This is a genomic window from Paracoccus sigandri (assembly GCF_003709565.1).
Taxonomy (GTDB): Bacteria; Pseudomonadota; Alphaproteobacteria; order Rhodobacterales; family Rhodobacteraceae; genus Paracoccus; species Paracoccus siganidrum.
Genome location: NZ_QNRC01000019.1, coordinates 1 through 56181, shown reverse-complemented (window position 1 = coordinate 56181; position 56181 = coordinate 1). Strand labels below are relative to the sequence as shown.

General features: G+C 68.9%; 53 protein-coding genes, 2 tRNA genes and 1 pseudogene (1 of these 56 only partly in view). 29 read left to right on the top strand and 27 right to left on the bottom strand.

The window, feature by feature from the left end; translation table 11 throughout:
- Both C9E82_RS16275 and C9E82_RS16270 read left to right on the top strand, forming a co-directional pair.
- Positions 1-1456: the 3' portion of an ABC-F family ATP-binding cassette domain-containing protein gene (locus C9E82_RS16275; protein WP_122449326.1), read on the top strand. Its footprint begins 356 nt before the window's first position; 1456 of the gene's 1812 nt are visible here — the last part of the coding sequence; its start codon lies beyond the left edge, outside the window; its stop codon occupies positions 1454-1456.
- Positions 1423-2538 (top strand): CaiB/BaiF CoA transferase family protein, encoded by a 1116-nt coding sequence (locus C9E82_RS16270; RefSeq protein WP_183154098.1) that lies wholly within the window; start codon positions 1423-1425, stop codon positions 2536-2538. Before C9E82_RS16275 ends, C9E82_RS16270 begins: the two co-directional genes overlap by 34 nt.
- A 5-nt stretch (positions 2539-2543) precedes the next feature.
- Here the strand turns inward: C9E82_RS16270 and C9E82_RS16265 are convergent, their stop codons facing one another.
- Positions 2544-3512, bottom strand: a complete 969-nt coding sequence (locus C9E82_RS16265) for a zinc-binding metallopeptidase family protein (protein ID WP_119901142.1) — start codon at positions 3510-3512, stop codon at positions 2544-2546.
- A 281-nt stretch (positions 3513-3793) separates the two neighbouring features.
- On the opposite strand from C9E82_RS16265, the gene rplU reads away from it, so the two are divergent.
- From rplU to C9E82_RS16245, 4 genes are all read left to right on the top strand, one after another.
- Positions 3794-4207, top strand: coding sequence for a 50S ribosomal protein L21 (gene rplU / locus C9E82_RS16260; protein ID WP_119901143.1), 414 nt, complete (start codon positions 3794-3796; stop codon positions 4205-4207).
- A 12-nt stretch (positions 4208-4219) separates the two neighbouring features.
- Positions 4220-4492 carry a 50S ribosomal protein L27 gene (rpmA, locus tag C9E82_RS16255; protein WP_119901144.1) on the top strand — a complete coding sequence of 91 codons (273 nt, stop codon included), beginning with the start codon at positions 4220-4222 and terminating at the stop codon, positions 4490-4492.
- A 79-nt stretch (positions 4493-4571) separates the two neighbouring features.
- Entirely contained in the window at positions 4572-5156 is a 585-nt protein-coding gene (locus C9E82_RS16250; protein WP_240643716.1) for a GNAT family N-acetyltransferase, read from the top strand.
- Positions 5157-5325: 169 nt separating this feature from the next.
- Positions 5326-6309 (top strand): LLM class flavin-dependent oxidoreductase, encoded by a 984-nt coding sequence (locus tag C9E82_RS16245; protein ID WP_122449328.1) that lies wholly within the window; start codon positions 5326-5328, stop codon positions 6307-6309.
- A 6-nt stretch (positions 6310-6315) separates the two neighbouring features.
- On the opposite strand, the gene tpiA is transcribed toward C9E82_RS16245, so the two are convergent.
- The 4 genes from tpiA to pepN all read right to left on the bottom strand — a co-directional run bounded on the left by tpiA (position 6316) and on the right by pepN (position 11156).
- Positions 6316-7062 (bottom strand): triose-phosphate isomerase, encoded by a 747-nt coding sequence (gene tpiA, locus C9E82_RS16240; RefSeq protein ID WP_119898544.1) that lies wholly within the window; start codon positions 7060-7062, stop codon positions 6316-6318.
- Positions 7063-7130: 68 nt separating this feature from the next.
- Complete coding sequence (locus tag C9E82_RS16235) at positions 7131-7505, bottom strand: HesB/IscA family protein (protein WP_119898543.1); 375 nt, start codon at positions 7503-7505, stop codon at positions 7131-7133.
- A gap of 111 nt (positions 7506-7616) precedes the next feature.
- Entirely contained in the window at positions 7617-8528 is a 912-nt protein-coding gene (locus C9E82_RS16230) for a 1-acyl-sn-glycerol-3-phosphate acyltransferase (RefSeq protein WP_240643565.1), read from the bottom strand.
- A 42-nt stretch (positions 8529-8570) separates the two neighbouring features.
- Entirely contained in the window at positions 8571-11156 is a 2586-nt protein-coding gene (pepN, locus tag C9E82_RS16225) for an aminopeptidase N (protein ID WP_119898542.1), read from the bottom strand.
- Between the two features lie 206 nt (positions 11157-11362).
- Between pepN and C9E82_RS16220 the strand changes: the two genes are divergently transcribed.
- The 5 genes from C9E82_RS16220 to C9E82_RS16200 all read left to right on the top strand — a co-directional run bounded on the left by C9E82_RS16220 (position 11363) and on the right by C9E82_RS16200 (position 17279).
- Positions 11363-12010, top strand: coding sequence for a hypothetical protein (locus C9E82_RS16220; protein ID WP_119898541.1), 648 nt, complete (start codon positions 11363-11365; stop codon positions 12008-12010).
- Between the two features lie 234 nt (positions 12011-12244).
- Positions 12245-13819 carry a Re/Si-specific NAD(P)(+) transhydrogenase subunit alpha gene (locus tag C9E82_RS16215; RefSeq protein ID WP_119898540.1) on the top strand — a complete coding sequence of 525 codons (1575 nt, stop codon included), beginning with the start codon at positions 12245-12247 and terminating at the stop codon, positions 13817-13819.
- A 10-nt stretch (positions 13820-13829) separates the two neighbouring features.
- Positions 13830-15272, top strand: a complete 1443-nt coding sequence (locus C9E82_RS16210; protein ID WP_119898539.1) for an NAD(P)(+) transhydrogenase (Re/Si-specific) subunit beta — start codon at positions 13830-13832, stop codon at positions 15270-15272.
- A gap of 223 nt (positions 15273-15495) precedes the next feature.
- Entirely contained in the window at positions 15496-16791 is a 1296-nt protein-coding gene (locus tag C9E82_RS16205) for a DUF3422 family protein (protein WP_170162094.1), read from the top strand.
- A gap of 143 nt (positions 16792-16934) precedes the next feature.
- Positions 16935-17279 carry an arsenate reductase family protein gene (locus tag C9E82_RS16200; RefSeq protein WP_119898537.1) on the top strand — a complete coding sequence of 115 codons (345 nt, stop codon included), beginning with the start codon at positions 16935-16937 and terminating at the stop codon, positions 17277-17279.
- Positions 17280-17303: 24 nt separating this feature from the next.
- On the opposite strand, the gene C9E82_RS16195 is transcribed toward C9E82_RS16200, so the two are convergent.
- From C9E82_RS16195 to C9E82_RS16180, 4 genes are read right to left on the bottom strand one after another with little or no spacing between them, the layout of a single operon-like run.
- Positions 17304-17732 carry a protein tyrosine phosphatase family protein gene (locus tag C9E82_RS16195; RefSeq protein WP_119898536.1) on the bottom strand — a complete coding sequence of 143 codons (429 nt, stop codon included), beginning with the start codon at positions 17730-17732 and terminating at the stop codon, positions 17304-17306.
- Between the two features lie 60 nt (positions 17733-17792).
- Positions 17793-18482, bottom strand: a complete 690-nt coding sequence (locus C9E82_RS16190; protein WP_119898535.1) for an HAD-IA family hydrolase — start codon at positions 18480-18482, stop codon at positions 17793-17795.
- Positions 18479-19159 (bottom strand): phosphoglycolate phosphatase, encoded by a 681-nt coding sequence (gph, locus tag C9E82_RS16185; protein ID WP_119898534.1) that lies wholly within the window; start codon positions 19157-19159, stop codon positions 18479-18481. The genes C9E82_RS16190 and gph overlap by 4 nt, the downstream gene beginning before the upstream one ends.
- Complete coding sequence (locus C9E82_RS16180; RefSeq protein ID WP_119898533.1) at positions 19156-19713, bottom strand: thioredoxin family protein; 558 nt, start codon at positions 19711-19713, stop codon at positions 19156-19158. Before C9E82_RS16180 ends, gph begins: the two co-directional genes overlap by 4 nt.
- A 270-nt stretch (positions 19714-19983) precedes the next feature.
- Between C9E82_RS16180 and C9E82_RS16175 the strand changes: the two genes are divergently transcribed.
- From C9E82_RS16175 to C9E82_RS16150, 7 genes are all read left to right on the top strand, one after another.
- Positions 19984-21516 (top strand): acyl-CoA carboxylase subunit beta, encoded by a 1533-nt coding sequence (locus C9E82_RS16175; RefSeq protein WP_119898532.1) that lies wholly within the window; start codon positions 19984-19986, stop codon positions 21514-21516.
- Positions 21517-21718: 202 nt separating this feature from the next.
- A complete protein-coding gene (locus tag C9E82_RS24570) occupies positions 21719-21862 on the top strand; it encodes a hypothetical protein (RefSeq protein ID WP_170162093.1) in 144 nt (47 codons plus the stop codon).
- A 162-nt stretch (positions 21863-22024) separates the two neighbouring features.
- Positions 22025-22441, top strand: a complete 417-nt coding sequence (locus C9E82_RS16170; protein WP_119898531.1) for a hypothetical protein — start codon at positions 22025-22027, stop codon at positions 22439-22441.
- A 127-nt stretch (positions 22442-22568) separates the two neighbouring features.
- On the top strand, positions 22569-22814 hold the full coding sequence (locus C9E82_RS16165; RefSeq protein ID WP_119898530.1) for a hypothetical protein: 246 nt from the start codon (positions 22569-22571) through the stop codon (positions 22812-22814).
- Positions 22815-22889: 75 nt separating this feature from the next.
- Positions 22890-23102 carry a hypothetical protein gene (locus tag C9E82_RS16160; protein WP_119898529.1) on the top strand — a complete coding sequence of 71 codons (213 nt, stop codon included), beginning with the start codon at positions 22890-22892 and terminating at the stop codon, positions 23100-23102.
- A gap of 103 nt (positions 23103-23205) precedes the next feature.
- A complete protein-coding gene (locus tag C9E82_RS16155) occupies positions 23206-25203 on the top strand; it encodes an acetyl-CoA carboxylase biotin carboxylase subunit (RefSeq protein ID WP_119898528.1) in 1998 nt (665 codons plus the stop codon).
- 101 nt (positions 25204-25304) lie between these two features.
- Complete coding sequence (locus C9E82_RS16150; protein WP_119898527.1) at positions 25305-25889, top strand: hypothetical protein; 585 nt, start codon at positions 25305-25307, stop codon at positions 25887-25889.
- A gap of 89 nt (positions 25890-25978) precedes the next feature.
- Here the strand turns inward: C9E82_RS16150 and C9E82_RS16145 are convergent, their stop codons facing one another.
- Positions 25979-26512 (bottom strand): DUF4174 domain-containing protein, encoded by a 534-nt coding sequence (locus C9E82_RS16145; protein WP_119898526.1) that lies wholly within the window; start codon positions 26510-26512, stop codon positions 25979-25981.
- A 57-nt stretch (positions 26513-26569) separates the two neighbouring features.
- Between C9E82_RS16145 and scpA the strand changes: the two genes are divergently transcribed.
- On the top strand, positions 26570-28705 hold the full coding sequence (gene scpA, locus C9E82_RS16140) for a methylmalonyl-CoA mutase (protein ID WP_119898525.1): 2136 nt from the start codon (positions 26570-26572) through the stop codon (positions 28703-28705).
- Positions 28706-28888: 183 nt separating this feature from the next.
- Here the strand turns inward: scpA and C9E82_RS16135 are convergent, their stop codons facing one another.
- The 5 genes from C9E82_RS16135 to C9E82_RS16115 form a co-directional block, all read right to left on the bottom strand.
- The gene (locus C9E82_RS16135) at positions 28889-30145 is read right to left on the bottom strand and encodes a glutamate-5-semialdehyde dehydrogenase (RefSeq protein ID WP_119898545.1); all 1257 of its coding nucleotides are present in this window, start codon (positions 30143-30145) and stop codon (positions 28889-28891) included.
- 194 nt (positions 30146-30339) lie between these two features.
- Positions 30340-30771, bottom strand: a complete 432-nt coding sequence (locus C9E82_RS16130) for an LbetaH domain-containing protein (protein ID WP_240643564.1) — start codon at positions 30769-30771, stop codon at positions 30340-30342.
- Positions 30772-30891: 120 nt separating this feature from the next.
- Positions 30892-30968 (bottom strand) — tRNA-Asp (locus tag C9E82_RS16125).
- Between the two features lie 26 nt (positions 30969-30994).
- Positions 30995-31071, bottom strand: a tRNA-Asp gene (locus C9E82_RS16120).
- A gap of 114 nt (positions 31072-31185) precedes the next feature.
- Positions 31186-32298 carry an anhydro-N-acetylmuramic acid kinase gene (locus C9E82_RS16115; protein WP_119898524.1) on the bottom strand — a complete coding sequence of 371 codons (1113 nt, stop codon included), beginning with the start codon at positions 32296-32298 and terminating at the stop codon, positions 31186-31188.
- A 58-nt stretch (positions 32299-32356) separates the two neighbouring features.
- Between C9E82_RS16115 and tyrS the strand changes: the two genes are divergently transcribed.
- A complete protein-coding gene (tyrS, locus tag C9E82_RS16110) occupies positions 32357-33616 on the top strand; it encodes a tyrosine--tRNA ligase (RefSeq protein WP_119898523.1) in 1260 nt (419 codons plus the stop codon).
- Between the two features lie 108 nt (positions 33617-33724).
- Positions 33725-33874, top strand: a complete 150-nt coding sequence (locus C9E82_RS24565; RefSeq protein ID WP_170162092.1) for a hypothetical protein — start codon at positions 33725-33727, stop codon at positions 33872-33874.
- A gap of 95 nt (positions 33875-33969) precedes the next feature.
- Here C9E82_RS24565 and C9E82_RS16105 read toward each other — a convergent pair whose 3' ends face one another.
- From C9E82_RS16105 to C9E82_RS16080, 6 genes are all read right to left on the bottom strand, one after another.
- The gene (locus C9E82_RS16105) at positions 33970-34971 is read right to left on the bottom strand and encodes an SPOR domain-containing protein (protein WP_119898522.1); all 1002 of its coding nucleotides are present in this window, start codon (positions 34969-34971) and stop codon (positions 33970-33972) included.
- A 69-nt stretch (positions 34972-35040) separates the two neighbouring features.
- Positions 35041-35676, bottom strand: a complete 636-nt coding sequence (upp, locus tag C9E82_RS16100; RefSeq protein WP_119898521.1) for a uracil phosphoribosyltransferase — start codon at positions 35674-35676, stop codon at positions 35041-35043.
- Complete coding sequence (locus C9E82_RS16095) at positions 35673-36650, bottom strand: adenosine deaminase (protein WP_122449325.1); 978 nt, start codon at positions 36648-36650, stop codon at positions 35673-35675. The genes upp and C9E82_RS16095 overlap by 4 nt, the downstream gene beginning before the upstream one ends.
- Entirely contained in the window at positions 36647-37834 is a 1188-nt protein-coding gene (locus tag C9E82_RS16090) for a phosphopentomutase (protein ID WP_122449324.1), read from the bottom strand. Before C9E82_RS16090 ends, C9E82_RS16095 begins: the two co-directional genes overlap by 4 nt.
- The gene (locus tag C9E82_RS16085) at positions 37827-39113 is read right to left on the bottom strand and encodes a thymidine phosphorylase (protein ID WP_119900603.1); all 1287 of its coding nucleotides are present in this window, start codon (positions 39111-39113) and stop codon (positions 37827-37829) included. The genes C9E82_RS16090 and C9E82_RS16085 overlap by 8 nt, the downstream gene beginning before the upstream one ends.
- Positions 39110-39505: a cytidine deaminase gene (locus tag C9E82_RS16080; protein ID WP_119900604.1), complete on the bottom strand. Its 396-nt coding sequence runs from the start codon at positions 39503-39505 to the stop codon at positions 39110-39112. Before C9E82_RS16080 ends, C9E82_RS16085 begins: the two co-directional genes overlap by 4 nt.
- 187 nt (positions 39506-39692) lie before the next feature.
- Here C9E82_RS16080 and C9E82_RS16075 point away from each other — a divergent pair, with 187 nt between their 5' ends.
- Together C9E82_RS16075 and C9E82_RS16070 are read left to right on the top strand one after the other, a co-directional pair.
- Positions 39693-41972 (top strand): NADP-dependent malic enzyme, encoded by a 2280-nt coding sequence (locus C9E82_RS16075; RefSeq protein ID WP_119900602.1) that lies wholly within the window; start codon positions 39693-39695, stop codon positions 41970-41972.
- A 267-nt stretch (positions 41973-42239) separates the two neighbouring features.
- Positions 42240-44123, top strand: a complete 1884-nt coding sequence (locus C9E82_RS16070) for a propionyl-CoA synthetase (protein ID WP_119900601.1) — start codon at positions 42240-42242, stop codon at positions 44121-44123.
- Positions 44124-44224: 101 nt separating this feature from the next.
- On the opposite strand, the gene aroA is transcribed toward C9E82_RS16070, so the two are convergent.
- Positions 44225-45556, bottom strand: coding sequence for a 3-phosphoshikimate 1-carboxyvinyltransferase (gene aroA, locus C9E82_RS16065; RefSeq protein ID WP_119900600.1), 1332 nt, complete (start codon positions 45554-45556; stop codon positions 44225-44227).
- A gap of 125 nt (positions 45557-45681) precedes the next feature.
- On the opposite strand from aroA, the gene C9E82_RS16060 reads away from it, so the two are divergent.
- The gene (locus tag C9E82_RS16060) at positions 45682-46356 is read left to right on the top strand and encodes a DNA alkylation repair protein (protein WP_119900599.1); all 675 of its coding nucleotides are present in this window, start codon (positions 45682-45684) and stop codon (positions 46354-46356) included.
- Here the strand turns inward: C9E82_RS16060 and C9E82_RS16055 are convergent.
- On the bottom strand, positions 46344-46847 hold the full coding sequence (locus C9E82_RS16055; RefSeq protein ID WP_338068140.1) for a hypothetical protein: 504 nt from the start codon (positions 46845-46847) through the stop codon (positions 46344-46346). The two genes, C9E82_RS16060 and C9E82_RS16055, sit on opposite strands and share 13 nt — an antisense overlap.
- Positions 46848-46972: 125 nt before the next feature.
- Here C9E82_RS16055 and moaA point away from each other — a divergent pair, with 125 nt between their 5' ends.
- On the top strand, positions 46973-47986 hold the full coding sequence (moaA, locus tag C9E82_RS16050; protein WP_119900597.1) for a GTP 3',8-cyclase MoaA: 1014 nt from the start codon (positions 46973-46975) through the stop codon (positions 47984-47986).
- Between the two features lie 85 nt (positions 47987-48071).
- Here the strand turns inward: moaA and C9E82_RS16045 are convergent, their stop codons facing one another.
- Both C9E82_RS16045 and dksA read right to left on the bottom strand, forming a co-directional pair.
- Positions 48072-49196: an FAD-dependent oxidoreductase gene (locus C9E82_RS16045; protein WP_119900596.1), complete on the bottom strand. Its 1125-nt coding sequence runs from the start codon at positions 49194-49196 to the stop codon at positions 48072-48074.
- A 113-nt stretch (positions 49197-49309) separates the two neighbouring features.
- Positions 49310-49732, bottom strand: coding sequence for an RNA polymerase-binding protein DksA (gene dksA / locus C9E82_RS16040; protein WP_119900595.1), 423 nt, complete (start codon positions 49730-49732; stop codon positions 49310-49312).
- 174 nt (positions 49733-49906) lie between these two features.
- Between dksA and C9E82_RS16035 the strand changes: the two genes are divergently transcribed.
- Positions 49907-50746: an AAA family ATPase gene (locus C9E82_RS16035; RefSeq protein ID WP_119900594.1), complete on the top strand. Its 840-nt coding sequence runs from the start codon at positions 49907-49909 to the stop codon at positions 50744-50746.
- Complete coding sequence (locus C9E82_RS16030; RefSeq protein ID WP_119900593.1) at positions 50743-51201, top strand: GNAT family N-acetyltransferase; 459 nt, start codon at positions 50743-50745, stop codon at positions 51199-51201. Before C9E82_RS16035 ends, C9E82_RS16030 begins: the two co-directional genes overlap by 4 nt.
- Here C9E82_RS16030 and C9E82_RS16025 read toward each other — a convergent pair.
- Positions 51198-51893 (bottom strand): hypothetical protein, encoded by a 696-nt coding sequence (locus C9E82_RS16025; RefSeq protein ID WP_122449323.1) that lies wholly within the window; start codon positions 51891-51893, stop codon positions 51198-51200. The genes C9E82_RS16030 and C9E82_RS16025 overlap by 4 nt on opposite strands.
- A 154-nt stretch (positions 51894-52047) precedes the next feature.
- Between C9E82_RS16025 and C9E82_RS16020 the strand changes: the two genes are divergently transcribed.
- The gene (locus C9E82_RS16020; RefSeq protein WP_119901103.1) at positions 52048-53328 is read left to right on the top strand and encodes an O-acetylhomoserine aminocarboxypropyltransferase/cysteine synthase family protein; all 1281 of its coding nucleotides are present in this window, start codon (positions 52048-52050) and stop codon (positions 53326-53328) included.
- 68 nt (positions 53329-53396) lie between these two features.
- Here the strand turns inward: C9E82_RS16020 and C9E82_RS16015 are convergent, their stop codons facing one another.
- A complete protein-coding gene (locus tag C9E82_RS16015) occupies positions 53397-54308 on the bottom strand; it encodes an SIMPL domain-containing protein (RefSeq protein ID WP_119901102.1) in 912 nt (303 codons plus the stop codon).
- 207 nt (positions 54309-54515) lie between these two features.
- On the opposite strand from C9E82_RS16015, the pseudogene C9E82_RS25300 reads away from it, so the two are divergent.
- Positions 54516-56181: pseudogene (locus tag C9E82_RS25300) on the top strand (hypothetical protein); the annotation flags it as partial.

The window sequence follows — 56181 nt, the reverse complement described above, 5'->3', positions numbered from 1 at the left end:
CGCCTCGGGCGGGGAGCGCCGCCGCGCCGCGCTGGCCCGGCTTCTGGCACGCGCGCCCGAGCTGATGCTGCTGGACGAACCCACCAACCACCTGGACATCGAGGCGATCGGCTGGCTGGAGGATCACCTGAAGCAGACCCGCGCCGCCTATGTGTTGATCAGCCACGACCGCGCCTTCCTGCGCAACCTGACCCGCGCCACCCTGTGGATCGACCGGGGCGAGGTGCGGCGCCAGGAGCGCGGCTTCGAGGGTTTCGAGGACTGGCGCGAGGCCACCTGGGCCGCCGAGGACGAGGCGCGCCACAAGCTGGACCGCAAGATCAGGGCCGAGGCGCGTTGGGCGGTCGAAGGCATCAGCGCCCGGCGCAAGCGCAACCAGGGGCGGCTGAGGGCGCTGCAGGACATGCGCCAGCAGCGCGCCGGCCAGATCCGCCGCCAGGGCACGGCGGCGATGGCGCTGGATTCGGGGCCGCAATCGGGCAGGAAGGTGATCGAGGCGAAGGGCATCGCCAAGAGCTTCGGCGACCGGGTGATCCTGCGCCCCTTCGACCTGCGGGTGAACCGGGGCGACCGGATCGCCTTTGTCGGCCCCAACGGCGCCGGCAAGACCACGCTGATCAGGATGCTGACCGGCGAAGTCGCGCCCGACCAGGGGACCGTCACGCTGGGGACCAACCTGGAGGTCGCGGTCTTCGACCAGGCCCGCGCCGCGCTGAACCCGGACCAGACGCTGTGGGAATCGCTGACCGGAGACGCCGAGATGCGGGTCTCGGGCCGGGCCGATCAGGTGATGGTGCGCGGCCAGCCGAAACATGTCGTCGCCTATCTGAAGGATTTCCTCTTCGACGAGGCGCAGGCCCGCGCGCCGGTGCGCAGCCTCTCGGGCGGCGAGAAGGCCCGGCTGCTGCTGGCGCGGCTGATGGCGAAGCCCTCGAACCTCCTGGTGCTGGACGAGCCGACCAACGACCTGGACGTGGAGACCCTGGACCTGCTGCAGGACCTGCTGGGCGATTACGACGGCACCGTGCTGCTGGTCAGCCATGACCGCGACTTCATCGACCGCGTGGCCGACACCACTGTCGCGATGGAGGGCGACGGCCGCGCCGTCACCTATGCCGGCGGCTGGAGCGATTATCGCGCCCAACGCGGCGAGAATGCCCCGGCCGCGCCCGCCGCCCCGGCGCCCCGGAAGGCCGATCCCGCCCCCGAACGGCCGAAACCGGCGAAATCGGGGCTCAGCTTCACCGAGAAGCATCGGCTGGAGGAACTGCCCGCGATCATCGAGCGGCTGGAGGCCGAGATCGCGAAACTGTCGGAGTTCCTGTCCGACCCGCAGCTCTATGCCACCGCGCCGGCGAAGTTCCAGAAGGCCACGGCGGCGCTCGCGGACCGGCAGGCGGCGCTCTCGGCCGCGGAAGAGGAATGGCTGTCGCTGGAGGAGAAGGCGGCAGGCTAGGGCGCAAGGCACGGGGGCTGGTCATGGGCGCGTTGCAGGGCATTCGCATCGTCGAATTCGCGGGGCTGGGACCGACGCCCTTCGCCGCGATGTGGCTGGCCGAACATGGCGCCCAGGTGATCCGCATCACCCGCCCCGGCAACCGCCATGTGCTGGGCATGGCGCGCGACCTGCTGGATCGCGGCCGCGACTGGATCGAGCTGGACCTGAAATCGGACGCCGGCCGCGCCACCGCCCGTGAACTGGTGCTGGGTGCCGACGGGCTGATCGAGGGGATGCGGCCCGGCGTGATGGAGCGGCTGGGGCTGGGCCCGGGCGATTTCGCCGCCAATCCACGGCTGGTCTATGGCCGCATGACCGGCTGGGGGCAGGCGGGGCCGCTGGCGCAAAGCGCGGGCCATGACATCACCTACCTGGCGATCACCGGCGCGCTGCACGCCATCGGCCCGGCCGGCCATCCGGTCGCGCCGCTGAACCTGCTGGGCGATTTCGCAGGCGGCTCGATGTATCTGGTCTCGGGGATGCTGGCGGCGCTGCTGGGGGCGGCGCGGACCGGCCGGGGGCAGGTGGTCGACGCGGCGATCTCGGACGGGGTGGCGCATCTGATGACGATGATCTCGGGGCTGCGGCTGGCCGGCATGTGGCAGGACCGGCGCGAGGCGAACCTGCTGGACGGCGGCGCGCCCTATTACGCGATCTATCGCTGCGCCTGCGGCGGGCACCTGGCCGTCGGCGCGATCGAGCCGCAATTCTGGGCCGAGCTTCTGTCGCGGCTGGGGATCGCGGCGGACGGCCTGCCCGACCGCGCCGATCCCGCGAACTGGCCGGCGATCCGCGCCCGGCTGGCGGATGTCATCGCCACGCGCAGCCGCGACGACTGGGCCGGCCTGCTGGAGGGCACGGATGCCTGCGCGGCGCCGGTCCTGTCCATCGACGAGGCGCCCCGGCACCCGCATAACCGCGCCCGCGCCACCTTCGCGGGGGCCGAGCCGCAGCCCGCGCCGCGCCTGTCGCTGACCCCCGCCGGCATCGCGCCGGCCAGGCGGCTGGATCCGGCCGAGGCGCTGGCGCGCTGGCGCTGATCGGCTCAGCCGCCGCGCGTCAGGTGGTCGCGCAGCCAGCCATGGGCGAAGGCGATCTTGCGCCGCACCGGCCCGGTCAGCACGAAGGGATAGAGATCGCTGTTGTCCAGCGCCCGGTTGATGTCGTTGACAGCGATCGCGACCTCGGAGGCGATCAGCAGCAGCCGCTCGGTATCGGTTTCCTCGTAGGGGGCGAAACCCTCGGGCAGGCCGGGCATGGTCAGGCCGGCGCTGACGAAACTGTCGGTGAAATCGACGATATGCAGAAGATGCGCCACGGTCTCGGCCCAGTCCTCATGCGGATGGGCGGTGGCATAGGCGGTGATGAAATCCTGCCCCGGAGCGCGCGGGTTTTCGTAATGTGTCCGCAGTGCCGTGCCGTAATCGGCGCGCTCGTCGCCGAACAGCGCGCGGAAGGGGCCGGAAAACCCGTCGGCCATGGCCAGCCGGTCGAACAGGAAATGCGCGATCTCGTGCCGGAAATGGCCGACCATGGAGCGGTATTGCTCGCCCAGCTCCTGCCGGCGCTGCAGCCGGATCAGCTCATCCGCCTCGGTCACGTTGATGGTGATCTCGCCTTCGGCATGGCCCATGATGATCTGCTCGCTGCGGGTGCCCAGATGTTCCGACAGCATCAGGAAGCGCGGACGCCGCCCCGGATCGGCATCGGTGAACCAGTGCCAGCGCGACAGGTTGGCCAGCACCCAGCGCTTGGCGCGCTCGGCCCGGTCCAGCAATTGCCGGTTGTCGCCGACATGCAGCAGGGGCACCACCTGCGACATGGCGCAGGACCGGCACATCCCGCCCGCATCCGCCGCCCAGTTGCAGCCGATCTCGGCGCGGTTGGCGCAGGGCGCGGCATCGGCGACCATCGCCCGCGCCTGCGGATCATAGGTCAGGTCCCGGCCGCAGAGACAGGTCAGGTTGTGGAAATAGGCCCGCATTCCGCAGGCCGGACAGGAAAATCGCTGCATGAGCCGTCCTCTGGGGCCGCCCCTCGGGGTCCCGCATCAATGCCCCGGGCCGGTGCCGGGTTCCCCGAAATCCCGCAGGGAAAACGCAGCTGCCGGCGCTGCTTGCTTGACTTCGGCGGGCGAATCCGCCATATCCACGCGACCGGCCGGGCGATCGCCCTTGGCCGGTGCGTTATTTTAATCGACACCTCATCGCGAATGAGGCGCTGTCCGAAGGCGGGGAAACCCGGAACGCCGGCATCGACCGGGGCCGCAGGACGCGGAAAACGAAGGAAGATGCGATGTTCGCAGTTCTGAAGACGGGCGGCAAGCAATACAAGGTGCAGGCGGGCGACGTCCTGCGCGTCGAGAAGCTGAATGCCGCGGCTGGCGACAAGGTCCAGTTCAACGAGATCCTGATGGTCGGCTCGACCCTCGGTGCGCCGCTGGTCGATGGGGCCTGCGTCCAGGCCGAGGTGATCGACCAGATCAAGGCCGACAAGGTGCTGACCTATGTCAAGCGCCGCCGCAAGCACAGCTCGCAGCGCACCCGCGGCCATCGCCAGCAGCTGACCCTGCTGCGCGTGACCGACGTGCTGGAAAACGGTGCCGACAAGACCGGCGTGAAGGCCGCCGTCGGCGCCCGCACCAAGGTCGAATCCGCGGAAAAGCCCGCGAAAGCCAAGAAACCGGCGAAAGAAGCCGCGGAAGCCTAAGGAGACACAGCCATGGCACATAAGAAAGCAGGCGGTTCGTCCCGCAACGGTCGCGATTCGGCCGGTCGTCGCCTCGGCGTGAAGCTGTATGGCGGCCAGGAAGCCACCGCGGGCAACATCATCGTGCGCCAGCGCGGCACCAAGTGGTGGCCGGGCGACAATGTCGGCATGGGCCGCGACCACACGCTGTTCGCGCTGAGCGACGGCCAGGTGTCCTTCAAGAAGGGCCTGAAGGGCCGCACCTATATTTCGGTGATGCCGGCAAATATCGAAGCCGCCGAGTAACCCAGAGTTAACAATTCATTGTTAAGGGGGGATCGGCGAAAGCCGGTCCCCCCGGCAGTTTCCGGGGAGGGAAACGATGATGGCAGCACCGATGAGGGAGGAAGGCCGGTTGGGCGACGTGAATTTGCAAGAGGCGCCGGTGCCGACGCAGCCGGTGATCGAGACGCAGCGTTTCGTGCTGCGTCCGCTGCGCCCGTCCGATGCCGGCCTGATCGCGCATTACACCTCGGACCGCCGGGTGGCCGAGGGGACGCGCGCCATCCCGCATCCGCTGCCGCCGGGCGCCTCGGAAAGCTTCGTGGCGCGCGCCCTGTCGGCCAACCGGACCGAGGATGTCTGGGCCATCGACGGCTCGGCCAACCGCCTGGCCGAGCTTTTGGGCGTGGTCTCGCTGACGCGGATGGAGGGCGAGCAATCCGAGCTGGGCTTCTGGGTGGGGGCCGGCTTCTGGAATACCGGCTTCGCGACCGAGGCGGTCGAGGCGCTGGTCGCGGCCAACCCGCATGGCGCGCGGACCCTGTTCGCCGAGGCGTTCCAAGACAATCCCGGATCGGCGCGCGTGCTGACCAATTGCGGCTTCGTCTATCTGGGCGATGCCGAAAGCTGGTCGGTGGCGCGCAATGCGCGGGTGCCGACATGGACCTATCTGCGCAAGATGGACTGATCCCGCGCTTGCGGTGACGGGGCAGGGGGCGCTCGCGCCCCCTCTTGCGTCCCTGGGGACGCAATTCACCCCCTGAGGGTATTTGGACAACGAAGATGCGGCAGGTTGCAGAATCTGCAACCGGGTGGATTGCAATCGCCGGCGGCGCGCTTAACTGATGCGCATGAGCATTCCCTTTTCCCTTCTGGATCTGTCGCCGGTGCCCGAGGGCAGCGATGCCTCGGATGCGATCCGCAACACGCTGGACCTGGCCCGCCATGCCGAGGGCTGGGGCTATCACCGATTCTGGCTGGCCGAGCATCACAACATGCCGGGCATCGCCAGCGCCGCGACCGCCGTGCTGATCGCGCTGGTGGCGCAGGCGACGTCGCGGATGCGGGTCGGGGCGGGCGGGATCATGCTGCCCAACCATGCGCCGCTGACCGTGGCCGAGGCTTTCGGGACGCTGGCCACGGCCTTCCCGGACCGGATCGACCTGGGGCTGGGCCGGGCGCCGGGGGGCGATGGCGCGGTGATCCGGGCGCTGCGCCGCGATCCGATGGCCGACAGTTTCCCGCAGGATGTGGTCGAGCTGCTGTCCTATCTGGGACCCGCACAGCCGAATGCGCCGGTTCGCGCGCTGCCGGGCGAGGGGACGAGCGTGCCGGTCTGGATCCTGGGCAGCAGCCTGTTCGGCGCGCAGCTGGCCGCGCATCTGGGGCTGCCCTATGCCTTCGCCAGCCATTTCGCGCCCGGCGACCTGGACGAGGCCCTGGCGGTCTATCGCGACCGCTTCCGCCCCTCGCCCTGGCTGGAGGCGCCGCGGGCGATGATCGCCATCAATGTCTTCGCGGCCGAAACCACGGCTGAGGCCGTCTTCCTGCGCAGCACCATGCAGCTGGCCTTCGCGCGCCTGCGCAGCGGGATGCCCGGCAAGCTGCCGCGCCCGACGCGGGACCTGGATGCCGAGATCCCGCCCGCCATGCGCCGGGCCGTCGACCAGGCGCTGCGGATCAGCGCGGTCGGCGACAGGGGCGAGGTCCGCGAGCAGCTGCAGGCGCTGATCGGGACCTACCGGCCGGACGAGGTGATCCTGACCGGCCAGATCCACGACCACGCCGCGCGGCTGAAAAGCTTCGAGATGGCGGCCGAGATCATGTCCTCGCTGGACTGATCCGCCTTACGACGCCGCCAGCGCCGCGACGATCGGGCCGAAATCCGCCGCCTTCAGGCTGGCGCCGCCGACCAGCGCCCCGTCGACATGGGGGATGGCGAAGATCTCGGCCGCATTGCCCGGCTTGACGCTGCCGCCATAGAGCAGCCGTACATCATCCGCCCCGCTGACCGCGCCCTGCAGCCTCTCGCGCATCAGGGCGTGGACTTCGGCGATCTGCGCGCTGGTCGGGGTGCGGCCGGTGCCGATGGCCCAGACGGGCTCATAGGCGATCACGGTATTGGCCGCCGTCGCGCCCTGCGGGATCGAGCCCGCCAGCTGCGCGGCGATCACCGCCAGCGTCTCGCCGGCATCGCGCTGCGCCTCGGTCTCGCCGACGCAGATCACCGCGACCAGCCCGGCCGCATGGGCGGCCGTCGCCTTGGCCGCGACATCGGCGTCAGACTCGCCATGATCGGCCCGGCGCTCGGAATGGCCCAGGATCACGTAATCCGCGCCGACATCCTTCAGCAGCGCGGCCGAGACGTCGCCGGTATGCGCGCCCGAAACCCGCGCATGGCAGTCCTGGCCGCCGACCGCGATCGCGCCGCCGCCGATCCGCGCCTTCATCGCCTGGACCAGCGGCGCGGGCGGGCACAGCAGCACCTCGCAGGCCGGTGCGGGATGGGCCGCCAGCAGCCTGTCGACCTCGGCCAGGGCGGCCAGGTCGCCATTCATCTTCCAGTTTCCAGCGGCAAGTTTGCGCGGTGCCATGTCAGCCCTCCTTCTGCTTCGGGCCATGGCTTAGGGGCAAGAACCCCGGCGCGCAAGTCGCAGAAGGGTCACGCCTCGGGCGTGCGGCTGCCCTCCAAGGGCTCGAAGCGGATCGATTCGCCGCAGCCGCAGGTGTCGGTCACGTTGGGGTTGTGGAACCGGAAGCCCGATTCCAGCAGCCCGGTCTCGTAATCGATCCGGGTCCCGAACAGGAACATCTGCGCCATGGGCGAGATCACCACCCGCGCCGCGCCCTGTTCGACCACCTCTTCATTGGGCTCGGGGGCCTCGGCCAGCTCCATCGTGTATTCCATGCCCGCGCAGCCGCCCTTCTTCAGGCCGATCCGCAGCCCATAGGCATCCTTGCCGGCCATCAGCCGGGCGATCTGTCTTTCGGCCGCCGGAGAGATCGTGACGGGGGCGGTGCCGGGAATGGCGAACATGGGTCAGGCATCCTGTCTGGTCTGCACCTGCAAAGATAGTGGCGCGGGGCGCATCTCTCAAGCCCGGCCTTTCTTCGTTGTCCAAATACCCGTTGGGGCCCGCGGGCGCGTTCAGGCGATCCGGCGCTGGCTGCGCACCAGCCGCGCGCCGCCCGATGCCTGCATCAGCCGCGCGGCCTCGGGGCCGGGATCGGGCAGGGCCAGCACCATATCGCGCAGCGCCGCGATGGCCTCCTCGCTGTTTTTCGGCAGGCTTTCGGGATCGACCGGCGCGCCGATGGTGACGCGATAGGTCTGGCGGGCCTTGTTCAGCACCTCGTTGAACAGGGTCACGTCGCGCAGGGTCGGATGGATCGCGTCCAGCAGATAGAACAGCGCCGAGTTCCGCGCCCGCAGCCGCAGCGGGATCACCGGGACGGCGAACTTGCGCGCGATCATCGCGGCCGAGGCCATCCAGGGCCGCTCATGCAGGGTCAGGCCGTGCCGGTGCGCCAGCCGGCCCGAGGGGAAGATCAGCCCGATCCGGCCTGCCTCCAGCGCCTCGCGGGTATAGTCCATCGTGGCGCGGGTCTTGGCATGGCTGCGCTTCTCGACCCGCCATTCGACCGGGGCGATCATGTCGGCGGTCTGCGGCAGCACCCGGATCATGTCGTGATTGGCATAGATGAACAGGTCGTCGCGCAGTTGCGAGATCAGCGCGTGAAGCACGATCCCATCGGCGATGCCGGTCGGGTGGTTCGACACGATCAGCGCCGGGCCGGTGGCGGGCAGATGCTCCATCCCCTCGATGCGCATGTCGCGCACGATCAGCCGGGCCATGCGGCGCATGATCTCGTCGGTGGGCAGGTCGCGGAACTCGGCGCCCAGCTCCAGCGTCCGGGGATAGCGCAGAAGCGTCATCATCGCGCGCCGCGCAAGCCCCGGCAGCAGGCCGTCGGAATGCAGCCAGGGTGCCCGCTCGGCGATCAGCGGGTCGAGGCGGGCCTGCATCTCGGCCCTCGCATGGGCAAGCGGGTCACTCATCGCCGCGATCCTGCCCCGCCGCGAAAGCCGGCACAAGCGGGATCAGTCGCCGGCGGCGATCATCCGCGACACCATCTCGCGCAGGTTGCGGCTGATCCCCTCCATCGCGGCCATCCGCCGCAGCGCCGCCAGCGCCTTTTCGCGCCGGCCCGCATCGTATCGCGGCCAGGTCTCGAAGGCGGTGGACATGCGGGCGGCGATCTGCGGATTGGCGCCGTCCATCCGCATCAGCCAGTCGGCGGTGAAGTCGTAGCCCGCCCCGTCGGCGCGGTGGAAGCCGGCATGGTTGCCCGCCAGCCCGCCCAGCAGGGCGCGGAAGCGGTTCGGGTTCTGCCATTCGAAATCCGGGCGTTTCGCCAGCCTGCGGGCGATCTCGACGGCATCGGCGGGTGGCGCGACCATCGGCTGGATGGTGAACCACTTGTCCATGACCAGCCGGTTGTCGCCGAACTGTTCCTCCAGGATCCGCAGCGCGGTCTGGCCCCGGCCGCGGCGGATCAGGCAGGTCAGCGCCGCCATCCGCTCGGTCATATTGCCGGCTGTGCCGAACAGCACCTCGGCCCGGTCGCCGCCGTCGATGCGGCTGAGCAGCCCCAGCGCCGCGATCCGCAGCGCGCGCCGGGCCGCCGCCGCGGCATCGGGCGAATAGTCGCCCGGCACCACCATCCGGTCATAGATCCCGGCCAGCAGCGCCTCATGCGCCTCGGCCAGGCGGCGGGCCAGATCGCCCCGCGCGGCATGGATCGCGTCGGGATCCGGCGTCACGCCCTGGGCCGCCAGCCGGGTGGCGATCTCCTCCTCGCCCGGAAGGTTCAGGCACAGCGCGCGGAAGGCCGGGTCGGCGCCTTCGTCCGCGATCAGGCGGCCGATGGCCTCGACATATCCGTCGCCGCCGGCCTGGCCCTGCGCCAGCCCGGTCAGCGCCGACAGCGCGAGGTCGCGCCCGGCCTCCCAGCGCGCGAAGGGGTCGGTGTCATGGGCCAGCAGGAAGGCGCGGGTGGCGTCGTCGATCACCCGCTCCAGCATCACCGGGGCGGAAAAGCCGCGCAGCGCCGAGACCACCGGCCGCGCGCCCAAGCCTTCAAAGCGGAAACCCTGCCGGGCATCGGTCATTTCCAGCACGCGGGTCGGGGCGATCTCGTCGCCATTCGGGCCGATCAGGCCCACCGCGATGGGAATCACGCGAGGGGGTTTCACCGGCTGGCCGGGCGTCGGCGGGGTTTCCTGGGCGAAATCAAGCACCAACGTGCCGCCCTCCGCTTCCTCGACCCAGTCCTCTCGCATCGTCAGGCGCGGGGTGCCGGCATCGGTATACCAGCGCTTGAACTGCGCCAGATCGCGGCCGGTCGCATCCTCGAAGACCTTCAGCCAGTCCTCGATCGTCGCCGCATCGCCGTCATGGCGGTCGAAATACAGGTCCAGCGCCGCGCGATAGCCCTCGTCGCCGACCAGGGTCTTCAGCATCCCGATCACCTCGGCGCCCTTCTCGTAGACGGTCGCGGTGTAGAAATTGTTGATTTCCTCATATTGGTCGGGGCGCGGCGGATGGGCCAGCGGGCCCTGGTCCTCGCGGAACTGGCGGGCGCGCAGGGCCTGCACGTCGCTGATCCGCTTGACCGCCGCGCTGCGCATGTCGCTGGTGAACTGCTGGTCGCGGAAGACCGTCAGCCCCTCCTTCAGGCACAGCTGGAACCAGTCGCGGCAGGTGATCCGGTTGCCGGTCCAGTTGTGGAAATATTCATGCGCGATCACGCTTTCGATGCGCTCGTAATCGGCATCGGTCGCGGTTTCGGGACTGGCGAGGACCAGCTTCGAATTGAAGATGTTCAGCCCCTTGTTCTCCATCGCCCCCATGTTGAAATCGTCCACGGCGACGATGTTGAAGACGTCCAGGTCATATTCGCGGCCATAGACATCCTCGTCCCATCGCATTGACTTCACGAGGGATTCCAGCGCGAAGCCGGCGCGGTCCTGGTCGCCCGGACGGACCCAGACATTCAGCGCGACCTCGCGCCCGGAGCGCGTGGTGAAGCGGTCGCTGATCGCCACCAGGTCGCCCGCGACCAGCGCGAACAGATAGCTGGGCTTGGGCCAGGGATCGTGCCATTCGGCCAGCCCCGGCTGCTGCCGGACCGGGTTGCCGTTCGACAGAAGCACCGGCAACTCGCTGCGGATGGCGACGCGGAAGGTCGTCATCACGTCGGGCCGGTCGGGATAGAAGGTGATGTGGCGAAAGCCCTCGGCCTCGCATTGCGTGCAGAACATCCCGCCCGACAGATAGAGCCCCTCGAAGGCGGTATTGGCCGAAGGGTCGATCTCGACCTCGGTTTCCAGCCGGAAGGCGGCTTGGGGCAGAGCGGCGGCGGCGATGGTCAGCGTTTCCTCGTCGCGCCGGACATGGGCGGGGTCGGGCGCGGCGCCGTCGATGGCCAGCCGCAGCAGTTGCAGCCCCTTGCCGCCGTCCAGGACCAGGTCCGCAGCGGTCTCTCGCGGGGCCAGATCCAGCACGGCCGTGACCCTGGTCGCCGAGGGCGCCAGGTCGAATTCCAGCGCGGTCTGCCGCAGCTCGAACGGCCAGGGCCGATAGTCGGCAAGAAATTGCTTGTTCGAAGGCGTATCGGCGGTCATGTCGTTCTCCCGCAGGAAAAAAATCGGGTCGGGACATGGAAGTAGTGGAACCCGGTGCCCTCCTTCGTGTTATTCGCATGAATGCCGGGTCGCAAGCCGGGCCGTGGCGGATATGCCTATTGCACAATTGACATGCCGCACCGGGTGGTTGAAACCGAGGACGACGCTAAACCGGTGTTTTCAAAAATTGAATCTGGAGGCCAGCGATGACCCATGACCCGAACGATCCGAACCGGACCGATCCGAACGATCCCGTCAAGCCCAAGGAAACCTATGTCGAGCCGGTCGAGCGTCGTTCCTCGCCGCTGCCGCTGATCATCGGCGTCCTTCTGGCGCTGGCTCTGGCCTATTTCGTGCTGCAGCGCTTCATGGGCGATGACACCGTGGCGGTCGAAGGCGACACCACCACCGTCACCACCGAAGAACCCGCCGCCGAGGCTGCCGACGATGCGGCCGCCGCGGCCGATGACGCCGCCGAAGCGGCCGGCGAAGCCGCGGATGCCGCCGAGGATGCCGCGACGGCGACCGGCGCCGCGGTCGAGGATGCCGCGGACGACGCCGCCGAAGCAGCCGGCGAGGCCGCGGATGCGGCTGGCGAGGCAGCCGATGACGCGGCCACCGCCACGGGCGAGGCCGTCGATGACGCCGCCGCCGAAGCCGGGGCCGCGGCCGACGCCGCCGCGACCGAGGCGGAAAACGCCGCCGATGCGGCCGCGACCGCAGCCGGCGAAGCCGCCGATGCCGCTGGCGAGGCTGCCGATGACGCCGCCGACGCGCTGGACGACGCGATCAGCGTCGAGGAAGAACCTGCGACCGGCACCACGACCACCACGCCTCCGGCGCCGGCCAACTGAGGCCGCGACCGGCAGCAAGCCATGGTCTGACATCGGGGCACCGCGCGGAAATCCCGCGCGGTGCCCTTCTGTTTTTTGCCTGTCAATCCGGACTTTCGTCATGCGCGGCAATTTTCCGTTCCCCGCCGGGATCGATCTTTTGGCGAATGTCCCCTGTTCGCGCTCTTGTGATCGATTGTTTCGCGGTGATATGCAGGCCGGACCGGAATTGTTGGGATTGGGGGCCTTCAGACGATGAAGATCGGTGCATTGAAGGAGAGCTTCGAGGGGGAGGCGAGGGTTGCGATCACGCCGTCCTCGTCGGCGCATCTCCAGAAACTGGGACATGAGGTATTCATCGAATCCGGGGCGGGCGCGCGCGCCGGCTTCTCGGACGAGGATTACCGTGCGGCGGGGGTGACGGTCGAGGCGACGGCGGCAGAGCTGGTCGCGGCCGTCGACGTGGTGGCCAAGGTCCGCCAGCCCACCGAGGGCGAGATCGGGCAGATGCGCGACGGGCAGACGCTGATCTCGTTCTTCTACCCGGCCCAGAACGCCGAATTGCTGGAAGTGGCGCGCCAGCAGGGCATCACCGCCATCGCCATGGACATGGTGCCGCGGATCTCGCGGGCGCAGAAGATGGATGCGCTCAGCTCGATGGCCAATATCGCCGGCTATCGCGCGGTGATCGAGGCGGCGAACAATTTCGGCCGCTTCTTCACCGGGCAGGTGACGGCGGCGGGCAAGGTGCCGCCGGCCAAGGTGCTGGTGGTGGGCGCGGGCGTCGCGGGCCTGGCGGCGATCGGGACCTCGGTTTCCCTGGGCGCGCAGGTCCATGCCTTCGACGTGCGCCCCGAGGTGGCCGAGCAGATCGAATCGATGGGCGCCGAGTTCGTCTTCCTGGAATTCGACGAGGCGGTCCAGGACGGCGCCGCGACCGGCGGCTATGCCGCGCCCTCCAGCCCCGAATTCCGCGAGAAGCAGCTGGCCAAGTTCCGCGAGCTGGCGCCGCAGATGGACATCGTGATCACCACGGCGCTGATTCCGGGCCGCGACGCGCCCAAGCTGTGGACCCGCGACATGGTCGAGGCGATGAAGCCCGGCAGCGTCATCGTGGACCTGGCGGCGGAAAAGGGCGGCAATTGCGACCTGACCGTCCCGGACGAGCGGATCGTGACCGACAATGGCGTGACCATCATCGGCTATACCGATTTCCCCTCGCGCATGGGGGCGCAGGCGTCCGAGCTTTACGGCAACAATGTCCGCCACTTCATGGCCGACCTGACGCCGAAGAAGGACGGGGTGATCGAGCACAACATGGAGGACGACGTGATCCGCGGCGCCACCGTGACGCGCGACCACGACATCACCTGGCCGCCGCCGCCGCCGAAGATCGCCGCCATCGCCGCGCAGAAGCCCAAGGAAAAGCCGAAGGCGCTGACGGCCGAGGAAAAGCGCGCCGCCGAGATCGCCGCCTTCAAGGCCGAGACGAAAAGCCAGGTCACGCTGCTGGCTGGGGGCGGGCTCTTGCTGCTGCTGGTCGGCCTGGTCGCGCCGGCCAGCTTCATGTCGCATTTCATCGTCTTCGTGCTGGCCTGCTTCGTGGGCTTCCGGGTGATCTGGAACGTCGCCCATTCGCTGCACACGCCGCTGATGGCGATCACCAATGCGATCAGCTCGATCATCATCCTGGGCGCGCTGATGCAGATCGGCTCGGGCTCGGGCTGGGTCCTGCTGCTCAGCGCGCTGGCGGTGCTGATGGCCGGGGTGAACATCTTCGGTGGCTTCCTGGTCACCCGGCGGATGCTCGCCATGTTCCAGAAATCGTAAGGAGGGGCCGATGGAATACGGATTCACCACCGCCGCCTATGTGGTCGCCGCGATCCTGTTCATCCTCTCCCTGGGGGGGCTGTCGGGTCAGGAAAGCGCCAAGCGCGCCATCTGGTACGGCATCGTCGGCATGGGCCTTGCGGTCGTGGCGACGCTGTTCGGGCCGGGCGCCGGCAATTGGTGGCTGTCGGCCATCATGATCGCCATCGGCGGCAGCGCCGGCTTCGTGATCGCCAAGCGCGTCCAGATGACCGAGATGCCGCAGCTGGTCGCGGCGATGCACAGCCTGGTCGGCCTGGCCGCGGTCTTCGTCGGCTTCAACGCCCAGATCGAGCTGGCCCGCGTGCTGCGCCAGAAGGCCGAGAACGCCGCCGCAGAGTTCGAGGGCTTCGCCGCCGTGCTGGCCTACAAGACCCCGGCCGAGATCGCGGTCCTGAAGATCGAGGTGTTCCTGGGCATCTTCATCGGCGCGATCACCTTCACCGGCTCGGTCGTGGCCTTCGGCAAGCTGGCCGGCCGCGTCGACGGCAAGCCGAAGAAGCTGCCCGGCGGGCATGCGCTGAACGCGGGCGCGCTGGCGCTGTCGATCCTGTTCGGCGTGCTTTACTGTGCCGATGCCGGCTCGCCCATATTGTGGCTGGTGCTGATCACGCTCTTGGCCTTCTTCATCGGCTATCACCTGATCATGGGCATCGGCGGCGCCGACATGCCGGTAGTGGTGTCGATGCTGAACAGCTATTCGGGCTGGGCGGCGGCGGCGATCGGCTTCACGCTCGGCAACGACCTCTTGATCGTGGTGGGCGCGCTGGTCGGCTCCTCGGGTGCGATCCTCAGCTATATCATGTGCAAGGCGATGAACCGGCATTTCGTCAGCGTGATCCTGGGCGGCTTCGGCGGCGAGACCGGCCCGGCGGCCGAGATCGAGGGCGAGCAGATCCCCATCGACGCCGACAGCGTCGCGGCGGCGCTGAACGATGCCGACAGCGTGGTCATCGTGCCGGGCTACGGCATGGCGGTGGCGCAGGCCCAGGCCGCGGTCAGCGAGTTGACCCGCAAGCTGCGCGCGGCCGGCAAGGAGGTGCGCTTCGCCATCCACCCGGTCGCGGGCCGTCTGCCCGGCCACATGAACGTGCTTCTGGCCGAGGCGAAGGTGCCCTATGACATCGTGCTGGAGATGGACGAGATCAACGACGATTTCCCCTCGACCGACGTGGTGATCGTCATCGGCTCGAACGACATCGTGAACCCGGCGGCGCAGGACGACCCCAACAGCCCCATCGCCGGCATGCCGGTGCTGGAGGTCTGGAAGGCGAAACAGGTCTTCGTTTCCAAGCGCGGCCAGGGCACGGGTTATTCCGGCATCGAGAACCCGCTGTTCTTCAAGGAAAACACCCGGATGTTCTATGGCGACGCCAAGGACAGCATCAACAAGCTGCTGCCCATGGTCGAGTGATCCGGGCGCAGAAAAGGACGACCAGGGGGCGCGGATCGCGCCCCCTTTTTCATGCCCTCCGTCCCTGCGACGAAAGGGGCGCTTGGCGGGCCCGCGCGATGATGGCAGGGGGCTTGCGGCGCCGCGGAGGATCGGCACAAGGTAGCGGATGACGGCGCCGGGGATCGGCGGGCCGGACGGGCAGGGCGCGCCCATATCCGCGCCGCAGGTGAAGGAGAAGGACGTGGGCCCGGCAACCGAACATCCCTTGCGCTATGCGCTGGCGAACGAATTGCACGCCCGGCCCTCGCCGCGCCTGAAGGCGCCCGCGACCTGCGTCTTCGTGGCCTTCAAGGAGCCGCGCGACGCCGCCAATCGCGACCGCAGCCGCGATGTCGATCACCTGACCCAGCTGACGACGCGCCATGGCGGCCCGCGCCCGGATCCCGAGGACAGCCATTACCAGGGCCAGTTGGGGCGGCACGAGCTGAAATGGGAAAGCCATACGGAATTCGTGACCTACATGGCCACGGTGCCGGGCCTGCCGATCCGCCCCTTCGATCCCAGCGCGGCGGCCTTCTTCCCCGAGGAATGGCAGATCCAGGCGCCGGGCAGGCGGATCGCGGCGGTGATGGTGCAGATCGACATCCTGCCCGAGGATCCCGCCCAGGCGCTGGAGCGGATCGGCGAGTGGTTCGCCCGCGACAGCCTGACCGCCGTCTGGGTGCTGGAGGAAGCGGCGATGATCGCGGGCGATTTCCGCATCGATTCCGACGGCTGGATGCGTTTCGCGCTGTTCGTGCGCCCCGAGGTCGGCGCCGGGCGGATCGGCCGCATCGTCCACCGCCTGGTCGAGCTGGAAACCTATCGCGCCATGTCCATGCTGGGGCTGGGCCGCGCCCGCGGCCTGTCGCGCCGCCTCAATGAGCTGGAGCCGCGCCTCTCGGCCATCGTCGAGGGCATGACCGACGAGACGCGCGCCCCCGAGGCCGTGCTGCACGACCTGCTGACGGTCTCGGCCGAGCTGGAGGCGCAGGCGGTCCAGCACAGCTTCCGCTTCGGCGCGACCGCCGCCTATGAGGCGATCGTGATGGACCGGATCGCGGCGCTGCGCGAAAGCCGCTTTCACGGCCGCCAGATGCTGACGGAATTCATGCGCCGCCGCTATCAGCCGGCGATGCGGACGGTGAAATCGGCCGAGGCGCGGCTGAAGACCATGATCGACCGGGCCGAGCGGGCGGGCGAGCTGCTGCGCACGCGGGTGGATGTGCAGCGCTCGGCCCAGAACCAGGAATTGCTGTCGCGCATGGACCGCCGCGCCGACCTGCAGCTGCGCCTGCAGCACACGGTCGAGGGGCTGTCGGTGGTCGCCATCAGCTATTACGCGGTGGGGCTTCTGTCCTATGCGCTGGCGCCGCTGGCCGGGGGGCTGGGCCTGGACAAGTCGCTGCTGATCGCCGGGCTGACGCCGGTCGCGGTGCTGGGGGTCTGGTGGGCGATCCGCCGCATCCGCCATCGCCACCACGGCGGCGATTTGTGACTTGCGGGCGCGCATTCGCCTGACCATAACCCGTCCGAAACCCGAACCCAGCGGAGCGCCATGCGCCTGACCCTTGCCCTCGCCGCCGCGCTTGCCCTGTCGGGCTGCGGCATCCCCTTCATCCCCTTGATCTGAGGTATCCGATGACCAGGACCCTGACGCTTTACGGCCTCGCCCATTGCTCGACCTGCCAGAAGGCGCAGGCGGCGCTGGAGGAAAACGGCTGGACCGTCGATTTCCGCGACGTGCAGAAGCAGCCCCTGTCCGAGCCCGAGCGCCGCAGGCTGGCCGATGAATGGGGCGAGAAGATCATCAACCGGGCCAGCCTGACCTGGCGCGGCATGTCCGAGGCCGAACGCGCCGCCGATCCGGTCGCGATGATGGGCGAGAAACCCAGCGTGATGAAGCGTCCCGCCATCGAGGCCGGCGATCAGCGCCTGCTGGGCTGGACCGCGAATGTCAAGCGCGCCCTGGGCGTGCCGGCCTAGGGGCGCCTGAAAAGGGCAGGGCGCTCAGCCCGCCCGGCTGGCTAGCGAGGCGATCAGCGGCCGCACCCCCGACAGGTCGTATCCGGCCTTGGCCGCGGTCTCGATGATCTCGGCCTCGGAGAGCCTGCCTGCCTGGGTCAGCGCCCACAGCACCGTGCTGCGATTGCCCGAGCGGCAATAGGCGAAGACCGGCTTCTGCCCGCCGATCGCCGCGCCGAAGCCCGAGATCAGTTCCGGCGTGACCTGGCCCGGCGTGAAGGGCAGGTAATGGTATTCCATGCCCGCGGCCTTCGCGGCCTCGGCCATCGCCTGGTGGTCGATCTCGGGCGTGATCTCTTCGTCGGGACGGTTGTTCACCAGGACCTTGAAGCCTGCCTCGGCCAAGCGCGCCACATCCTCGGGCAGGATCTGGGCGGAAACGGCAAGATCGGGGGTAAGCTGGCGCAGATCCATGACGGGCCTTTCGGGGCGTTGCGGTTTCCCTGCCGGATTGCGGCCATTCGGCCCCGCTTGTCAAGCGCGCGCCAATATCCCGGCCAGGGGCGGCGGCAACGGGCCGGTCAGATCGTCCAGCACCCAATCGGCCATGCCGAAATCGCCGTCATCGGTATAGGCCGAGGGCGTGACCAGGACCCGCAGCCCGGCAGCCCTGGCCGCGGCCAGGCCCGGCAGGCTGTCCTCCAGCGCGATGCAGTCCCCGGCGGGCAGTCCAAGCCGTTCCAGCGCCAGCAGATAGACATCGGGGGCAGGCTTCTTCGCCGCCACCTCGTCGCCCGCGGCGATGACGTCGAAGACCTCGGAGGCGGGGCGCCCCAGGCTGGCGGCGATCAGCGCATCGACATTCGGGCGGCTGGTCGTGGTGGCGATGGCCTGGCGCAGCCCGGCCCGCCGCGCGGCCTCGATCAAGGGCGCGACGCCGGGGCGCAGCGGCGCTTGCCCGGCTTCGACCATTTTGCCATAACGCCTTGTCTTGTCAAGGTGAATATGGGATATGGCATCGCCGTCCAGGACCGTGCCGGTCTCGGCCGCATAGGCGCCGATCCGCTCTTTCCCGCCGGTCACATGCAGCAGCCGGCGATAGATCGCCCGGTCCCAGTGCCAGTCCAGGCCGACCTCGGCGAAGGCGGCGTTGAAGGCGGCGCGATGCGTCTCCTCGGTTTCCGAAAGCGTCCCGTCCACGTCCCAGATCAGCGCCGCCGTCATGCCAGCGCCTCGGTCTCGACCAGGGCGGGCAGGGCGGTGAAATCGTCGAATTGCGCCCGCCAATGCAGGTTTTCCAGCGGCGTCTGGCGATAGCCGCGGCTGTAGATCAGGAAGGGCACCGGCACCGCCGCCGCGCAGCTGGCGTCGAATTCGCTGTCGCCGACATAGATCCCGCGCGGCGCCGCCGGATCCGCGCCAAGCGCATGGAAGGCCGCGCGAAGCGGCGCCGGATCGGGCTTCTTCTCGGGCAGTGAATCGCCGCCGATGATCGCGGCGAACAGCGTACGGATGCCGAAATGATCCAGGATCGCCTGGGTCGGCCCCAGCGGCTTGTTGGTGCAGATCCCCAGCGGATGGCCGCGATCCGCCAGGATGCCAAGCGCGTCCTGCACGCCGGGAAACAGCCGCGTCAGCGCGGTGGCGGCGTGATAGCGCGCCATGAAGGCGGCGACCAGGTCGCGGAGGAGGTCCGGCGACAGCCCCAGCGTCCTGATGATCTTTTGCCAAAGGATATCAACGCCTCCGCCGATGAAGCTGCGGACCTGCTGCAAGCTGAGCAGCGGAAAGTCATGTTCGCGCAGCACCGCATTGACGCAGGCATGAATGTCGGGCGCGCTGTCGATCAGCGTGCCGTCCAGATCGAAAACAACCGGGCAAGGGGCCATGCAGACCGTCATTCCGTCACCTTCCATTTGATCGAGCAGCCCATCGACGGCGTCTGCTCTTGCGGGCCTTGCCCGGTTTCGGCGATCTGCTTCATCGCCTCGAAAAGCTCTCGCCGGGCATCGGCGGGACCGGCGCTGCGGGCCGAACTGTCCAGCCGGCCGCGATATTGCAGCTTGCCCTGGGCGTTGTATCCGAAGAAATCCGGGGTGCATTCGGCACCATAGGCCCGCGCGACCTCCTGGGTTTCGTCATGAAGATAGGGAAAGGTGAAGCCATGCCGCGCCGCCTCGCGCTTCATCGCCTCGGGCCCGTCCTGCGGGTATTCCTCGGCATCGTTGGCCGAGATCGCCACGACCCCGACGCCCAGTTCCTGCAAGTCCGTCGCGTCGCGGACGATCCTGTCGATGATCGACTGCACATAGGGGCAATGATTGCAGATGAACATGACCAGGGTGCCATTCTCTCCGGCGACATCGGCAAGCCGGTAATGTCGTCCGTCGGTTCCCGGCAGCGTGAAATCGTGCCAGGGCGCACCGAAGTCACAGACCGGTGGTGTCACAGCCATGTGGGTCTTCTCCTCGCGTTCCCAAGCCCGACTTTCCCGGATCGCGCCATCCTGGGCAAGCAGTGAAATGGTCGCAGTTCCAGGCTATCCGGGCAGGCGCATAACGGATTTTAGTTCCATAATACGGATTATGCAGCGTAAGGCACATCCCCTTGCAGGTTTTGCAATTTGCATCTCGATTTGGCGAGATCGTTTGCAAATTTTCCGCATTCCGCTTCCCTGACGCCCCTCCAGGGTTTAGCTTGCCGCAAATTCAGCGGGAGGCCAGCCATGAAGGACATTCTTCAGGAACTCGAACATCGCCGGGCGCAGGCGCGCCTTGGGGGCGGCCAGCGGCGCATCGATGCCCAGCACGCCCGCGGCAAGCTGACCGCGCGCGAACGGATCGAACTGCTGCTGGACGAGGACAGCTTCGAGGAATTCGACATGTTCGTCGCCCATCGCTCGACCGATTTCGGGATGGAGGCGGACCGGCCCTATGGCGACGGCGTCGTCACCGGCTGGGGCACGATCAACGGCCGCATGGTCTATGTCTTTTCGCAGGACTTCACCGTCTTCGGCGGCTCGCTGTCGGAAACCCATGCCCAGAAGATCTGCAAGATCATGGACATGGCGATGCAGAACGGCGCCCCGGTGATCGGGCTGAACGATTCCGGCGGTGCGCGCATCCAGGAGGGCGTCGCCTCGCTGGCCGGTTACGCGGACGTGTTCCAGCGCAACATCATGGCCTCGGGCGTGGTGCCGCAGATTTCCGTCATCATGGGTCCCTGCGCGGGCGGCGCGGTCTACAGCCCGGCGATGACCGACTTCATCTTCATGGTGAAGGACACCTCCTACATGTTCGTGACCGGCCCCGACGTGGTCAAGACCGTCACCAACGAGGTGGTCACCGCCGAGGAACTGGGCGGCGCCTCGACCCATACGAAGAAAAGCTCGGTCGCGGACGGCGCCTTCGAAAACGATGTCGAGGCGCTGACCGAGATCCGGCGGCTGTTCGATTTCCTGCCGCTGAACAATCGTGAAAAGGCCCCTACCCGGCCGTTCTTCGATGACCCGGCGCGGATCGAGCCCAGCCTGGACACGCTGATCCCCGACAACCCGAACCAGCCCTATGACATGAAGGAGCTGATCCAGAAGGTTGCGGACGAAGGCGATTTCTGCGAGATCCAGAAGGATTTCGCCGGCAATATCATCGTCGGCTTCATCCGCATCGAGGGCCAGACGGTCGGCGTCGTCGCCAACCAGCCGATGGTGCTGGCGGGCTGCCTGGACATCGACAGCTCGCGCAAGGCGGCGCGTTTCGTGCGCTTCTGCGACGCCTTCGAGATCCCGATCCTGACCTTCGTCGACGTGCCGGGCTTCCTGCCGGGCACCGGCCAGGAATATGGCGGCGTCATCAAGCACGGGGCAAAGCTGCTCTTCGCCTATGGCGAGGCGACGGTGCCGAAGGTCACGGTCATCACCCGCAAGGCCTACGGCGGCGCCTATGACGTCATGGCCTCCAAGCATCTGCGCGGCGATTTCAACTATGCCTGGCCCACGGCCGAGATCGCGGTGATGGGCGCCAAGGGCGCGGTCGAGATCCTCTATCGCAGCGAATTGGGCGATCAGGACAAGATCGCGGCGCGCACCAGGGATTACGAGGACCGCTTCGCCAATCCCTTCGTCGCCGCCGAGAAAGGCTTCATCGACGAGGTGATCCAACCCCGCTCGACCCGCAGGCGGGTGGCGCGCGCCTTCGCCTCGCTTCGCGGCAAGAAGCTGGCGAACCCGTGGAAGAAGCACGACAATATCCCGCTGTAACGCAGGGTTTCGCCATGACGACGCACATCTGCGTGAATGATGCAGCGCCGCCACAGCCCGCCGGTCTTCTGCGCGCGGAGCGGGCAGCCGCCTGTCTGCGCCCCGGCGGGGTCGCTATGATGGGATGTCCGGCTCTGCAAGAGGCCGGCATCAACCCGAGCAGTGGTGCCCTTCGGCACCCGAACTACAGGAGCTTGAATTCATGTCGAAGAAAATCGTTCTCGGCCTCGCCCTGCTGGCTGGCCTGGCCGCCTGCCAACAACAGCAGCCGCCGGCGGCGGACGTCTATGTGCCGACCGCTCCGGCGCCGGTCACGACCGAGCCGGTCTTCACGGGCAAGTACTGATCCGGGCTTCTGCCTGATTCCGCGCGGGCAGCCCGGCTGCCCGCGCCTGTCGGCTGCGGGCCCTGCCCTGCCGCCTGCCGCGGAACTCGCGCCCCGCCGCGCGCTCTGCTATCCCGCCCCCCTGATCCGCGCCGGCAAGGCGCCAGCGAAAGGGGGCATCCGTTGCTGAAGCATCGAGGATTTCCGGGCCGTCTGCCCGGCACCGACCATCAGTTCATCATCCGCCGCGCCAACAAGAAGGGCGCCACGCCGCTGGTCCGGCGCGAGCGGTTCCGCGACCGCAAGCCCGCCGACCGGCGCGCCGATGCGGGCTTCCTGGCGGCCCTGATCCATCATTTCGGCGACGAGCCTTTCGAGCGCGGCAACCTGGATGCCGGGCGGCTGTCCTGGCTGATCGGCCGCGAGGTGGTGGCGGTCGGGCCGCTGGACCCGACCGATTACGCCCAGCTGCTGCAGGTGGACATGGCCCGCGCCGAGGCCTCCTTCCCCGAAGTTTTCGCCTCTGGCGCGGCCGCGGCCTTCGACTGGGACGAGGCCGCCGAATGGGACCTGGGCGACGACGAGGCGGAGGACCGATAATGGGCGGTTTGCTGCTTAAGGGGTTGTTCTCACAGCCATGTCAGTTTGACGCGACCGATCCCCATGCGATAGTCGGTGATGATCGACAACCGGTTCCGCATGGGACCCCCTATACAGGCAAACATACATGCAGACTTCGCTTTTCACCCGTATCGCCGGCGGCGCCCTTCTTCTGGCTGGCCTGGCGGCCTGCGATCAGGGCTATGGCACCGCGACCGGCCTGTCGCCTGACGCTCAGCGTGCCGCTGGCGGCGCCGTCGCCGGTGCGGTCATCGCCAAGGCGCTGGACGAAAACGTCGCGACGGGCGCGGCCATCGGCGCCGTGGGCGGCGCGCTGTGTGACGACGCCGGCGTCTGCCAGCGCCGCTACTGATCCCTGCGGTTCCACTGAACCCATCCGGTGGGGTGCGCGTTGCATCCCCACCGAACCATCGACAGGATTAGAAAAATGTCCAAAGTCCTTGCCCTTACCGCCCTTCTGGGCGCGACCGCGGTGGCGGGCTGCACCCAAGGGATCAACCCGACCGATACCGACCGCGCCCTCATCGGCGCCGGCGTCGGCGCGACCGCGGCCCATGTCGGCGGCCACAACGTTCTCAAGGGCGCAGCCATCGGCGGCGCCGCTGGTGCGCTGTGCGACGACTTCCGGCTCTGCGAATGAGCATCTGACCGTCCGCGCCCCCTGGGCGCGCGGTCCTTCCTTCAGCCGTCCCGGGCGCTTGCCCGCGGACGGCTTTTTCATGTCTCTCGGCCAAGGATAGCCCATGTTCAAGAAGATCCTGATCGCAAATCGGGGCGAGATCGCCTGCCGCGTCATCAAGACCGCCCGCAAGATGGGGATCGCCACGGTCGCGGTCTATTCCGACGCGGACCGCAACGCGCTGCATGTGCAGATGGCGGACGAGGCCGTCCATATCGGACCGTCCCCGGCGAACCAGTCCTATATCGTGATCGACAAGGTGATGGAGGCCATCCGCCAGACCGGCGCCGAGGCGGTCCATCCCGGCTATGGCTTCCTGTCCGAGAACATGAAATTCGCCGAGGCGCTGGAGCGCGAGGGCGTGGTCTTCATCGGCCCGCCCTCGCCCGCGATCGAGGCGATGGGCGACAAGATCACCTCGAAGAAGCTGGCGCAAGAGGCTGGAGTCTCGACCGTTCCTGGCTATATGGGCCTGATCGCCGATGCCGATGAGGCAGTGAAGATCTCGGACCAGATCGGCTATCCGGTGATGATCAAGGCGTCCGCCGGCGGCGGCGGCAAGGGGATGCGCATCGCCTGGAACGCCGAGGAGGCGCGCGAGGGCTTCCAGTCCTCGAAGAACGAGGCCGCCAGCAGCTTCGGCGACGACCGCATCTTCATCGAGAAATTCGTGACGCAACCGCGCCATATCGAGATCCAGGTGCTGGCCGACAAGCACGGCAACGCGGTCTATCTGCATGAACGCGAATGCTCGATCCAGCGCCGCAACCAGAAGGTCATCGAAGAGGCCCCCTCGCCCTTCCTGGACGAGGCGACGCGCAAGGCCATGGGCGAACAGGCCGTGGCGCTGGCGCGTGCCGTGGGCTATACCAGCGCCGGCACGGTGGAATTCATCGTCGACGGCCAGCGGAACTTCTATTTCCTGGAGATGAACACCCGGCTGCAGGTGGAACATCCCGTCACAGAGCTGATCACCGGCATCGACCTGGTGGAACAGATGATCCGCGTCGCCGCCGGAGAGCCCCTGCCCTTCGCGCAAGGCGACCTGAAGATCAACGGCTGGGCCATGGAAAGCCGCCTCTATGCGGAAGACCCCTATCGCAACTTCCTGCCCTCGATCGGCCGGCTGACCCGCTATCGCCCGCCCGCCGAGGTATCGGACCGCAATCATGTCGTCAGGAACGATACCGGCGTCTACGAGGGCGGCGAGATCAGCATGTTCTACGACCCGATGATCGCCAAGCTGTGTACCTGGGCGCCCTCGCGCGCGCAGGCCGTCGATGCGATGCGCGTGGCGCTGGACGAATTCGAGGTCGAGGGGATCGGTCACAACCTGCCCTTCCTCTCGGCGGTGATGGATCATCCGAAATTCGTCGCCGGCGACATCACCACCGCCTTCATCGCCGAGGAATATCCCGACGGCTTCCAGGGCGCCGCGCTGCCCGACCAGGAATTGCAGCGCGTCGTCGCGGCGGCGGCGGCCATGCATCGCGTGGCCGAGATCCGGCGTGCCCGCATCACCGGCCGGCTGGACAATCACGAACGCCATGTCGGCGAGAACTGGGTGGTCTTCGCCGCCGGGCGCGAATTCCCGGTGGCGATCCGCGCCGACCGGGGCGGCTCGACCGTCAGCGTCGAGGGGCGCGACCTGCGCGTCGAAAGCGACTGGCTGCCGGGTCAGTCGCTGGCGCGGATGATGGTCGACGGTGCGGCCCTGGTGATGAAGGTCGACCGGATCACCGGCGGCTTCCGCCTGCGGCTGCGCGGCGCCGAGCTGCGCGTGCAGATCCACCGCCCGCGCGCCGCCGAACTGGTCCGGCTGATGCCCGAGAAGGTGGCGCCCGACACCTCGAAATTCCTGCTCTGCCCGATGCCGGGCCTGGTGGTGAAGATCAATGTCGCCGCCGGGGACGAGGTGCAGGAGGGCCAGGCCCTGGCCACGGTCGAGGCGATGAAGATGGAGAACATCCTGCGCGCCGAACGCCGGGGCGTGGTCCGGTCGGTCAATGCCGAGGCCGGCCAGAGCCTGAAGGTCGACGACGTCATCATGGAGTTCGAATGACCGCGCAGCAGCGCCCCATCGCGGCAGGCATCCGGGCCGGGGATCGCTTCCCGGCCCGCGGGCCTGTGCGCGCCATCCGTCCTTCGGGGCGCGCCTGAGTGATGACCCCGCTCGACCCATATGTCAGCCCCCAGGCGCAGCAGGCGATCATCGCCGGGCTGTTCGTGGCGATCGGCTGGTGGGTCGTGGCCTTCCAGAACCGCCGGCGCGCCGCCGAATTGCGGGCCGAGCGGGTGCGCGACGTGCAGCGCGCGCTGTTCGCGGAAATCCGGGCCTATCTGGCGGTGCTGCGCCGCGACGACGTCGCCGCCTATGGCGCCCGGATCATGGAGCGCATCCTGACCGAGCCCGGCTATTTCCCGGTCATCCCGACCGAGCGCAACGACGCGATCTTCCGCGCCATCGTCGGCGAGATCCACGTGCTGCCGCGCGACACGGTCGATCCGGTCGTGCTGTATTACAGCCAGTTGAACGCCATCGCGGCGATGATCGACGATCTGAGGGTGCTGGATGTCACGAAGATCGGCCCGGAACGGGCGGCGGGCATGTATCGCGACTATATCTCGATGAAGGTCGAGGCGATCGAGATGGGAGACAATGCGCTGGAGGCGATCCGCGCCAATATCGACGGCCGGGCGGACCCGGACGGCGTCAATAGCCCGGCTTCGGGCCGGTCCGGCCGGTGATCGGCGGTGGGTTGTAGGATGTGGTGCTCATGCCCGAACCTCCTTGGCTTCGACCCGAATATAGGGCCGAAGCGCGGATGTTTCAATCGTCACGGCACGACCCCTGCCCGGCCCATCTCTTGCCGGCGCAAGGGGAAGCGGTCGATGGCGCGGCTGATCTCGCGCACGTCCCAGGGCAGCGGCTTGCGCTGCTTGACCTGCCCGTCCTTGTCCATCACCACCAGCGAAAAGCCGCGCGGATGCAGCTGCCGCCGCCAGATGCTGCCCATCGACGGGTCGGAATCGACGATCACCACCACGTCGCGTTCCAGCAACATGCCGGGCTGGCCGCGCAGAGCCCGCATCTGCTCGACGAAGGAGGGATCGTCGGGCGTGTCGGCGAAGACCACCACCGGGCGGGCGCGCCACAGGAAATCGGCCGGCGTCACCTCGTCGGCGCCGTATTCCAGCTGCGGCGCCTCGGTCTCGGCGGTTTCCGCAGGCCCCGCAAGTTCCTCGGGCGAGGCGGGCCGGGGCCGTTCGGCGCGCGGCGTGATGGCCGGTTGCGGTTCGGGCGGCGGCGCGTCGCGCGACGGCCCCATCGCGGCCAGAGCCATGACAATCATTGCGAATTTAAGTTTCATCGGCACCTCGTCTCTGACTGAATATAGGGCATGCGGGCCAAGGGGAAAGGACGGATCATGACGAAACCGACGCTGGAGGAATGGCGCGAACTGGCCAGGAAAGAGCTGAAGGGCCGCGAACCCGAAAGCCTGGACTGGCAGACGCTGGAAGGCATCACCGTCAAGCCGCTCTATACCGAGGCCGATTGCGAAGGCATGGACCACCTGGGCAGCCTGCCGGGGCTGGCGCCCTTCACCCGCGGCCCGCGCGCGACCATGTATGCGGGCCGCCCCTGGACGATCCGGCAATATGCGGGCTTCTCCACCGCCGAGGAATCGAACGCCTTCTATCGCAAGGCGCTGGCGGCCGGGCAGCAGGGCGTCTCGGTCGCCTTCGACCTGGCCACCCATCGCGGCTATGACAGCGACCATCCCCGCGTCGTCGGCGACGTGGGCAAGGCGGGCGTCGCCATCGATTCGGTCGAGGACATGAAGATCCTGTTCGACGGCATCCCGCTGGATAAAGTTTCCGTGTCCATGACCATGAACGGCGCGGTGATCCCGATCCTGGCCAATTTCATCGTCACCGGCGAGGAACAGGGCCATTCCCGCGCGGTGCTGTCGGGCACGATCCAGAACGACATCCTGAAAGAGTTCATGGTCCGCAACACCTATATCTATCCGCCCGAGCCCTCGATGCGGATCATCGCCGACATCATCGAATACACCTCGAACGAGATGCCGAAGTTCAACTCGATCTCGATCTCGGGCTATCACATGCAGGAGGCGGGCGCGAACCTGGTCCAGGAGCTGGCCTATACCCTGGCCGACGGGCGCGAATATGTCCGCGCCGCGCTGAAGGCCGGCATGGACGTGGACAAGTTCGCCGGGCGGCTGTCGTTCTTCTTCGCCATCGGCATGAATTTCTTCATGGAGATCGCCAAGCTGCGCGCCGCGCGGCTGCTGTGGCACCGGATCATGACGGAATTCGATCCGAAGAAGCCGGGCAGCCTGATGCTGCGCACGCATTGCCAGACCTCGGGCGTCAGCTTGCAGGAGCAGGACCCCTGCAACAACGTGATCCGCACCGCCTACGAGGCGATGTCGGCGGCGCTTGGCGGCACGCAGTCGCTGCATACCAATGCGCTGGACGAAGCCATCGCGCTGCCGACCGAGTTCAGCGCCCGCATCGCCCGCAACACCCAGCTGATCCTGCAGGAGGAAACCGGCATCACCCATGTCGTCGATCCGCTGGCGGGTTCCTATTACATCGAGAACCTGACGGCGGAACTGGCCGAAAAGGCCTGGGCGCTGATCGAGGAGGTCGAGGAACTGGGCGGCATGACCAAGGCGGTCGCCACCGGGATGCCCAAGCTTCGGATCGAGGAGACGGCGGCGCGCCGCCAGGCGATGATCGACCGCGGCGAAGAGGTGATCGTCGGCGTCAACAAGTACCGCAAGGACAAGGAAGACCCGATCGACATCCTGGACATCGACAACATGAAGGTGCGCGACGCCCAGATCGCGCGCCTGAACGATATCCGCGGCAGCCGCGATGAGGCCGCCTGCCAGGCGGCATTGGACGAACTCAGCCGCCGCGCCGAACAGGGCGGCAACCTTCTGGAAGCCGCCGTCGAGGCCGCCCGCGCCCGCGCATCCGTCGGAGAGATCAGCATGGCCATGGAAAAGGTGTTCGGCCGCCATCGCGCCGAGGTGAAGACCCTCGCCGGGGTCTATGGCGCCGCCTATGAGGGCGACGAGGGCTTCGCCCGCATCCAGCGCGACGTCGAGGCCTTCGCCGAACAGGAAGGCCGCCGCCCGCGGATGCTAGTGGTCAAGATGGGCCAGGACGGCCATGACCGCGGCGCCAAGGTGATCGCCACCGCCTTCGCCGATATCGGCTTCGACGTCGATGTCGGCCCGCTGTTCCAGACCCCCGAGGAAGCCGCGCAGGACGCGGTGGACAACGATGTCCACGTGGTCGGCATCAGCTCTCAGGCGGCGGGCCACAAGACCCTGGCCCCCAAGCTGATCGAGGCGCTGAAGGCCCAGGGCGCCGGGGACATCCTGGTGATCTGCGGCGGCGTGATCCCGCAGCAGGATTACGACTTCCTGCGCAAGGCGGGCGTCAAGGCGATCTTCGGGCCCGGCACCAACATCCCCGAGGCCGCCGCCGACATCCTGCGGCTGATCCGCGAATCGCGCGCCGCCTGATTGCGTCCCGCGAAGGCTGGGGGCTGTCTGCCCCCAGACCCCCGAGGGTATTTTCCCAACGAAGAAGACGGGCCGGTTGACGCGGCCGGCCCTTCTCTGTTGCCGAAATACCCTCCGGGGTGAATTGGCCGCAGGCCAAGAGGGGGCGGACAGCCCCCTTTCCGACGATCGGGCCGGGCCGGCTCAGGCGCGGATCGCGCCCTCGCCCGTCACCAGGTATTTGAAGCTGGTCAGTTGCTCGGCCCCCACCGGGCCACGGGCGTGCAGCTTGCCGGTGGCGATGCCGATCTCGGCGCCCATGCCGAATTCGCCGCCATCGGCGAACTGGGTCGAGGCGTTGCGCATCAGGATCGCGCTGTCCAGCCCGGCGAAGAACCGCGCCGCCGTTGCGTCATTGGCGGTCAGGATCGCTTCCGTATGCTGGCTGCCGAAGCGGCGGATATGCCCGATCGCCTCGTCCACGCCGTCGACCAGCTTCACGGCGATGATGCTGTCGAGGAACTCGCGCCCGAAATCCTCGGGCGCGGCCCTGACCGTGCCGGCGATCTTCGCCAACTCGCCCTCGGCCCGCACCTCGACGCCCGCGGCCAGCAGGTCCTCGATCAGCGCGGGGCCGTGCTGCGTGTAGAAGGGCCAGTCGATCAGCAGGCATTCCGCCGCCCCGCAGATGCCCGTCCGCCGGGTCTTGGCGTTCAGGACCACGCGGCGGGCCATTTCGGGATCAGCGTCGCGATCGACATAGATGTGGCAGACGCCTTCCAGATGCGCGAAGACCGGCACCCGCGCCTCGCGGCTGACCAGCCCGACCAGCCCCTTGCCGCCTCGCGGGATGATCACGTCGATCAGCCCCTGCGCCGCCAGCATGGCGCTGACCGCGGCGCGGTCGCGGGTGGGCACCAGCTGGATCGCCGCCTCGGGCAGCCCAGCCTGGCGCAGCCCCTGGACCATGCAGCCATGGATCGCCTGGCTGGAATGCAGGCTTTCCGAGCCGCCGCGCAGGATCACCGCATTGCCGGATTTCAGCGCCAGGGCGCCGGCATCGGCGGTCACGTTGGGCCGGCTTTCATAGATCACGCCGATCACCCCGATGGGCGTGCGCACGCGCTGGATATGCAGCCCGTTGGGGCGATCCCATTCGGCGATCACCTGCCCGACCGGATCGTCCTGTTCGGCCACCGCGCGCAAGCCGTCCTCGATCCCGCGCAGGCGATCCTCGTCCAGCCGCAGCCGGTCGATCATCGCCTCCGACAGGCCCTTCTCGCGCCCGAATTCCAGGTCCTTCGCATTCGCCTCCAGGATTTCTGGCAGCTGGTCGCGGATGGCATGGGCGGCGCCGATCAGCGCGGCGTGCTTCCGCTCGGCCGGGGCCTGCGCCAGCTCGACGGCCGCCGCGCGCGCGGCCTGCCCCATTTTCGCGATCAGTTCCTCTGCCTCGGCCATATCCGTCCTCGCCTCATAAATCAGCCCCACCTCCAACGGGATGGCGGGGGTCCTGGATAGCGGGTCACAGAGGGAAACAGTAGCCCCAATTCAGTTCGGCGCTCGCTTGTAGTCCGTGGGAAGTATCCTTGCCGGCACGCCGACGGCGGTGCAGCCGGGCGGCACGTCATGCAGCACCACCGCGTTCAGCCCGATCAACGCGCCGTCGCCGATGGTGATCCCCCCACCAGCCGCGCCCCCGCCGAGATATTGACGCGGTTTCCGATCACCGGCACCTCGCGGCCGCTGCCATTGGGGCGGCCGACGCCGATGGTCACCTGCTGGAAGACAAGGCAGTCCCGCCCGATCACCACGTCGGGATGGATGACGATCCCGTTCGGATGGGGCAGCAGCAGCCCGCCCCCGATATCGGTGCGCAACTCGATATCGCAGCGGGTGACCGTGCGCCAGAACTCATGGGACAGGGTCCAGAATCGCCGGGCGATCCGCGCCCCGACCCCCGCCTTGCCCTCCAGCGCCTGATAGCGGCGGATGCAGCGCATCAGCTTGCGGCCCGGGTCCCAGAACTTCTGCGGCGTTTCGCGGGACCAGTCCGCCTCGGCGCAAGAGACGGCCTCATTCCTCATTGTAACCGGCAAGATACATCCCCATGGCAAGGAAAGTCGTGACATATTGGTATGGCCGAACTGGCGGCAGTCAACATGCCATATTTCGTCGCCATTATCTGCCGGAGATTTGAGGAAAAATGGCGCGGTTGACGGGGCTCGAACCCGCGACCCCCGGCGTGACAGGCCGGTACTCTAACCAACTGAGCTACAACCGCGCATATATCCGGGCGAAAGGTGCAAGTGGCGCGGTTGACGGGGCTCGAACCCGCGACCCCCGGCGTGACAGGCCGGTACTCTAACCAACTGAGCTACAACCGCACACTCACCTTCCCGGCTGATCGCCCGCCGGGGTGAGCGGGGTTTACGCACCCCGCCGCGCCCCGTCAAGTCGGATGCGCAAAAAACATCCCCGGCACGGAAATTTATCGAGATCTATCGGGCCGGCCGGCGACGCGGATGCGAGATCCGCCCGCCGCAGGCAGGCCGGGGCACGCCGGTGGTCGAGGGAGCCGAGGTCGGCAGCCCGCGCCGGACCCGCACCGCCAGCCAGGCGAAGGCCTGCGCCTCGAGCATGTCGCCGTCCAGCCCCGCCGCCTCGACCGGCTGGACCGCGCAGGGCAGAAGACGCGCCAGTTCCGCCATGATCGTGCGGTTGTGCCGGCCGCCGCCGCAGACCAGGACCCGGTCCGGGGGCGCGGGCAGCCAGCGGAACCCGGCCGCCACCGATTCCGCCAGCGCCGCCACCAGCGTGGCCGCGGCATCGGCGTCGGCCAGGTCGCGAATCGCCGCGGCCAGCCCGGTGAAGGCGTCGCGGTCCAGCGATTTCGGGGGCGGACGCTCGAAATAGGGATGGCGCAGGAAATTCGCGATCACCGCGCGGTCGGCCTGGCCCTGGGCGGCCAGCGCCCCGCCCTCGTCGCGCAGGGCGCGGCGGCGCTGGCGCATCAGGTCGTTGATCGGCGCATTGGCCGGGCCGGTATCGAAGGCGAGGCAGGCACCCTCGGCCTCGGGGGCCGGGGCGGCGGGGTCGACCCAGGTGATGTTGCCCACGCCGCCGAGGTTCAGGAAGGCCAGTGGAGCCGCCGGCAGATGCCCCTGCCCCATGGCCCATTCGGCGCAGGCCCAGTGGAAGAAGGGCGCCAGCGGCGCGCCCTCGCCGCCCTGCCGGACATCCTCGGCGCGGAAATCCCAGACCACCGGGCGCCCGGTCCCGTCCGCCAGCGCCGCGCCGTCGCCGGCCTGATGCGTGCCCCGCCCCTGCGGATCATGCGCCAGGGTCTGGCCGTGAAAGCCGATCAGCTCCGCCTCGGGGAAGTCCCGCGCCAGCGCCGCGTGGGCGGCGACCGAGATCGCGGCGGCCTCGGCCACGCCCGGATCATGCGGCCAGCCGCCAAGCGCGCCATGCAGCATCGCCGCCTCGTTGTCGGAATAGGCGCGGAAGGCGCTGCGGCCGAAGGCGCCGATGCGGATGCCGTCGGTTTCCACCATCGCCGCGTCCACCCCGTCCAGCGAGGTGCCCGACATCATCCCCAAGGCCCGGATCATCCGCCTTCCCCTTTGCTGCCCCAGCCGGTATATCCGGCCCGATCAGAAGGAAACAACCATGACCTACCAGCCCAAGTCCGAGTTCCTGCGCGTGATGATCGAACGCGGCTATGTCGCCGATTGCACCGACTATCAGGCGCTGGACCAGGCGCTGCTGGAGGGAACGGTCACCGCCTATATCGGCTATGACGCGACGGCGGCCAGCCTGCATGTGGGGCATCTGCTGAACATCATGATGCTGCGCTGGCTGCAGAAGACCGGCCACAAGCCGATCACGCTGATGGGCGGCGGCACGACCAAGGTGGGCGATCCCTCGTTCCGCGCCGAGGAGCGGCCGCTGCTGGACGAGGCCGCGATCCAGTCGAATATCGACGGGATGGGGCAGGTCTTCGCACGCTATCTGGACTATAGGCCGGATGGCGCGCTGATGCTGAACAATGCCGAATGGCTGGACGGGCTGAACTACCTGGAATTCCTGCGCGACATCGGCCGGCATTTCAGCGTCAACCGGATGCTGTCCTTCGAATCGGTGAAGTCCCGGCTGGATCGCGAACAGTCGCTGTCCTTCCTGGAATTCAACTACATGATCCTGCAAGCCTATGATTTTCTTGAGCTGCATCGCCGCTATGGCTGCCGGCTGCAGATGGGCGGATCGGACCAGTGGGGCAATATCGTCAACGGGATCGACCTGACGCGGCGGGTGGACGATGCGGTGATCTGGGGGCTGACCTCGCCGCTGCTGACCACCTCGGACGGGCGCAAGATGGGCAAGTCGGCGGGCGGCGCGGTCTGGCTGAACGGCGAGATGCTGTCGCCCTACGAATTCTGGCAGTTCTGGCGCAACACCACCGATGCCGATGTCGGCCGTTTCCTGAAGCTCTATACCGAGCTTCCGGTCGCGGAATGCGAGCGGCTGGGCGCGCTGCAGGGCTCCGAGATCAACGAGGCCAAGATCCGGCTGGCCAATGAGGTGACGACGCTGCTGCACGGCGCCGAGGCCGCCGCCAGCGCCGAGGCGACCGCGCGCAAGGTCTTCGAGGAAGGCGGCGTCGGCGGCGACCTGGAGGTCGCGCTGCTGCCCGCCGAGGCGCTGGACGAGGGGCTGTCGGTCGTGCAGATGCTGTCCCGCGCCGGCCTGACCGCCAGCGGCAAGGAGGCCAAGCGCCTGATCGCCGAGGGCGGGTTGCGGCTGAACAACGAGCCGGTCAGCGACCCGCAGATGCCGGTCACGGCGGAACTGATCGGCGAGGGGCTGAAGGTCTCGATCGGGAAGAAGAAGCACCGCATGGTCCGGCTGAGCCAGACCGTCTCCGCATAGCGGCAATGCGACGCAGCCTGACGCTACGTCGCGGCACTGGAAAGCGCGGCCGGGCGGCGCTATCTGCGGATCCGTGGGAGGGGACAACTCCAACCCCGGAGACTGACGATGGCACAGGACCAGAAACAGCCGGTCGACCTCGACCAGAAGCGCCGCAACGTGGAAGCAGATGCCGCGCTGGAGCAGATGTTCGGCTATTACAACAGCGACCAGGCGCCACTGAACTTCGCGCCCGCCGCGCCGCGCAAGGCCGCCTGAGCGCGACCCCGCCGCCACGGCCAAGAATTTTCCGGGGGCGTTTGCGCCCCCTTTTCGTTTCGCGCCTTTCGCTGCCGGCGCGACCGGCAAGGCCCCTATCGCGCCGCCGCCTTGTCATGGCCGCGCCCGCGCAGATCGTTCAGCGCCCGGACCAGGGTGCCGCGATCCTCGAACGGACCGACCAGCAGCAGCGCCTGATCCTGCCGGCGCGCCAGGCCCACCTCGTAGCCGATCCCGATCAGCTGCCGCGCGACGGCCAGCGCGTCTGCCTCATCCGCGAAACCGCCGATCTGGACATGGCGCGCAGAGGCCGGGATCATCTCGACCGCCGTGGCGGGATGGCCGGGTGCCGCTGGGGCTGAAACAGCCGGGCGCGTGACTGCGGCGGGCTTGGCGGGGGATGGCGCCGTCCCTCCGGTCGCGGCGGGTTTCGCCCCGGCTTCCGCAGCGACCGGTTCCCGATCCGCCGCAGGGCCGGGCTGTTCCTGCGGCGCATTCGCGGCAAGCGCCACCGCGTCATGGCGCGCCCCGGCGGTGATGATCGGGCCGGGAAGCTCTGCACGCATTCCGGGGCAGAGCCCGAAGGTCACGTCCCTGCCGGAAACCGCCGCCCCCGAGGGATCGGGCTCATAACCCAGCAGGCGGCACAGGTCATCGTCCGGGCCGCCCGACATCGCCCGGCGCATCGCGTCCTGGCCCGAGACCAGCGCCTGCAGGTCCCGCTCGACCGGGCTTTGCCCCGCCGGGGCGGCGACGGCCTGTCGTTCCGCGATGGGCCGGGGATCGGCGGCGAATTCGCCGTCGCGCAGGCCGGTGGCCAGTTTCTCGAACAGCATCTCCTCGATCGTGGGCGGCGGCGCGGGGGCCGGCATTTCCTGCGCCAGCCCGCGCTGCGACAGCGTGGGCGGAAAGCCGCAGACGGGCACGCCCTGGCGATCGGTTCGCGGCACCCAATCGCCGCCCTCGCGCAGGAAGACGCAGCCGCTGCCGTCGATATATTGCGTGCCGGCAAACCCTTTGGGCGGCGGCGGTTCGGGGGCGGCGGCGGCCCGAACGGCCAGCGCCAACACCCAGAACATGACCCATGACACCCGCATCCGCGCCTCGCGATTCGACCCTTGGGTCCACGCTTAGGGCAGAAAGCTGAAGCGGCGGTTAACCCGCGGTCATTTCGTCCCGAACATCCGGTCGCCGGCATCGCCCAGGCCGGGTACGATATAGCCGTGATCGTCCAGCCTTTCGTCCAGCGCGGCGGTGAAGACCGGCACGTCGGGATGGGCCTGCCGCATCCGCTCGACCCCTTCGGGCGCGGCCAGAAGGCACAGGAAACGCAGGTTCTTCGCGCCCTGCGCCTTCAGCAGGTCGATCGCCGCGACCGAGGAATTGCCGGTGGCCAGCATCGGATCGACGACGATGGTCATCCGCGCGTCCAGTTCCTTCGGCACCTTGTTGTAATATTCGACGGGCTGCAGCGTCGCGGGGTCGCGGTAGAGGCCGATGAAGCCCACCCGCGCGCCCGGAATCAGCTCCAGGATCCCGTCCAGAAGCCCGTTCCCGGCCCGCAGGATCGAGATCAGCGCCAGCTTCTTGCCCTCCAGCATCGGGGCGTCCATCTCGCATAGCGGGGTTTCGATGCGGGTCGTGGTCAGTTCCAGCTCGCGCGTGACCTCATAGGCCAGAAGCAGGCTGATCTCGCGCAGCAGGCGGCGGAAACCGGCGGTCGAGACGTCCTTCTGCCGCATGATCGTCAGTTTGTGCTGGACAAGGGGGTGGTCGATGACGGTCAGGTGCTGCTGGCTCACGGGAATTCCTTTCTCAGCCTGTCGCGGGTCTCGGCGTCGCAGAAGGCCGCGTCAAGGGCCCATTGGTTGATGCGCAGGAACTCGGCCTCGCCCCAGCCGAAGGCATCGGCAAGCCGGTCGTATTCCTGGCGCATGGTGGTGTGGAAGAAGGGCGGATCGTCGGTCGAGACGGTGACGCGCAGCCCGGCATCGGCCAGCCGCGCGATGGGATGGGCCGCCCAGCCGGGATAGAGCCCGAGCGCCAGGTTCGAGCCGGGGCAGACCTCCAGCGTGACCTGCCGGTCGGACAGCTCGCGCATCAGCGCCGCGTCCTCGATGGCGCGGACGCCGTGGCCGATGCGGGTGCAGCCCAGTTCCAGCGCCTGGCGGATGCTGTCGGGGCCGGCCCATTCGCCGGCATGGCAGGTCAGGCCCAGCCCGGCCTCGCGCGCGCAATCGAAGCTCCAGGCGAAATCGGCGGCCTGCCCGAACCCCTCGGCCCCGCCCATGCCGAAGCCCGTGACCCAGCCGCCGCCGGCGTCGAAGGCGGTCTCGGCCGCGCAGATCGCGGTCCGTTTCGCGCGCTCGGGGCCGAAATGGCGGATCGCGGTCAGGACCGCGCGGCTGTCGATCCCCTGCCCCCGCGCGCTGTCCGCGACCTCGGTCATCGCCGCCAGATAGTCGCGCCAGGCGACGAGGTCGCCGCCGCCGCAGAATTCCGGGGACACGAACAGCTCGGTATAGATCACGCCCTGATCGGCGGAACGCTCCAGCACCTCGGCCAGCAGGCGGGCATAGTCGCGGGGCGTCTGCAACACGCTGGTCGCGGCCTCGTAGACGCGCAGGAATTCCTCGAAGCCGCGATAGGCATAGTGCCCCTGCGCGTCGAAGAGGCCCGACAGGTCGACATGCTTTTCCGCCGCCAGCGCCCGGATGAAATCCGGCGGGGCCGCGCCTTCCAGATGCAGGTGCAGTTCGATCTTCTTGTCGCTCACAGGAAGCTGGCTCCGTGATGGGTGGGCGGCAGGCCTAGGTGATCCATGACCGAGGCGCCGATATCGGAAAAGCCGACATGGCCGATGGCGCGGGGCCCGACACCATGGCCCAGCACGGCGACCCTTTCGCGGGTGTGGTCGGTGCCGCGCCAGCTGGGATCGTTGCCGTGATCGGCAGTGAAGATCGCCAGGTCGCCGGGGCGCAGGGTGGACAGGAACGCGCCGGCCACGGTGTCGAACCATTCCAGCTGCGCGGCATAGCCTTCGACATCCCGCCTGTGGCCGAAATTGGTGTCGAATTCGACGAAATTCGCGAAGGTCAGGCTGCCCGGCTCGGCCTCCAGGCCCAGGCGGAGCAGGTGCCGGGCCAGGTCGGCGTCGGACTTGCCCTTCCACAGATGGCTGATGCCGCGATGGCTGAAGATGTCGCCGATCTTGCCGATCGCATGGGTCACGCGGCCGGCGTCGAAGGCGATGTCCAGGATCGTGTCCGAGGGCGGCGCGATGGCGAAGTCGCGCCGGTTGGGCGTGCGCCGGAAGCGCCCCGGCGCCTCGCCCAGGAAGGGGCGCGCGATCACCCGGCCGACGCGCATCCGGTGCAGCATCGGCGCCAGCCCCTCGCACAGCGCCATCAGCCGGTTCAGCCCGAAGCGTTCCTCATGCGCGGCGATCTGCAGCACGCTGTCGGCCGAGGTGTAGCAGATCGGCCAGCCGCTGCGCAGATGCTCGGGCCCGAAATCCTCGATCACCTGCGTGCCCGAGGCATGGCAATTGCCCAGGATGCCGCCGGTCGCGGCCAGCTCGCAGATCCGGGCCGTCACCTCGGGCGGGAAGGCCGGGGTGGTGTCGGGGAAGTAATGCCATTCCCAGGGGACCGGCACGCCGGCGATCTCCCAATGGCCCGAGGGCGTGTCCTTGCCGGGCGAGATCTCGGTCGCCGCCCCCCACAGCCCCTGCGGCTCGGCGCCCAGCCCCGGCCCCTCGGCGCCGCTGGCCAGGCGCAGGGCGGCGCCAAGGCCCAGCCGGTCCAGATGCGGCATGTTCAGCGGCCGCGCGGCGGCGATATGGCCCACGGTATTGGCGCCGGTATCGGGGCGGCCGTCGTTGAAGAAGCGGTCGGCATCCGGCGCGCCGCCGATGCCGACGCTGTCCATGACGATGACGAAGGCGCGGTTCTCAGGCATCGGGGCGGATCCTGTCGCGGATCAGGGGACCGGCGGGGGCAGCCTCGCCGATCCGATAGGCGGCCTGCACGGCGGCCACGGCAATCTCGGCGGCGGTGTCGTCGGCGGCATGGACCATGGCCAGCGGCCGATCAGGTCCCACCGCCTCGCCCAGACGGGCCAGACCGTCCAGGCCGACGCGATGGTCGATCGGCTCTCCGGCGCGGACGCGGCCGCCGCCCAGGGCCACGACGGCATGACCCAGCGCCGCCACGTCGATCCGCGCCACCCCGCCTTGGGGCGCGGGCACCGGGCGGATGACCGGGGCGGGCGCCAGATGGGCCTGGGGCCGCTCCAGCAGGTCGGTCGGGCCGCCCTGCGCGGCCACCATGCGCCCGAAAGCCTCGGCCGCGGCGCCGCCATCCAGCAGCGCGGCCAGGTCCGCGCCACGCCCGACCAGCTCCAGGCATTCCGCCGCCAGTGCCAGGGTCAGCTCGCGCAGCGCGCCCGGCGCACCCTGCAGCACGCGGATCGCCTCGGCCACCTCCAGCGCGTTTCCGGCGCTGCGGGCCAGCGGCTGGTCCATGTCGGTGATGAAGGCAGAGCTGCGGCAGCCCGCGCCATTCGCCGTGCCGACCAGCGCCTCGGCCAGCTTGCGCGCCTGTTCGGGGGTCTTCAGGAAGGCGCCGGTGCCCGCCTTCACGTCCAGCACCAGCCCCTCCAGCCCCGCCGCCAGCTTCTTCGACAGGATCGAGGCGGTGATCAGGTCGATCGATTCCACCGTGCCGGATTCGTCGCGGATCGCATAGAGCCGCCGGTCGGCCGGCGCCAGGTCGGCCGAGGCCGCCACGATGGCGCAGCCGATGTCGCGGGTGATGCGGCGAAAGGCGTCCTCGTCCTGCGCGACGTCCAGGCCGGGGATCGCCTCCAGCTTGTCCAGCGTGCCGCCGGTATGGCCCAGCCCCCGCCCCGAGATCATCGGCACATAAACGCCCGCCGCCGCCAGCAGGGGCGCCAGGACCAGGCTGACCGTGTCGCCGATGCCGCCGGTCGAATGCTTGTCCACCACCGGCCCCGGCAGGTCCCAATGCAGCACATGGCCGGAATCGCGCATCGCCCGCGTCAGCGCGACCCGCCCCGCCGGACCGATGCCGCGCGTCAGCACCGCCATCGCGAAGGCCCCGGCCTGCGCGTCGCTGACCGAGCCGTCGGCCAGCCCCTGCGCGATCAGCGCCGCGCCGGGGCCGTCCAGCCCGCGGCCGTCGCGGATCGCGGCGATGACCGGACGCGGATCGGTCATTTGACCTGGCTCATGTGTTCGACGTCGAAGCGGCCGGGCAGCAGCTCGCCGATGGTCGTGGCCAGCGTCAGCCCCGAGGTGGTGGCCAGTAGGACCGGCGTCTCGGGGCGGCCGAACTCGGCCAGCTTCTGGCGGCAGCCGCCGCAGGGCGGACAGGGCGCGGGCGCATCGGCGATGACGGCGACCTCGATCAGCTCGGTCTCGCCCGCCGCGACCATGGCCGCGATCGCCCCGGCCTCGGCGCAGGTGCCCTCGGGATAGGCGACGTTTTCCACGTTGCAGCCGCGATGGATCGCGCCCGAGGCGCCCCGGACCGCCGCGCCCACCTTGAATTTCGAATAGGGCACATAGGCCCGCTCGCGCACCTCGCGCGCCGCATCCAGCAGCGTCATCGGCATCCCCTGTTTTCTTGGCCCTGTTTTCCGGCTCTTTTCCCGGCGCCATGCCGGTCCATCCTGTCTTCCGTAACCGTTTTGCGCCGCACCCGAATACAATGCAAGCGCAACGCGGGCGCGTGCCGTCTGTTCCTTCCCGCAAAAATGGTTTAACGGTGAACTAATTGACGCGAAGGAGGCCGCGATGGAAGAGCGCAGGCAGGACAATGCCCGGCAGGACGCACTGGATTATCACGAATTTCCGCGCCCCGGCAAACTGGAGATCCGGGCGACGAAACCCCTTGCCAACGGCCGCGACCTGTCGCGCGCCTATTCGCCCGGCGTGGCGGAAGCCTGTCTGGAGATCCAGGCCGACCCGACCACCGCGGCCCGCTATACCGCGCGCGGCAACCTGGTCGCCGTCGTCTCGAACGGCACCGCGGTCCTGGGTCTGGGCAATATCGGCGCCGCCGCCAGCAAGCCGGTGATGGAGGGCAAGGCGGTCCTGTTCAAGAAATTCGCCGATATCGACTGCTTCGACATCGAGCTGAACGAGTCCGACCCCGAGAAGCTGGCCGAGATCGTCTGCGCGCTGGAGCCGACCTTCGGCGCCATCAACCTGGAGGACATCAAGGCCCCCGACTGCTTCATCGTGGAAAGGCTGTGCCGCGAGCGGATGAACATCCCGGTCTTCCACGACGACCAGCACGGCACCGCCATCGTCGTCGGCGCGGCGGCCACCAATGCGCTGCATGTGGCGGGCAAGCGCTTCCAGGACATCAAGGTCGTCTCGACCGGCGGCGGCGCGGCGGGGATCGCCTGCCTCGACATGCTGCTGAAGCTGGGCGTGAAGCGCGAGAACGTCTGGCTCTGCGACATCCACGGCCTGGTCCATGAGGGCCGGGCCGAGGACATGAACCCGCAGAAGGCCGCCTATGCGCAACCCAGCGCGCTGCGCACGCTGGACGAGGTGATCGAGGGCGCCGACCTGTTCCTGGGCCTTTCCGGCCCCCGCGTGCTGACGCCCGAGATGGTCGCGAAGATGGCCCGCCGCCCGATCATCTTCGCCCTGGCCAACCCCACGCCCGAGATCCTGCCCGACCTGGCCCGCGGCGTCGCCCCCGATGCGATCATCGCCACCGGGCGCAGCGACTTTCCCAACCAGGTCAACAACGTGCTGTGCTTCCCCTTCATCTTCCGGGGCGCGCTGGACGTGGGGGCGACGACCATCAATGACGAGATGGAGCTGGCCTGCATCGAGGGGATCGCGGCGCTGGCCCGCGCCACCACCGCCGCCGAGGCCGCGGCCGCCTATCGCGGCGAGACGCTGACCTTCGGGCCCGATTACCTGATCCCCAAGCCCTTCGATCCGCGGCTGGTCGGCGTGGTCTCCTCGGCCGTGGCGCGGGCGGCGATGGAATCGGGCGTCGCCACCCGCCCGATCGAGGACCTGGAGGCCTACAAGCGCAAGCTGGACAGCTCGGTCTTCCGCTCGGCCCTGATCATGCGCCCGGTCTTCGAGGCCGCCGCCACCACCGCGCGCCGCATCGTCTTCGCCGAGGGCGAGGACGAGCGCGTGCTGCGCGCCGCCAATGCGATGCTGGAAGAGACCACCGACGTGCCGATCCTGATCGGCCGCCCCGAGGTCATCGCCATGCGCGCCGAACGCGCCGGGCTGCCGATCCGGCCCGAACGCGACTTCGAGATCGTGAACCCCGAGAACGACCCGCGCTATCGCGACTATTGGGGCACCTATCACGAGCTGATGGCCCGGCGCGGCGTCACCCCCGACATCGCCCGCGCGATCATGCGCACCAACACCACCGCCATCGGCGCCGTCATGGTCCACCGCGCCGAGGCCGACAGCCTGATCTGCGGCACCTTCGGGCAATATGCCTGGCACCTGCGCTATGTCCGCGAGGTGCTGGCCCGCGACGGCATGAACCCGGTCGGCGCGCTGTCGATGATCATCCTGCAGGAGGGCCCGCTGTTCATCGCCGACACGCAGGTCCACAACGATCCGACCCCGCAGCAGGTCGCCGAAACCGTGATCGGCGCCGCCCGCCATGTCCGCCGCTTCGGCGCCACGCCGAAGATCGCGCTCTGCGCCCATTCGCAATTCGGCAACCTGGACAGCTATACCGGCCGCAAGATGCGCGAGGCGCTGGCCATCCTGGAGGCGCGCCAGCCCGACTTCATGTATGACGGCGAGATGCATGTCGACGCGGCGCTGGACCCCGAACTGCGCGAGCGGATCTTCCCCGGCTCGCGGCTGGAGGGCGTGGCGAACGTGCTGGTCTTCGCGGGCACCGATGCCGCCTCGGGTGTGCGCAACGCGCTGAAGCTGCGCGCCAACGGGCTGGAGGTCGGGCCGATCCTGATGGGCATGGGCAACCGCGCGCATATCGTGACCCCCTCGATCACCGCGCGCGGGCTGCTGAACATGAGCGCGATCGCCGGCACCCCGGTCGCCCATTACAGCTGAAACACCGGTTGCGGGGCCCCTGCCCCGCAGCCCTTCCGCCGCGCGAATCGCCTTCCTGGCGGATCGGTAACGACCCGGCCGGTTTTGCAAAGCGCCCCAGCAAGCATTGGCCTTTTCGCAGCATTTTGCCATTTGCAAAACTCTCCGGCGGCGGCGCAGCCGATTCTGCAAAATAATGCTGCTGCGTTTTCGGCGTGGCCGCTAACATGGTTGCGTCGAACCCACCCCGAAGCGTAACAAAACAATACGCTCGAGGAGGGGTATACCATGGCATACCAAGATATCTACGCTGGCTGGAAATCGGATCCCGAGGGATTCTGGATGGCGGCCGCCGAACGGATCGACTGGGACCGCGCGCCGAGCCGCGCCTTCTTCGACCAGGGGCCCGCGGGCGAATGGTTCGCGGATGCGCTGGTGAACACCTGCTGGAACGCGGTGGACCGCCATGTCGAGGCCGGGCGCGGCGACCAGCTGGCCATCATCCATGACAGCCCGATCACCCGCTCCTATCGCGGCATCACCTATCTGGAACTGCGCGACCGGGTGGCCAGCCTGGCGGGCGCGCTGCGCGCCAAGGGCGTCCAGAAGGGCGACCGGGTCATCATCTACATGCCGATGGTCCCCGAGGCGCTGGAGGCGATGCTGGCCTGCGCCCGGCTGGGGGCGATCCATTCGGTGGTCTTCGGCGGCTTCGCGGCGCATGAGCTGGCGGTGCGCATCGACGACGCCACCCCCAAGGCGATCATCGCCGCATCCTGCGGGCTGGAGCCGGGCCGGGTCGTCCATTACAAGCCGCTGCTGGACAGGGCGATCGAACAGGCGGCCCACAAGCCCGATTTCTGCGTGATCCTGCAGCGCGAGCAGGAGGTCGCCAGCCTGACCGAGGGCCGCGACGTCGCCTGGCACAGCTTCCAGTATGGGGTCGAGCCGGCCGAATGCGTCCCGGTCGAGGGCAACCACCCGGCCTATATCCTCTATACCTCGGGCACGACCGGCCAGCCCAAGGGCGTGGTGCGCCACACCGCGGGCCATCTGGTGGCGCTGAACTGGTCGATGAAGAACATCTACGACATCGAGGCGGGCGAGGTGTTCTGGGCGGCCTCGGACGTGGGCTGGGTCGTCGGGCACAGCTATATCTGCTATGCGCCGCTGATCGCCGGGGCGACCACCATCGTCTTCGAGGGCAAGCCGGTCGGCACCCCGGATGCCGGGACCTTCTGGCGGGTGATCCAGAACCACAAGGTGAAAAGCTTCTTCACCGCCCCCACCGCGATCCGCGCCGTCAAGCGCGAGGATCCCGAGGGCAAGCTGATCGGCGACTACAACCTGCGCAGCCTGAAGACCTTGTACCTGGCGGGCGAGCGCGCCGACCCCGACACGATCCAATGGGCCGAGGATCACCTGGGCGTGCCGGTGATCGACCACTGGTGGCAGACCGAGACCGGCTGGGCCATCGCCGCGAACCCGGTCGGCATCGAGCTGCTGCCGGTCAGGAAGGGCAGCCCGACGCGGGCGATGCCGGGCTATGACGTGCAGGTCCTGGACGAGGCGGGCCATCCCGTGCCCCCCGGCACGCTTGGCGCCATCGCCATCAGGCTGCCTTTGCCGCCGGGCACCCTGCCGACGCTGTGGAATGCCGAGGAACGTTTCCGCAAGTCCTACCTGGCGCATTTCCCCGGCTATTACGAGACCGGCGATGCGGGCTATGTCGACGAGGACGGCTATCTCTACATCATGGCGCGCACGGACGACGTGATCAACGTCGCGGGCCACCGGCTGTCCACCGGCGCCATGGAGGAGGTGCTGGCCAGCCACCCGGCGGTCGCCGAATGCGCGGTGATCGGCGTGGCCGACAGCCTGAAGGGGCAGATGCCGCTGGGGTTCCTCTGCCTGAAGAAGGGGGTCGAGACCAGCCCCGAGCAGGTGGTCGGCGAGGTGGTGCGCATGGTGCGCGACCAGATCGGCCCGGTCGCGGCCTTCAAGAGCGCCTGCGTGGTCGAGCGGCTGCCGAAGACGCGTTCGGGCAAGATCCTGCGCGCGACCATGGCCAAGATCGCCGATGGCGAGGAATACAGGATGCCCGCGACGATCGACGATCCCGCGATCCTGGACGAGATTGCCGCCGCGCTGGCGGGGCTGGCCAGGGGCTGAGCGGGCGACGGGTCCGGGCGAGCGCCGGGGGAAAGGGGGGCGCTGCCCCCCGTCCCTTCGGGACTCCCCCCGGGATATTTGGGCCAAGATGAAAGGCGGGATCAGCCCAGCTCGGCGCCGAGGCCGCGCATCAGCGGCAGGAAATCCGGGAAGGAGGTCGCGATCGGGCCGCCGTCATCGATGCCGACCGGGGATTCGGTCGCCAGGCCAAGCACCAGGAAGGACATGGCGATGCGGTGGTCCAGATGGGTCGCGGCCGTGCCGCCGCCGGGCACCCGGCCCATGCCGTGGACGGTCATGCTGTCGCGGGTTTCGTCGACCGTGACGCCATTGGCCTCCAGCCCGCGCGCCATCGCGTCGATGCGGTCGCTTTCCTTCACCCGCAGTTCGGCCACGCCGTTCATCACGGTCGGGCCTTCCGCGAAGGCGGCGATGACCGAGAGGATCGGGAATTCGTCGATCATGCTGGCGGCGCGTTCGGCCGGGACCTCGACGCCCTTCAGCGGGCCGTGGCGGACGACCAGGTCGGCCACCGGCTCGCCGCCCTCTTCGCGGATGTTTTCGAAGCTGATGTCGGCGCCCATGTCCAGCAGCGTGACATAGAGGCCGTCGCGCGTCGGGTTGCGGCTGACGCCGGGGACGCGGATCTGCGAGCCGGGCACGATCAGCGCGGCGGCCACCGGGAAGGCCGCGCTGGAGGGGTCACGCGGCACCGCCACGGGCTGGGCGCGCAGTTCCGGCCGGCCGGTCAGGCGGATGACATGGCCGTCAGGCGTGGTCTCGGCCTGGATCTGGGCGCCGAAGCCGGCCAGCATCCGTTCGGAATGGTCGCGGGTGGGTTCGGATTCGATCACCACCGTCTCGCCCGGCGCGTTCAGCCCGGCCAGCAGGATCGCGGACTTGATCTGCGCGCTGGGGACCGGCGTGCGATATGTCAGCGGCAGGGGCTCGGCCGCGCCCTCGATGGTGATCGGCAGCCGGCCGCCCTCGCGCGCGGTGATCCGGGCGCCGAAGCCGGCCAGCGGGTCGGTCACCCGCGCCATCGGGCGGCGGCAGAGGCTAGCATCGCCGGTGAAGGTGGCGGTGATCGGAGTCGTGGCCATCGCCCCCATGATCAGCCGCACGCCGGTGCCGGAATTGCCGCAATCGATGACGCCGGCGGGTTCGGAAAAGCCGCCCACGCCCACGCCATGCACCGACCAGTCGCCGGGGCCGCGACGTTCCACCTGCGCGCCGAAGGCGGCCATCGCCTTGGCCGTATCCAGCACGTCCTGGCCTTCCAGGAGGCCGGTGATCCGCGTCTCGCCCACCGACAGCGCGCCCAGGATCAGCGCGCGGTGGCTGATCGACTTGTCGCCGGGGACCAGCGCCTCGCCCTGCAGCGGCGCGCTGCGGCGCGAGGTCATCGGAAGCGGCTGGGCGGCATGGGACATCGGGGGATTCCTTCTGTTGGCGCGGGTGGCGGCGCCGCCCTTCTAGCGCCAGCGGCGGCGCTTCTCCACCATCTTCTTGAGCCTTCCGCCCGCAGTTCCTAGAAAGGTCCGCGAAGGAGACATCCATGCAGGAACTGGAGGCGCTGAAGGCGCTGGCCGATCCCGAGAAGGCCTTGAAGATGGCCGCCTATCACAAGGCCGAGCGGGTCTATCTGGGGGTGGCCAATCCGCAGATAGACGAGCTGGTCCGGGGCTGGCGGGCCGAGCGCGACCTGGCCGCGCGCGTCGCGCTGGCGGCGCGGTTCTGGCAGACGGACATCCACGAGGCGCGGGTGGCGGCGGCGAAGCTGCTGACCCAGGCGCGGATGCCCGACGACGGCGAGGTCTGGCGGCTGATCGCCCGCTGGAGCGACGATTTCGACGCCTGGGCGATCGCCGACCATGCCATGATCGCCGGGCAGAAGCGGCTGGTCGCCGACCCTGCCCGGCTGGACGATGTCGAGCCCTGGCTCACGGACGCGAACCCCTGGAAGCGGCGCGCGGCGCTGGTCGGCACCCTGCCCTGGGCGAAGATGAACCACCCCAAGCCCGCGGACCTGGCGCGGCGCGAGCGGGCGCTGTCCTGGGCGGCGCGGCTGGTGGACGAGCGCGAATGGTTCATCCAGAAGGCCATCGCCTGGTGGCTGCGCGACCTCTCGAAGCGCGACGCGCCCCGCGTCCGGGCCTTCCTGGACGAATACGGGGCGCGGATGAAGCCCTTCGCGCGGCGCGAGGCGGCGCGGATGCTTCAGGATTTATAGACCTCGAGCATGGGCAGGTCGGTCAGCGACACGCCCAGCAATTGCAGGGCCGGCAGCGAGACCTGGCTGCCGGCGCTGGCGGGTCCGTCCAGCGGCAGAAGCTCGACCTGGGCGGATTTGCCGTTGGCCGGGTTGCGCAGCCGGCCCATGCCCGGCTCCTTGACCAGGGGCGTGCGGATCCAGAAGCCCGATTGCGTCGGATCGCCAAGCGAGGCGATGGTGGTGCCCAGCCGGGTCTCGGCGCTGGCGGCGGGGCGCGAGGCGGCGGCGCGCTGCTCGGGCGTGGTGGTGTCCAGCTGCGCGGCGGTGGCGCGCGCGGCGGGGCGCGGCGCCGGGGCGCGGGTCACCGCGGTCGCGGCGCTTGTGGCGGTGGCCATGGCCTGCGGATCCGGCGCGGCCGCGGGGCGCGAGGTGGTCGCGGCCATCTGGGCGCAGCCCGCCAGTAGCAGGACGGGCAGAGCGGTCCAGAGACCCGGTCGTTGCAAGCGCATCATCAATGCTCCGTGAAAATTTCCAGTTGGCCGCAGGTTATCCCGACGCGCGACTTATCGTCCACACCCGCTTGCGTGATCGGCATTTTCTTGTGCAGGGCCGGGATCGCGCCTAGATTGGGGGGATGGAACACGCGCCCGTCATGCCCCTTGTCGATCCCTTCGCACGGCCGATCACCTATCTGCGGGTCTCGGTGACGGATCGCTGCGATTTCCGCTGCCTCTATTGCATGTCCGAGCATATGCAGTTCCTGCCCAAGGCCGACCTGCTGACGCTGGAAGAGCTGGACCGGCTGTGCTCGGCCTTCATCGGGCTGGGCGTGCGGAAATTGCGCATCACCGGCGGCGAGCCGCTGGTCCGGCGCGGCATCATGGGCTTTTTCCGGCAGATCTCGCGCCATCTGGGCCAGGGGCTGGACGAGCTGACGCTGACCACCAATGGCAGCCAGCTGGCGCGTTTCGCGACCGAGCTGGCCGATTGCGGGGTGCGGCGCGTGAACGTGTCGCTGGACACGCTGGATGCCGGGAAATTCACGGCGGTGACGCGCTGGGGGCGGCTGGAGCAGGTGCTGCGCGGGATCGAGGCCGCGACGGCGGCCGGGCTGCGGGTGAAGATCAATACCGTGGCGCTGAAGGGCTTCAACGAGGCCGAGCTGTTCGACCTGGTCGACTGGTGCGGCGCCGAGGGCCACGACCTGACCTTCATCGAGGTCATGCCGATGGGCGAGATGGAGGGCGAGGACCGGCTGGACCAGTACTGGCCGCTGAGCGAGCTGCGCGCGCGGCTGGCGGAACGCTTCAGCCTGATCGACCTGGCCGAGCGGACCGGCGGGCCCGCCCGCTATGTGCGGCTGCGCGAAACCGGGCAGAAGATCGGCTTCATCACGCCGCTGACCCATAATTTCTGCGAAAGCTGCAACCGGGTGCGGGTCACCTGCACGGGCGAGCTGTTCATGTGCCTGGGCCAGGAGGATCGCGCCGATCTGCGCGCGCCCCTGCGGGCCTCGGAGGAGGACGGGATGCTGCGCGCCGCGATCCGCGCGGCCATTGCCCGCAAGCCCAAGGGGCATGATTTCGACTATTCCCGCCAGCGCGTGGCCGGGCAGATGTCGCGGCACATGAGCCATACCGGCGGGTGAGGCGTCGCGGGACAAACGGGGGGCGCTGCCCCCCGTCCCTTCGGGACTCCCCCCGGGATATTTGGGCCAAGATGAAAAGGCGGGGTCAGGTCGTTTCCGCCAGCGGGTCGTAGTCGTAGATCCAGTCGAAGCGGGCGAGCAGCCGGGCCGGGGCGAGGCGGCTGGCCAGGCGCAGCGCGGCATGGGCGGCGAGGCGTTTCGCGCCGGTCAGGTGATAGTTGCGGGCATTGGCATTGGCGGCGGCGACGATGCGGGTGACGCGGGGGCGGCGCAGCGTCTCGAACCGGGCCAGGGCGGCGGCCTGGTCGGTGGTTGCGTCGAGGCAGGCGGCCAGGATCCAGGCGTCCTCGATGGCCATCACCGCGCCCTGGGCCATGAAGGGCAGGGTCGGATGGGCGGCGTCGCCGATCAGCACCATGCGGCCGTCCTGCCAGCATCGCGCGACCTCGTGGCGGAACAGGCCCCAGACATGGACCTGCCCGACCGCCGCCAGCCAGCCGGGAACCGGGCCGCCGAAACCCGCGAAGGCGGCGCGCAGATTGGCCGGGTCGTCCGGCACGGACCAGCCCTCGTCCTGCCATTGGTTGCGCTCCATCACCGCGACGATATTGCGCAGCCCGCCGGCCAGCGGATAGCTGACCAGGTGGCGGCGCGGCCCCATGAAGACCTGCGCCTCGGGCGTCTGGTCGCTGTCGGGGATCACCGCGCGCCATGCGGTCTGGTGGGTGAAGAAGGGCACCTCGCGGCCGTTCAGCGCCTGGCGGATCGTGCTGCGCAAGCCGTCCGCGCCGATCACCAGTCCCGAATCGGGTGGCGCGGCGACCGGGCTGTCCAGGCGGATCTTGACCCCGGCGCGGCGCGCGGCATCGGCGAGGCAATCGATCAGCCGGGCGCGGTGGATCAGGCGGAACTCGGCATCCGGGCGATGGGCGGCCAGGTCCAGCCGCGCGACCGGCGCGCCGCCTGCGTCGCGCAGCTGCACCGCGCGCGAGGGCAGCGATACCGCGCGCAGCGCCGGGCCCAGCTCCAGCGCCGCCAGCACCCGCATCGCATTGGGCGACAGCTGCAGCCCGGCGCCGACCTCGGCGATGGCGGGGGCGCGTTCATGCAGCATGACCCGCGCGCCGCGCCGGGCCAGGGCGATGGCGGCGCTCAGCCCGGCCACGCCGCCGCCGACCACCTGCACATCCCGGTCCCTCAAGGCGCCCATGGCTGTCCCCTGCCCCGTTTCCAGTCACGAAAAACCCGCCGATCGGAGAGACCGGCGGGCAAGGTCGCGGCTTCCGGCCCGCCTCGCGTGATTCGCGGCAACGGGCCCATGGCTCAATCGTCGCGATGCACGCGCTCGCGCCGCTCGTGGCGTTCCTGCGCCTCCAGCGTCATGGTGGCGATCGGTCGCGCATCCAGCCGCTTGAGGCTGATCGGCTCGCCCGTCATCTCGCAATAGCCGTATTCGCCGGTCTCGATCCGGCGCAGGGCGGCGTCGATCTTGCTGACCAGCTTGCGCTGGCGGTCGCGGGTGCGCAGTTCCAGCGCGCGGTCGGTTTCCTCGCTGGCGCGGTCGGCCAGGTCGGGCACGCTGCGGGCGCTTTCCTGCAGGCCCTCGAGCGTTTCTGCCGACTGATCCAGCAATTCCTGCTTCCAGGCTTCGAGTTTCCGGCGGAAATATTCGAGCTGACGCTCATTCATGAAGGGTTCGTCTTCGGCTGGACGGTAATCCTGGGGAAGGAATGTCTGGGCTTTCATTTGTCCTCCGGCGGCGCCGGGCGGGGTCTGGAAATCCGGCACCTTGCGCGCCCCATTAAAGTATGACGTTGTGCTTGTCACTAGCTGATCTTGGGCTAATTGTCCGTTAACGGAAGAACATGTCCCGCGAAGCGCTGAACCTGGGCAAGCGTTTCACGCAAAAGGAGAGTTTGGATGCAGTTCACGGGAACCGACCGCTATGTCGCGCCCCCCGATCTGTCGATCGCGGTCAATGCCGCGGTGACGCTGGAACGCCCGCTTCTGGTCAAGGGAGAGCCCGGCACCGGCAAGACCGAGCTTGCCCGGCAGGTGGCCGCCAGCCTTGGCCTGCCGATCATCGAATGGCATGTGAAATCAACGACCAAGGCGCAGCAGGGCCTTTACGAATACGACGCGGTCAGCCGGCTGCGCGACAGCCAGCTGGGCGAGGCGCGGGTCCATGAGGTGGCCAATTACATCCGCAAGGGCAAGCTGTGGCAGGCCTTCGAGGCCGACGGCAAGGTGGTGCTGCTGATCGACGAGATCGACAAGGCCGATATCGAGTTCCCCAACGACCTGCTGCAGGAACTGGACCGGATGGAGTTTCACGTTTACGAGACCGGCCAGACGATCCGCGCGAGGCACCGTCCGGTCGTCGTCATCACCTCGAACAACGAGAAGGAGCTGCCCGACGCCTTCCTGCGCCGCTGCTTCTTCCACTATATCCGCTTCCCCGATGCCGAGACCCTGCGCGCCATCGTCGATGTCCATCACCCCGGCCTGAAGCCGCGCCTGCTGGACGAGGCGCTGAGCCAGTTCTTCGAGCTGCGCGAGGCGCCGGGCTTGAAGAAGAAGCCCTCGACCAGCGAGCTGCTGGACTGGCTGAAGCTGATTCTGGCCGAGGACCTGTCGCCCGAGGATCTCAAGCGCGATCCGGGCGAGATGCTGCCCCGGCTGCATGGCGCGCTCTTGAAGAACGAGCAGGACGTGGCGCTGTTCGAGAAGCTGGCCTTCATGGCCCGGAGGCAGCGATGAGCGTGACGGTCCGGCCGCTGGCCCAGGGCGACAAGGCGCAGTGGCAGGCGCTCTATGACGGTTATCACGCCTTCTACGACCGGCCAGGCCTGCCGCAGGACTTCTTCGACCGCGGCTTCGCGCGGCTGATGGCGGGCGATCCGCATGACTATGCCGGGCTGGTGGCCGACGAGGACGGTCGGTTGCTGGGGCTGGTCCATTACCTGTTTCACGCGCATATGTGGTTTCCCGAGGGGATCTGCTATCTGCAGGACCTGTTCGCCGCCCCGGATGCGCGCGGCAAGGGCGTCGGACGGGCGCTGATCCAGGGCGTCTATGACGCCGCCGACGCGGCCGGGGTGCCGCGCGTCTACTGGACCACGCAGGAATTCAACTATGCCGGCCGGATGCTCTATGACCGGATCGGCGAGCGGACGCCCTTCATCAAGTACAACCGCCCGCTGGACGAGATCTAGGGCGCGGGCGGCGCGGAATCGCCCGGATCGCCGCCACGGCCGCCGCCCATCCCGAGGCCCATCCCCATTCCCATGCCGCCTCCGGCCCCTCCGCCGCCGCCACGCCCGCCCCGGCTGCCGCGCCCTTCCTCGCCCCCCGACCGGCCGCGCCCGCCCGAGCTGGAAGCCGGGCGCGTCGGCCCCTGCGGCGGGATCGCCAGGTCGGCCGGCACGGGCTCCAGGTCCAGCGCCTTGCGGATGAAGCCGCGCAGCGAGGCGACCAGTTCCTGCGTCTGCACCGGACGGCCCGCCACCAGGTCGCGGGCGGCGCGTTCGGCCAGCCGCACCTGTTCCTCGGTGCCAAGCAGCAGGATGTCGGACAAGGCGGCCTCGACCGCATCGCGCATCCGGCGGCGCCGGTCCGAGCCGGAACCCGCATCGGCATCCTGGTCGCTTTCGGCGGCGGCGCGGCGCAGGTCGCGCAGATGCGTGGGATCGACGGTCAGGTTGCCGGTAAAGGATCCGCCAAGCGTCTTGTAGGCGGCGATCAGCACCCGCAGGCGCTCGTTGATCTGGCGGTTCATCCGCTCTCGCCGCTGCTGGATGGTGAACATCAGCAGCAGCCGGATGCCGATGCCGATCAGGGCGAACAGCGAAATCCCGATCAGCGCCGACAGGATGCCGCCCCAGCTGCTGAAATCCATCATCCGCATCGCGGCCTCCTGCCCCGTCCCTTGTCCGCATCATCCGCAGGGCGCCGGTTGCAGGCAAGAGCTGTCGTCCATCGCCCCGCCGCAGCAGGATTTTTCTACATTGCAGACGCCCCGTCCGGGCCACTAACCTGCGCCCGACCACGGAGGAGACGACATGACCCAAGGTTTCGACACGCTTGCCATCCATGCCGGGGCCGCGCCCGATCCCGCCACCGGCGCCCGCCAGGTGCCGATCTACCAGACCACGTCCTATCAGTTCCGCGACGCCGATCACGCCGCGCGGCTCTTCAACCTGCAGGAGGTGGGCTATATCTATTCGCGCCTGACCAATCCGACGGTCTCGGCGCTGCAGGCCCGGCTGGCGGCGCTGGAGGGCGGCGCGGGCGCGGTCTGCTGTTCCTCGGGCCATGCGGCGCAGATCATGGCGCTGTTCCCGCTGATGGGGCCGGGCAAGAATATCATCGCCTCGACAAGGCTTTACGGCGGAACCGTCACGCAGTTCAGCCACACGATCCGGCGCTTCGGCTGGTCGGCGAAATTCGTCGACCTGGACGATCTGGAGGCCCTGCGCGCCGCCATCGACGACGATACCCGCGCGATCTTCTGCGAGTCGATCTCCAATCCCGGCGGCTATGTCACCGACATCCCGGCGGTGGCGCAGATCGCCGACCAGGCGGGCATCCCGCTGATCGTGGACAATACGCTGGCCACGCCCTGGCTGTGCCGCCCAATCGAGATGGGCGCGACGCTGGTCGTGCATTCGCTGACCAAATACATCACCGGCAACGGCACCGTGACCGGCGGCGTGGTGGTGGACAGCGGCAAGTTCGACTGGTCGGCAAGCGACAGGTTCCCCAGCCTGTCCGCGCCCGAACCCGCCTATCACGGGCTGACATTCCACGAGACCTTCGGCGCCCTGGCCTTCACCTTCCACGGCATCGCCATCGGGTTGCGCGACCTGGGCATGACGATGAACCCGCAGGGCGCCCATTACACGCTGATGGGGATCGAGACCCTGGGGCTGCGGATGCAGCGCCATGTCGAGAATGCGCTGAAGGTCGCCGAATGGCTGGAAAACGACCCTCGGGTCAGCTCGGTGACCTATGCCGGGCTGGAATCCTCGCTCTGGAACGCGACGGCCAGGCGGCTCTATCCCAGGGGCGCGGGGGCGCTGTTCACCTTCGAGATCAAGGGCGGCTATCAGGCGGCGGTGAAGCTGGTCGATGCGCTGGAGCTGTTCAGCCATGTCGCCAACCTGGGCGATGCGCGGTCGCTGGTGATCCATTCGGCCTCGACCACCCACCGGCAGCTGACCGAGGAACAGCAGCGCGCCGCGGGGGCCGGGCCCGAGGTCGTCCGCCTGTCCATCGGCATCGAGAACCCCGAGGACCTGATCGCCGATCTGGACCAGGCGCTGGCCAAGGCAACGGCCTGAACCGATCCAGCATTGGAAAAGGGGGCGTCACCGCCCCCTTTTGCTTTCACGTCAATCGGCTGCGCGACCTAGTTCGATTCCGTATCATCCTGCGCTGCGGGAGGCTCGCCGGGGACCACCGGCTGGGCGCCCGGCTCGGGCATTTCCGCCTCGGGATCCGCGCCCTCGCCATGGTCATGGCCGCCGCGTTTCGGGCCGCAGGCGCCCTCGCCCTCCAGCGCATAGACGACCTCGACCTCGGAGGTGACCGAAAGCTGGCCGGTCTCGACGGGGGTGCCGGCCCCGCGCGCGGCCTCGGCGCGCATCATCATCGGCTGCGGGCCGTCATTGGCCGGCCGGTCGCGCAGCAGCAGGATCGGCCCCAGGCTCAGGCCCGCCGCCTCGGCCAGCACCTCGGCCTTGTGGCGGGCATCCTCGACCGCCGCGCGACGGGCGTCGTCCTCGGCCGCCAGCCCGTCCTCGCGCTGGAAGTTGATGCCGTTGATCTCGTTCGCGCCGGCCGCGACGATCGCATCCAGCACCTCGCCCAGCCGCTCGACCTCAGCGACCCGCACCGAGACCATGTTCGAGGCCTGATAGCCGGTGATCTGCGGCGCGCGGCCCTCGCCGTAATCCATCATCGGGGTCAGGTTGATGCCCGAGGTCTGGATCTCTTCGGCGGCGATGCCGCTGTCCTTCAGCGCCTCGATCACCGCGCTCTGCTGTTCGCCGTTCTGCGCCATGGCGGCGGCGGCGCTGTCGGCCTGGCTGGTCACGCCAAGTTGGATCACCGCCAGGTCGGGCGCGATGCGGCTTTCGCCGCTGCCGCCGACCGTCAGGCGCGAGACCGGGCCGCAGCCGTGCCCCATGCCTGCATGCGGCCCACCATCGCCGCCGCGCCCGGCGCCCGGCGCCGCGAAGGCCGGCAGCGCCAGGGTCATGGCAAGGCCGGTCGAGGCGACCAGCGCCGCACGCCGGAAGGTGGATGACGTTCGGGTCATGTTCTGCTCCTCTTGCAGGAAGACCGGACCTCGGGGTCCGGGTGTTGTCCGAACGCCTCTCATAACCGATGCGTTCACCGAAATCCGTTCACAGATACGCCAGATACGCTTTCCTCACACAATAATTTGCGGTAGTTGATAACGAGACCCACCACATCGCGACGCCGAGGGACGCGCGATGTTCCATTTGAGCGACGAATTGACAAGATGAACAAACACGCCGCCCCCGAATTCGCAATGAGCTTCACGCAGGAGGCCGTCCTGCTCGAGAAGCGCCAGGGACATGACTGGCGCCCCCTGGGGCGGGCGCAATTCGCAGGCGGCGACCTGGCGGCCGCGCTGAGCGCGCTGCGCGAGGGCGCGCGCGACGCCGAGGCCGGGTCCGATTCCCTGCCCGACACGATCCTGGTGATCCCCGACGACCAGGTCCTCTATGTGACGCTGACGGTGCAGGTCAGTGCCGACATCCCGGTCGAGATCGGCCGGGCGCTGGAACGCATCACCCCCTACAGCGCCGAGGAACTGGCCTTCGACTGGTGCATGGCCGAGGGCGGCGAGCCCGACAGCCTGCGCGTCGCCGCCGTCGCCCGCCGCACGCTGGAAGAGGCCGAGGAATTCGCCGTCGCCCAGGGCTTCCGCCCCGCCGGCTTCATCGCCCGTCCCGAGGATGCGCGCTTCGACGGCCAGCCCGATTTCGGCCCGACGCGGCTGACGCTGAAGAAAGAGGCGCGCGGGCCCTTCACGGAAAGCGAATTGCAGTTGGCCGCGGTGACGGCCGACCGCATCACCGACCTGGCGCCGGCCTCTGCCGGCCCGACTGTCTCGCGCATCACGCCGCATGTCCTGCCCGAACCCGCGCCGGAACCGCAGACGGCGGCCGCGCCCGTCGTGAAGGATGCTCCGCCGCCCGTTGCCGAGGATGCGCCCGCCGATCCCGCGCCCGAGGCCGCCGCTGGCGATGACGATGCGGAGCCCGAGGAGGCGGCGCCCGCCGCTGCCCCGGCCGTCATCCGCCATGGCGACCGCAAGCAGCCGAGGGCCGAGCGGCAGCGGATGACCCCGCGCGCCAAGGCGATCCACGCCCGCGCCGCCGAGGCGCGCGCGCAGCGGCAGGCCGATCCCGAACCCGAGGAGGATCCCGCGCCCGCGCTGCTGGCGCGTCTTGCCGCCTTCCGTCCGGGCACGCTGGGGACGCTGATGGGCGTGCTGGTGCTGGCGCTGGTCCTTGTCCTGGCGCTGTTCGGCGGCCAGCGCGATCCGGCCGAACTCGCCCAGCCCGCGCCCGAGGCGACCCCTGCCCCTGTCGCCGAGGAACTGGCGGCCGATGAGCCGGCAGGCGATCCCGCCCCCGGCGATCAACCCGCGCCCATCGACAGCGCCGAAACCCTGGCGCCCGAGGCCGACGCCTTCCTGCCGCCCGCCGAGTCGCAGACGGCCGGGACCGATCCGCAACCCGGCGCGGCTGCCGAGGACGTGGCGGATGCCGCCGCCCCGCTGCCCTCGGGCTCCGAGGCGATCGGAACGGTGCTGGACGGTGCGGCCGACGGAACCGCCGCCCCGATCAGCGCCGCGACGCAGGACTTCGCCGATCAGGCGGCCGGCGCCCCCGTAGCCAGTGCCCCTGTGCTGGCGCCCGGCGACGATGCCCTGACCGCGGCCCTCAGCGAGGCGCTTGGCAGCGCGGCGCAGGCCCAGGGTGCGGTCGCGAATGACGAAGCCGCGCAACTCGCGACGGGTGCGGCGGCCGAGGTCGTCCGCCCCGCCCAGCCCGCGCCGCGCCCCGCGGCTCAGCCTGCGGCCACGGCCCCTGCCGCGCCCCCCACGGCGACGCAACCGGCGGCGACCCGGCTCAGCAGCTCGGCCCGCCCGCGTT

Coding starts and splice junctions, on each gene's coding strand:
- dksA (WP_119900595.1), bottom strand. CDS start 49,732: ATGAAAGCCCAGACATTCCTTCCCCAGGATTACCGTCCAGCCGAAGAC.
- C9E82_RS16160 (WP_119898529.1), top strand. CDS start 22,890: ATGTCCAAAGTCCTTGCCCTTACCGCCCTTCTGGGCGCGACCGCGGTG.
- C9E82_RS16235 (WP_119898543.1), bottom strand. CDS start 7,505: ATGTTCGCCATTCCCGGCACCGCCCCCGTCACGATCTCTCCGGCGGCC.
- C9E82_RS16230 (WP_240643565.1), bottom strand. CDS start 8,528: ATGAGTGACCCGCTTGCCCATGCGAGGGCCGAGATGCAGGCCCGCCTC.
- C9E82_RS16045 (WP_119900596.1), bottom strand. CDS start 49,196: ATGGGCGCCTTGAGGGACCGGGATGTGCAGGTGGTCGGCGGCGGCGTG.
- pepN (WP_119898542.1), bottom strand. CDS start 11,156: ATGACCGCCGATACGCCTTCGAACAAGCAATTTCTTGCCGACTATCGG.
- C9E82_RS16105 (WP_119898522.1), bottom strand. CDS start 34,971: ATGCGGGTGTCATGGGTCATGTTCTGGGTGTTGGCGCTGGCCGTTCGG.
- C9E82_RS16075 (WP_119900602.1), top strand. CDS start 39,693: ATGGAAGAGCGCAGGCAGGACAATGCCCGGCAGGACGCACTGGATTAT.
- C9E82_RS16195 (WP_119898536.1), bottom strand. CDS start 17,732: ATGGATCTGCGCCAGCTTACCCCCGATCTTGCCGTTTCCGCCCAGATC.
- C9E82_RS16220 (WP_119898541.1), top strand. CDS start 11,363: ATGACCCATGACCCGAACGATCCGAACCGGACCGATCCGAACGATCCC.
- C9E82_RS16030 (WP_119900593.1), top strand. CDS start 50,743: ATGAGCGTGACGGTCCGGCCGCTGGCCCAGGGCGACAAGGCGCAGTGG.
- C9E82_RS16025 (WP_122449323.1), bottom strand. CDS start 51,893: ATGCGGATGATGGATTTCAGCAGCTGGGGCGGCATCCTGTCGGCGCTG.
- C9E82_RS16060 (WP_119900599.1), top strand. CDS start 45,682: ATGCAGGAACTGGAGGCGCTGAAGGCGCTGGCCGATCCCGAGAAGGCC.
- rpmA (WP_119901144.1), top strand. CDS start 4,220: ATGGCACATAAGAAAGCAGGCGGTTCGTCCCGCAACGGTCGCGATTCG.
- C9E82_RS16200 (WP_119898537.1), top strand. CDS start 16,935: ATGACCAGGACCCTGACGCTTTACGGCCTCGCCCATTGCTCGACCTGC.
- C9E82_RS16080 (WP_119900604.1), bottom strand. CDS start 39,505: ATGACGCTGCTGGATGCGGCGCGCGAGGTGCGCGAGCGGGCCTATGTG.
- C9E82_RS16175 (WP_119898532.1), top strand. CDS start 19,984: ATGAAGGACATTCTTCAGGAACTCGAACATCGCCGGGCGCAGGCGCGC.
- C9E82_RS16210 (WP_119898539.1), top strand. CDS start 13,830: ATGGAATACGGATTCACCACCGCCGCCTATGTGGTCGCCGCGATCCTG.
- C9E82_RS24570 (WP_170162093.1), top strand. CDS start 21,719: ATGTCGAAGAAAATCGTTCTCGGCCTCGCCCTGCTGGCTGGCCTGGCC.
- C9E82_RS16180 (WP_119898533.1), bottom strand. CDS start 19,713: ATGGCTGTGACACCACCGGTCTGTGACTTCGGTGCGCCCTGGCACGAT.
- C9E82_RS16070 (WP_119900601.1), top strand. CDS start 42,240: ATGGCATACCAAGATATCTACGCTGGCTGGAAATCGGATCCCGAGGGA.
- moaA (WP_119900597.1), top strand. CDS start 46,973: ATGGAACACGCGCCCGTCATGCCCCTTGTCGATCCCTTCGCACGGCCG.
- C9E82_RS16020 (WP_119901103.1), top strand. CDS start 52,048: ATGACCCAAGGTTTCGACACGCTTGCCATCCATGCCGGGGCCGCGCCC.
- rplU (WP_119901143.1), top strand. CDS start 3,794: ATGTTCGCAGTTCTGAAGACGGGCGGCAAGCAATACAAGGTGCAGGCG.
- C9E82_RS16250 (WP_240643716.1), top strand. CDS start 4,572: ATGGCAGCACCGATGAGGGAGGAAGGCCGGTTGGGCGACGTGAATTTG.
- C9E82_RS16135 (WP_119898545.1), bottom strand. CDS start 30,145: ATGGCCGAGGCAGAGGAACTGATCGCGAAAATGGGGCAGGCCGCGCGC.
- C9E82_RS16165 (WP_119898530.1), top strand. CDS start 22,569: ATGCAGACTTCGCTTTTCACCCGTATCGCCGGCGGCGCCCTTCTTCTG.
- C9E82_RS16270 (WP_183154098.1), top strand. CDS start 1,423: ATGGCTGTCGCTGGAGGAGAAGGCGGCAGGCTAGGGCGCAAGGCACGG.
- scpA (WP_119898525.1), top strand. CDS start 26,570: ATGACGAAACCGACGCTGGAGGAATGGCGCGAACTGGCCAGGAAAGAG.
- tyrS (WP_119898523.1), top strand. CDS start 32,357: ATGACCTACCAGCCCAAGTCCGAGTTCCTGCGCGTGATGATCGAACGC.
- aroA (WP_119900600.1), bottom strand. CDS start 45,556: ATGTCCCATGCCGCCCAGCCGCTTCCGATGACCTCGCGCCGCAGCGCG.
- C9E82_RS16055 (WP_338068140.1), bottom strand. CDS start 46,847: ATGCGCTTGCAACGACCGGGTCTCTGGACCGCTCTGCCCGTCCTGCTA.
- C9E82_RS16115 (WP_119898524.1), bottom strand. CDS start 32,298: ATGATCCGGGCCTTGGGGATGATGTCGGGCACCTCGCTGGACGGGGTG.
- C9E82_RS16215 (WP_119898540.1), top strand. CDS start 12,245: ATGAAGATCGGTGCATTGAAGGAGAGCTTCGAGGGGGAGGCGAGGGTT.
- tpiA (WP_119898544.1), bottom strand. CDS start 7,062: ATGGCACCGCGCAAACTTGCCGCTGGAAACTGGAAGATGAATGGCGAC.
- C9E82_RS16035 (WP_119900594.1), top strand. CDS start 49,907: ATGCAGTTCACGGGAACCGACCGCTATGTCGCGCCCCCCGATCTGTCG.
- gph (WP_119898534.1), bottom strand. CDS start 19,159: ATGACGGTCTGCATGGCCCCTTGCCCGGTTGTTTTCGATCTGGACGGC.
- C9E82_RS16015 (WP_119901102.1), bottom strand. CDS start 54,308: ATGACCCGAACGTCATCCACCTTCCGGCGTGCGGCGCTGGTCGCCTCG.
- C9E82_RS16190 (WP_119898535.1), bottom strand. CDS start 18,482: ATGACGGCGGCGCTGATCTGGGACGTGGACGGGACGCTTTCGGAAACC.
- C9E82_RS16090 (WP_122449324.1), bottom strand. CDS start 37,834: ATGCCTGAGAACCGCGCCTTCGTCATCGTCATGGACAGCGTCGGCATC.
- C9E82_RS16130 (WP_240643564.1), bottom strand. CDS start 30,771: ATGAGGAATGAGGCCGTCTCTTGCGCCGAGGCGGACTGGTCCCGCGAA.
- C9E82_RS16265 (WP_119901142.1), bottom strand. CDS start 3,512: ATGCAGCGATTTTCCTGTCCGGCCTGCGGAATGCGGGCCTATTTCCAC.
- C9E82_RS16145 (WP_119898526.1), bottom strand. CDS start 26,512: ATGAAACTTAAATTCGCAATGATTGTCATGGCTCTGGCCGCGATGGGG.
- C9E82_RS16155 (WP_119898528.1), top strand. CDS start 23,206: ATGTTCAAGAAGATCCTGATCGCAAATCGGGGCGAGATCGCCTGCCGC.
- C9E82_RS16085 (WP_119900603.1), bottom strand. CDS start 39,113: ATGACCGATCCGCGTCCGGTCATCGCCGCGATCCGCGACGGCCGCGGG.
- C9E82_RS16150 (WP_119898527.1), top strand. CDS start 25,305: ATGACCCCGCTCGACCCATATGTCAGCCCCCAGGCGCAGCAGGCGATC.
- C9E82_RS24565 (WP_170162092.1), top strand. CDS start 33,725: ATGGCACAGGACCAGAAACAGCCGGTCGACCTCGACCAGAAGCGCCGC.